Origin of the sequence: Streptomyces sp. NPDC001093 (assembly GCF_040298985.1) — a bacterium.
Classification (GTDB): Bacteria; Actinomycetota; Actinomycetes; order Streptomycetales; family Streptomycetaceae; genus Streptomyces.
The window spans coordinates 1-52,254 of record NZ_JBEPBF010000069.1; the positions used below are offsets into that span (position 1 = coordinate 1).

Here is a 52,254-nt window from a genome sequence, read left to right on the forward strand (position 1 = left end):
CCGTTCGAGGTCGGCGATGTCGGCGAGGGCGCTGCGCGGCGGCCGGCCGGCCTGGGTGCCCTGGCCGCCGGGGCCGTCGTAACCGCCCGTGCCGGACAGGGCGTCGAAGGGGTCGCCGGCCGACGGGACGAGGGGGCCGTCGCCGGTGACCGGGCCGCTGGTGGGGCCGGCCGGACCCTGGGGGCCGCCGGGACCGCCATGGCCGTGCGGGCCGTTGAAGCCGCTGGGACCACCGGGGCCGCCGAGGCCGCCGTGCCCGTTCGCACCGGGGGTGCCGGGGAAGCCGTTCTGGCCGTTCGCGCCGGGGGTGTCGCCGAAGCCGTCGTGGCCCCCCGGACCGGCCGGACCCGAACCCGTCGCGCCCGCGCCGCCGAAGCCGTCCTGGCCGCCGTTCTCCGAGAAGTACGGCAGGTCGTCGCGACGCGTGTCGCCGCCGGACGCGCCGGGGCGGGAGCCGCCGCCCAGCGGACCCGCGTTCAGTGCCTCGGTGACGTCGAAGGAGCCGGTGCCGCCACCGTGTCCGGGGGCGACGGGGCCGCCGGTGGCGCCGGGCAGGCCCTTGCCGGCGCCGGAGCGGGTGCCGCCCGGGACGGTCATGGAGCCGACCACACCGCCGGGACGGCCGCCGCCGGGACGTGCGCCGGTGGTACCGGCCGCGCCGGATGCCCCCGAACCACCCGGACGGGTGCCCGACGCACCGGGGGCGGAGCTGGAACCGCCGGGGATTCCAGCCCCGTTCGTGCCGCCGCCGCCCGGACCGCCCTTGCCGCCGGAGGACTTGCGGGGCGCGAACCAGTCGCTGGTCTTCTCCTCGGCCTGGGCCGCGGGCTCGGCAGGGGATTCGGCGATGCCGGCGGCGGTCCGGTCGGCCGCGGGCAGCGGGCCGGTGTCGGGCGCCTCGTCCCGGATGCTCTCGCCGTCCCCGACGGGCTTGCGCACGACGACCGGCGGGATGGGCCGGGATCCCGGGATGTTGATCCGGATCCGGGTCGTCAGCGTGGTCTCGGTCTTCTTCTCCGGTCGCGTGGCCGAACGGCCGGCGTCCGTACCGTCGTCGGAAGCCATGGGGGTCCCGTACGGCGGCGTGCCGGAGGGGTATGCGGCTCCGCCGCGCCCGTCGGGCCCGGAGGACGGAGTGTCAGTTTCACGACTCAAGGCAGGTTCTCCCAGTTGGCTCCGCCGCCCTTACGACCTGACTGCTTTGGGGGTCCCCCCAACTCGAGCGAAGTCGAGAGCTTGGGGGAGGCTCGGCGGCGCGCACCACCATACTGGCCACGTCTGGCGCTCATCCCGTGACCGTTGAGGAAACCCACACCGGACTCGCACGTGCGCCGCACGGCGAAGTGGTACGTCACTTGCCAAGTCGGGCGGGACCGCCACGAGGTTGCCGCCCGGCGCCAAGGGTGGCACAGATCACAGCGAGGGCCATGCCGCCGAGCAGGAAGAGATAGGAGCCGAGTCCCGCGCCGAACAGGAAGTCGCCCTCGGGGCGCGAGGTGGTGAGCAGGATGACGGTGACGATCCAGCCCACCACGGGCGCGACCGCCCCGCCCCGGCCGCCCGTGGCGTACGCCCCGCCGAGGAACAGCCCCGCCGCGCCCGCGAGGGCGAGCAGCAGCCCCCCGGGGAACCACGCGGCCTGCACGAGGGCCCCGGCGAGGCCGATGACGGCACCGAGCAGGAAAAGGCCGGCATAGGCGGCGATTCGCCCGGCCGAGGGCCGTTGCAGCGGCTGGGCGAGCAGCGGCCCCTGTCCCGCGTCGCTCATGGGGTCTCCTCCGGATCGAGGCCGAGGCCGGCGAACAGGTCGGTCTCCCCCGGCCGGCCCTCGCCGCGCACCAACTCGTAGTACTCGGTGGTGAACAGCGGCTGGGCCAGTTCGTTGGAGAGCGCGAAGTAGGGCTCGGCCACCTCGATCTGGGTGACGTGGGCGCGCATCGCGGCGGCCTTGGCGGCGGCGAAGGCGGTCCCGTCGACGCTGGTGGTGACCCGCTCGTCGGCGACCACGCCCGGTACGTCGGCCACGGTGGCGCCCTTCTCGAAGGGCAGTACGGCCAGCTCGTCCTGGAGCCGGGCGAAGGCGGCCTCGGCGACGGAGCGCGGCACCCGGTTCCAGTACACCTTGTCGATCCGGTGCCCGCGCTCGTCCGCGAGCTCGACGGCGCGCATGGCGACGCGGTGGGCCTGGACGTGGTCCGGGTGGCCGTAGCCGCCGTTGTCGTCGTACGTCACGAGGACCTGGGGCCGGACCTCGAGGATCACGTCGGCCAGACGCCCGGCGGCCTCGTCCACGTCGGCCTGCCAGAAGCACCCGGGGTCCGCGTTGTCCGGAATGCCCATCATCCCGGAGTCGCCGTACCGGCCCGCCCCGCCGAGCAGCCGGGCATCCGTCACCCCCAGCGCGCGCACGGCGGCGGCCAGCTCCCCGCGCCGGTGCGCACCCAGCGCGGGCCCGCTCAGATGCCGCAGCTCGGGCGGGATGACCTCGCCGCGCTCTCCGAGGGTGCAGGTGACCAGGGTCACATGCGCACCCTCGGCCGCGTACCTGGCCATGGTGGCGCCGTTGTTGATCGACTCGTCGTCCGGATGCGCGTGCACCAGGAGAAGACGCCGGGCGGGGAGTTCCGTCATGGGACCACCCTACGAGGCGACGGCGCCCGGACCGCGCCTTGGGCGGCACCCCGGAGGAACGGCTTCGTCGGCAATATCTCGTTCGTGCACATGCCGTGGTCCTGCGATCATCCGCACATGCTCACACTCGACGACGACCTCGGACACCTTTCCTACGACGTGGCGGGCGCCGGATCGCCCGTCGTGCTCGTGCACGCCGGTGTTGCCGATCACCGCATGTGGGACGCGATCGTGCCCGCTCTCGCCCAGCGGCACACCGTGGTCCGGTACGACCTGCGCGGCTTCGGCGAGTCCGCGCCCCCGGCCGGACCGTTCCGCGAGACCGACGACCTGCGCCGCCTCCTGGACCACCTCGGCCACGAACGCGTCCGGCTCGTGGGCGCGTCCTGGGGTGGCCGTGTGGCCCTGGACTTCACGCTCACCCACCCGGACCGGGTGCGCTCCCTGACGATGCTCGCCGCGCCCTGGCCGCGCTACCACTGGTCCGCGGACATGATCGCGTACGACGAGGCCGAGACGGCGGCCCTGGAGGCGGGCGACCTGGACGCCGCCGTGCGTATCAACCTGGACATGTGGCTGCGCGGACCTGCTCGCCACTGGGACGACGTGGCCGGTGGTCTGAGCGACCGGCTCCGCGGCCCCCTGCGGACCTCGCTGGTGAACCAGGCCGTCGTGGGGCAGCACTCCCAAGGTCCGGCAACCGGTGACCTCGCCGCTGTCTCCGTCCCCACAATGGTGGGTGTGGGCAAGCTCGACGTCCCCGACTTCCAGGACATCGCCCGCCGCTACGCCGCCGAGATCCCCGGCGCCACCCTGGTGGAGTTCGCCACCGCCGCCCATCTCATCGCCATGGACGCGCCCGCCGAACTCACCGCGGTACTCAGTCCGTTCCTCGCCCGGTAGGGCGTGTACCGAATCCTGCTCGATCCGCGGGACCCGCCTCAGAACTTGATGCTGCTGATCATGCTGGCGACGTTGGTCGTCAGCTGGCTGATCGTGGGGGCGACGGTCGAGGAGGCGAGGTAGAAGCCGAGCAGCATGCAGACGATGGCATGCCCGCCCTTGAGCCCCGACTTCTTGATCAGCAAGAAGACGATGATCGCCAGCAGCACCACCGCCGAAATCGAGAGTGCCACGGCGGCTCACCTCCAAAGATCGCCAGATCTAGATCAGTTGAGCAAATCCATGCAGACGCCAGCAGGTTCATACCCACACAGCGGTAGTGATCATAACTATCCGTGCTCGCGCATCGCTCGGCGCACGGCCGCACAAGGGGGCGCATGGCCAATATGGTCGGGGTATGACGACCGAGTCTGATTCCTTCCCCCGTCGGCACGCCCGGACGCAGCGGTTCACGCTCGGCGCGCCGCGTGCGTTCACGGTGGCGCCCGACGGTTCGCGTGTCGCGTTCCTGCGCTCCGGATCCGGCACCGACCGGGCCAACTCCCTCTGGGTGACGGACCTTCCGGAGGGCGCCGAGCGGCTGGCCGCCGATCCGGGTGCCCTCCTCGGAGACGCCGCCGAAGAGCTCTCCGCCGAGGAGCGGGCGCGCCGTGAACGCAGTCGGGAGGGAGGCGCCGGCATCGTCGGCTATGCCACCGACAGCGCCGTGGAGTTGGCGTCTTTCGCCTTGTCAGGGCGGCTTTTCACGGCCGAGCTGCGGGCCGGTACGGCGCGCGAACTCCGGGTCCCGGGGCCGGTGATCGACCCGCGTCCTTCCCCCGACGGCACCCACATCGCCTATGTCGCGCACGGTGCGCTGCGGGTCGTGGGCGCCGAGGGCGAGGGCGACCGGGCGCTCGCCGAGCCGGAGGCCACGGACGGACCGGGGCGGGTCACCTACGGGCTCGCGGAGTTCGTCGCGGCCGAGGAGATGGGGCGTTCGCGGGGGTTCTGGTGGGCTCCCGACGGGAGCCGGCTGCTCGTGGCGCGCGTGGACGACACGCCGGTGGAGCGGTGGTGGATCGCCGATCCGGCCCATCCGGAGCGTGAGCCACGTAACGTCGCCTACCCGGCCGCCGGCACGGCCAACGCGGACGTACGGCTGTTCGTTCTCGGGCTCGACGGGGGACGCACCGAGGTCGCGTGGGACCGGTCCCGGTATCCGTATCTGGCCCGTGTGCACTGGTCAGCGGCGGGTGCGCCGCTGGTGCTGGTGCAGGCGCGGGACCAGCGCAGCCAGCTGTTCCTGGCGGTGGACCCGGACACGGGAGCCACCCGGATGGTGCACGCCGATGAAGATCCAAGTTGGCTTGAACTGTTCGCTGGAGTGCCCTGCTGGAGCCCGTCCGGGCAGCTTGTCCGGATCGCGGACGAGGGCGGCGCCCGGGTCCTGGCGGTCGGCGAACGGCCTTTGACCAGCGGTCAGTTGCATGTGCGCGCGGTGCTGGACGTGGGTGCGGACGACGTGCTGATTTCCGCCTCGGCGGGCCCGGAGGCGCAGGAGCCGGAGATCGGCCAGGTCCATGTGTACCGGGTGAACGAGCTGGGCCTGGAGCGCGTGTCGCAGGAGCCCGGCGTCCACTCGGCGGTGCGCGCCGGCGCCGTGACCGTGCTCGTGTCCGCGACACCGGACACTCCCGGCCCCCGGGTCCAGGTGCTGCGTGACGGAAAACCGGCGGCGACTGTCCGGTCGTACGCCGAAAATCCCGGTTTCTCCCCCCGGGTGACGCTGACCCAGGGGGGCGCACGCCGAATCCCGTGCGCCGTGCTTATGCCACGGGACTACCACGGTGACACTCCCCTGCCCGTCCTCATGGACCCCTACGGCGGCCCGCACGGCCAGCGCGTGGTCGCCGCGCACAACGCCCACCTCACCTCCCAGTGGTTCGCCGACCAGGGTTTCGCGGTGGTCGTGGCGGACGGACGGGGCACTCCGGGGCACTCGCCGGCCTGGGAGAAGGCGGTCCGGGACGAGCTGGCGGCCGTCGTGCTCCAGGACCAGGTGGACGCGCTGCAGGCGCTCGCCGGGGAGTTTCCGCTGGACCTGGGGCGGGTGGCGATCCGCGGCTGGTCCTTCGGCGGCTATCTGGCGGCGCTGGCGGCGCTGCGCCGCCCGGACGTCTTCCACGCGGCGGTCGTCGGCGCCCCGGTCACCGATCTGCGGCTGTACGACACCCACTACCAGGAGCGCTACCTGGGCCTGCCGGACGAGCAGCCGGAGGTCTACCGCCGCAACTCGCTGATCGACGACGCGGGCCTGGTCGGCCCGGCCGAGCCGCACCGCCCGATGATGATCATTCACGGCCTCGCGGATGACAACGTCGTCGTCGCCCACTCCCTGCGGCTGTCCTCCGCCCTGCTCGCCGCGGGCCGCCCGCACGAGGTCCTGCCCTTGTCCGGGGTGACGCACATGACCCCGCAGGAGACCGTCGCGGAGAACCTGCTTCGGCTGCAGCTGGACTTCCTGCGGCGTTCGCTGCCCCACCGGGGAAAATGACCGTCAATCGCGTTAACACGCAGGCAACTCCGCGGAAGCCGTACCGATATACGGACGCGGGAGGCTGATCAGCGTACGGCCGTGCGGGTGCCGTGAGCGGGCCGGGGCGCGCCATGTCGTCCCGGCCCGCTGCCGTACGCGTACCCCTACGCGTCCTCCGCCGGGACCACCCGCTTCTCCTCCGCGAAGTGACAGGCCGAGGCGTGGGCCGCCGGGCCGGAGGTGTCGCGGAAGACCTCCGGTACCGCGAGGGCCGGCACCTCCCGGACACAGCGCTCCTGCGCCTTCCAGCAGCGGGTGCGGAAGCGGCAGCCGGAGGGGATGTTCGTCGGCGACGGCACGTCTCCGCTGAGGATGATCCGCTCGCGCTGTTCCCTCGCCTCGGGATCCGGGACCGGGACCGCCGAGAGCAGCGCCTGGGTGTAGGGGTGCGTGGGGTGGTCGTAGATCTCGGTGTCCCGGCCGATCTCCACGATCCGCCCGAGGTACATCACGCCGACCCGGTCGGAGATGTGCCGGACGATGGACAGGTCGTGCGCGATGAAGACGTAGGAGAGGTCGAACTCCGACTGCAGGCGGTCCAGGAGGTTGATCACCTGGGACTGGACCGAGACGTCGAGGGCGGACACCGGCTCGTCGGCGACGATCACCTCCGGGCGCAGCGCCAACCCCCGTGCGATGCCGATGCGTTGGCGCTGGCCGCCGGAGAACTGGTGCGGATAGCGGTTGACGTACTCCGGGTCGAGGCCGACCACGTCCAGCAGTTCCTGGACCCTGCGGCGGCGGTCGCCCTTGGGCGCGGCCTCGGGGTGGATGTCGTACGGCTCCCCGATGATGTCGCCGACCGTCATACGGGGGTTGAGGGAGGTGTACGGGTCCTGGAAGACCATCTGGATGTTGCGGCGTACGGCCTTCAGGGCCTTTCCCGACAGCTTGGTGATGTCCTCGCCCTTGAAGCGGATGGAGCCGGCCGTGGGCCGTTCCAGGTTGCAGAGCAGCTTGGCGACCGTGGACTTGCCGCAGCCCGACTCGCCGACGATGCCGAGGGTTTCGCCCTTGGCGAGGGTGAAGTCGACGCCGTCGACGGCCTTCACCGCGCCGATCTGCTTCTTGAAGAGGATGCCCCGGGTGAGGGGGTAGTGCTTGACCAGCCCGATCACTTCGAGGATGGGCTCAGTGGTCGAGGTCGTCGACGTCATCGAGGCACTCCCTCCAGAAGTGGCAGGCGCTGCCGCGGGTGCCGGAGACCTCGTACAGCGGGGGTTCGTCGGTGCGGCAGACGTCCCGGGCCATGGGGCAGCGCGGGTGGAAGGAGCAGCCCGGCGGGATGTGCATCAGGTTCGGCGGCAGGCCCTTGATGGCGTACAGCTGCTGTCCCTTCTGGTCCAGGCGCGGGATGGAGTCCAGCAGGCCGCGGGTGTAGGGGTGGGCCGGCGCCTTGTAGATGTCGCGGACGGGCGCGGACTCGACGATCTTCCCGGCGTACATCACGGCGATCCGGTCGGCCACGTCCGCGACGACGCCCAGATCGTGGGTGATGAGGATGAGCCCCATGTGGTACTCGCGCTGCAGCTCCGCGAGCAGGTCCATGACCTGCGCCTGCACGGTGACGTCGAGGGCGGTGGTGGGCTCGTCGGCGATGATCAGCGCCGGTTCCAGGGCCAGCGCCATGGCGATCATGATGCGCTGGCGCATACCGCCGGAGAACTGGTGGGGGTAGTCCCGCACCCGCTGGGCGGCGGCCGGGATGCGCACCCGTTCCATCAGCTCGACAGCCCTGCCCCGCGCGGCCTTCTTCGACATCCCGCGGTGCACGACGAACATCTCGCCGAGCTGGTCCCCCACGGAGATGACGGGGTTGAGGGCCGACAGCGCGTCCTGGAAGATCATCGCCATCCCGGCGCCGCGGATCCTCCTGCGCTCCTCTTCCTTCAGTGTGAGCAGATCCCGCCCCTGGAACAGGATCCGGCCGCCGGTGACCCTTCCGGGCGGGGTGTCGAGGATGCCCATCACGGCCTGCGCGGTCACCGACTTGCCCGACCCCGACTCGCCGAGCACGGCCAGGGTCTCCCCCGCGTCCACCTCGAAACTCACCCCGTTGACGGCATGCGCGACCCCGTCCCGGGTCCGGAACTCCACCTTCAGGTCCCGCACTTCGAGCAGCACTTCGCCCTCGCCTCGCACGGCCGTCACCTCAGCTTCGGATCGAGGGCGTCGCGGACCGCGTCGCCGAGCATGATGAAGGCCAGGACCGTGAGGGCCAGGGCCCCCGAGGGCCACAGCAGGGCGTGCGGGGCGTTGCGGATGTAGGGGGAGGCGGCGGAGATGTCGATGCCCCAGGAGACGCTGGGCGGTTTCAGGCCCACGCCGAGGTACGACAGGGTCGCCTCCAGCGCGATGTAGGTGCCCAGCGCGATGGTCGCCACCACGATCACGGGGGCCACGGCGTTCGGGGCGATGTGGCGCAGCAGGATGCGGGAGTCGGAGGCGCCGAGGGCGCGGGCGGCCTGGACGTAGTCGTTCTGCTTGGCGGTGATGACCGAGCCGCGGGCGATGCGGCCGATCTGCGGCCAGCCGAGCAGCACCATGAACCCGATGACCGGCCAGACCGTGTTGCTGGTGACCACCGACAGCAGGACCAGACCGCCGAGGACCACCGGGATGGCGAAGAAGATGTCGGTGATCCGGGACAGGATCGAGTCCCAGACACCGCCGAAGTAGCCCGCCAGGGCCCCCAGGACCGACCCCAGGACACCCACCCCGAGTGTCGCCAGCACGCCCACCGTGACGGACGTACGGGCGCCGTACACCGTGCGCGTGTAGACGTTGCAGCCCTGGCCGTCGTACCCGAAGGGCGCGCCCGGGCCCGGGCCGTCCTGGGCCTTGGCGAGGTCGCACTTCAGGGGGCTTCCGGAGGCGATCGCCGAGGGCCAGACGGAGATGAAGACCAGGAAGAGGATCACCACGGCGGAGATCAGGAAGACCGGGTTGCGGCGCAGGTCCCGCCAGGCGTCGGACCACAGCGAACGCGGCCTGCCCGCCGGGCCCGTGCCCTCCGGGCCGCCCGGGGTCCGCTCCAGGGTGGCGGCCTCGCTCGCGCCCAGGTCCATCGTGCCGCCCATGCCCGTCCCGGCGATCGCGCGCTCGGGCTCGTACGACTGCTCAGGCATAGCGGATCCTCGGGTCGAGTACGGCGTACAGGAGGTCGACGAGGAGGTTGGCGACGAGGAAGACCAGGACGAGGACCGTCACGAAACCGACGACCGTCTGGGTGTTCTGGCGCAGGATGCCCTGGTACAGCTGGAAGCCGACGCCGTGGATGTTGAAGATCCGCTCGGTGACGATCGCACCGCCCATCAGCGCGCCGATGTCGGCGCCGATGAAGGTGACCACGGGGATCAGCGAGTTGCGCAGCAGGTGACGGACCACGACCCGGCGCCTGGGCAGGCCCTTGGCGACCGCCGTACGGACGTAGTCGGCCCGTTTGTTCTCCGCGATGGAGGTGCGGGTCAGCCGGGTGACGTAGGCGAGGGAGACGGAGGCGAGGACCAGGCCGGGCACGATCAGCTCGTCGAAGCTGCCGTAGCGCACGGACGGGCTGATCCACTGCCACTTGATGCCGAGCAGCAGCTGCAGCAGCAGACCGGTGACGAAGGTCGGTACGGAGATCACCACCAGCGTGGACAGCAGCACCCCGGTGTCGACGGGCCGGCCGCGCCGCATGCCCGTCATGACGCCCAGTGTCACGCCGACGACGATCTCGAAGAGGATGGCGACGATCGTGAGCCGGATGGTGACGGGGAAGGCGGTGGCCATCAGCTCGGTGACCGGCTGGCCGTTGAAGGCGGTGCCGAAGTCGCCGGTGAAGAGGTGGCCCATGTAGGTCGCGTACTGCTGCCACAGCGGCTTGTCCAAGCCGAACTCCCGCTTCAGCTGGGCGGCCGTCGCCGGATCGCAGGCCCGCTCCCCGCACAGGCCGGCGATGGGGTCGCCCATCACGTTGACCATGAGGAAGATCAGCAGGGTGGACCCGATGAACACGGGGATCATCTGCAGCAGCCGCCGTGCGACATAGCGCCCCATGCCGCTCAGCCCACCCTGATCTCGTTGTAGACCGGCACGCTGAACGGGTTGAGCGCCACACGGGAGAGCCGGGAGGAGTAACCGGCGCTGCCGTTCTGGTACCAGAGCGGGATGGCGGCCATGTTGTCGCGGACGACCTCCTCGGCCTGCTGGAACAGCCGGACGGCCGCGGCCTGCCCGGTCTCGGCGTTGGCCCGGTCGACGAGCCGGTCGAACCGGCTGTCGGACCACTTGCCGTCGTTGGAGGAGGCGCCCGTGTAGTACAGCGGCTGCAGGAAGTTCTGGATCAACGGGTAGTCCATCTGCCAGCCGGCCCGGAAGGGGCCGGTCATCTTGTGCTGCCCGATCTGGTTGCGGAAGTCGGCGAAGGTGCCGACCGGGTTGCCCACGCAGGCCTTGTCGTTGCCGAGCGTGTTGTTGACGGAGTTGCACACGGCGTCCACCCACTGCTTGTGGGAGCCGGTGTCCGCGTTGTAGGTGATCTTCAGCTGGCCGCCGGGGAACCCGCCGCCCTCCTGGATGAGCCTCTTGGCCTGCGCGGGGTCGTAGTCGCAGGCGTGGCCGCACAGCCCGGGCTTGTAGCCGCCGGCCGCGCCGAGGACCGGGGAGGTCCAGTCGGTGGCGGGGGTGCGGGTGCCACGGAAGATGGTCTCGGTGATCTGCTTGCGGTTGATCGCCATGGACAGGCCTGTGCGGACCTTCCGTGCCCCGGGGGTGTTCCACTTCGGGTCGTAGTAAGGGAAGGCGAGGGTCTGCAGGATGCCGGCCGGGGTGTTGATGTAGCGGCCGTTCAGGTCGGTCTCGACGTTCTTGAGCTGGGTGGAGGGCACGTCGTCGACCAGGTCGAGGTTGCCGGCCAGCACGTCGGTGTAGGCGGTGTTGCTGTCGGTGTACACCAGCAGCGTCACCCCGGCGTTCCGCGCCTTGTCGGGGCCGGGATAGCCGTCCCACTTCCTCAGGTTCATCGCCGAGCCCCTGGTGTACGACTCGATCCGGTACGGCCCGTCGCCGACCGGTTTCCTCAGCCAGGCGGCGTGGTCGGTGAAGAAGGCGCGGGGCAGCGGGGCGAAGGCGGCGTAGCCGAGGGTGTCGGGGAAGCTGGAGAACTTCTGGTTGAGCCGGACGGTGAAGGTGTCCGGGCCGGTGACCTTGAGTCCGGACAGGGTGTCGGCGGTCTGGGTGCCGCTGTCGGGGTGGACCTTGTCGTAGCCGTCGATGTAGGCGAAGAAGTAGGCGTTCTTCTGGTTGTTGCGCAGGCTCGCGCCGTAGTTCCAGGCGTCCACGAAGGAGCGGGCGGTCACCTTCTCGCCGTTGGAGAAGGTCCAGCCGTCCTTGACCCTGACGGTGAAGTTCTGCGAGTCCGAGGTGTCGATGCGCTCGGCGAGCCAGTTCTGGGCCTTGCCGGTCTTCGGGTCGTACTTCTTCAGCCCCCGGAAGATCATGTCGAGGACCTTGCCGCCCTGCACCTCGTTGGTGTTGGCGGGCTCCAGCGGGTTCTGCGGGTCGCCCCAGGAGGAGGTCAGCACCCCGGCGCCGCCGAAGCCGCCGCTGTCCCCGCAGCCGGTGGCCAGCAGCCCGGCGGCGATCACACAGGCGGCCCAGCGGGCGTGCGCGGTACCCCGCATGGCTGCCTCCTCCGCGATCACCCAACCGATACTCGTCAATATCGGCTTATATGACACATACCGCATGCGCGCTGCCGGTTTGAGGGGCCTTTCGAGGGACATCACACGAATGCGGGCACACGCACGGGCTCACCAGGAGGCCGCCCGTCATGCCGTCAGGACTCCACCAGGATGTCTTCACGGGTCTGGACCAATGGCCGTCGCAATGCCCGTCGATCCGCTGTTTCCGCAGGCCACACGAGCTTCGCGCGCCGTTGACGCGCGCAGAGCGCCGCTGATAGACACACTCATCACCCAGCTGGCGTCACCAGGAGAAACCCCGGTCCGGAAGTCGAACAAGCCGTCCCTGTGCGAACGATGACGCGAGGTCACATTCATGAGCACACCAGAGCAGCACGGCACGAGAGGTTTACATCCGAAAAGCCCCCGACCCCGCGTCCGCCGACTCGCCGTCGCCGCCGGAGCCTTCGCCCTGACGCTCTCGGCGGCCCTCGCGACCCCGCTCGACCCCACGCCCCAGCGGGCGGAGGCGGCACAGGGCGACAAGGTGCTCACCGTCGCCGTCGCGCAGAGCGTCGACTCGCTGAGCCCCTTCCTGGCGGTGCGCCTGGTCAGCACCAGCATCCTGCGGCTCACCTACGAGTACCTGACGGACTACGACCCCGGGGACGGGCACCCGGTGCCGGGCCTGGCCACCCGCTGGTCGTTCTCGCCCGACAAACTGACCTGGACCTACACCATCCGCTCCGACGCCACGTGGTCGGACGGGCAGAAGGTGACCGCCGAGGACGCGGCCTGGACCTTCGACAAGCTGATGACCGATCCGGCCGCCGCCACCGCGAACGGCAACTTCGTCGCCAACTTCCGCAAGGTGACCGCCCCGAGCCCCACGCAACTGGTCATCCAGCTGAAGAAGCCGCAGGCCACCATGACCGCCCTGGACGTGCCGATCGTCCCGGAGCACGTCTGGAAGAGCGTCACCGACTTCGCCAGGTTCGGCAACGACAAGAGCTTCCCGATCGTCGGTGACGGCCCGTTCGTCCTCACCGACTACAAGGCCGACAGCTACGTCCGGCTGAAGGCCAACAAGCGCTTCTGGCGCGGGGCCCCCAAGTTCGACCAACTGGTCTTCAAGTACTACAAGGACCAGGACGCGGCGGTCGCCGCCCTGCGCAAGGGGGAGGTGTCCTTCGTGGCGGGCTCCCCCTCCCTGACCCCCGCCCAGGCGGCCTCCCTCAAGGGCGAGCCCGGCATCCACGTCAACGACGCTCCCGGCCGCCGCTTCTACGCCCTCGCCACCAACCCCGGCGCCCGGGCGAAGAACGGTGCGAAGTTCGGCGACGGCGACCCCTCCCTGCTGGACGAGCGGGTCCGGCACGCCCTCTTCATGGCCGTGGACCGCACGACCCTGGTGGACAAGGTGTTCCAGGGCCACGCCGTCGAGGGCCAGGGCTACATCCCGCCGCGCTTCTCGACGTACTTCTGGAAGCCGTCCGCGAGCCAGGAACTCGGCTACGACCCGGTGAAGGCGGCCCAGCTCCTCGATCAGGCCGGCTACCGGAAGAACGCCGACGGCAAACGCGTCGGCAAGGACGGCAGACCGCTGAACTACCGTGTCCTGTGCCACGCCACCGACCCCAACGACAAGGCGGTGGGCCAGTACCTGAAGGAGTGGTGGGGCAAACTCGGCGTCGGCATGACCCTGGACTGCCTCGACAACGTCACCGATCCCTGGCTCGCCGGCAAGTACGACCTCGCCTTCGACGGCTGGTCCGTCAACCCCGACCCGGACTTCGTCCTCTCCATCCACACCTGCGCGGCCCTGCCCGCGACCCCCAAGGACACCGGCGCCACCGACAACTTCATCTGTGACCGGACGTACGACGGCCTCTACGCCAGGCAGCTGACCGAGTACGACACCGGCAAACGGGCCGCGCTGGTCAAGCAGGCGGAATCGCGGCTGTACGACCTCGGGTACATGAACGTCATGGCGTACCCGAACGCCGTCGAGGCCTACCGCACCGACCAGATCAGGTCGATCGAGACCATGCCGAAGGCCGCCGGCAACATCTACGGCCAGGACGGCTACTGGAGCTGGTGGTCGGCGGTCCCGGCGGACTCCGGCGGCTCCTCCGGCGGCGGCTCGACCAGGGTGGTCATCGGGGTCACCGCGGGAGGCGTGGTCGTCCTCGCCGCTGCCGGAGTGTTCCTGGCGCGCCGCCGGCGCACCACGGCGGACGACCGCGAGTAGCCGATGGACCCCACGGCCCAGGCGGTGCTCCCGGCCGCCGACGACACACCCGGGAGAACACGTGGCGGCGGCGCGTACCTGCGGTACGCGGCGATGAAGGCGGGCGGCGCGGTCGTGTCGCTGCTCGCCGTGCTCGTCACCGGCTTCTTCCTGTTCCGGCTGATCCCGGGCGACCCGGTGAAGACGATGACCGGGGGACGGCCGGTCTCGGCCCCGCAACTCGCCGAGTACCGAAAGGAGTTCGGGCTCGATCTGCCGCTGTGGGAGCAGTTCACGGACTACTGCGGCAAGGCGCTCACCGGCGACCTGGGCACCTCCTACCAGTTCCACGCCCCCGTCATCGACAAGATCACCGAGGCGCTGCCCAACACCCTGCTGCTCACCGGCACCGCGTTCGTGCTCTACACCGCGCTCGGCCTCGTCCTCGGCACCCGCGCCGCCTGGCGCCGGGGCCGGTTCGCGGACCGGTTCCACACCGGGCTGGCCCTGACCCTGTACTCGGTGCCGTCGTTCTGGCTGGGGCTGCTGCTCATCATCGTGTTCGCGGTGGGAGCGGGCCCGATCCCGGGTCTCTTCCCCACCGGCGGCATGGAGACGGGCGGCAGGCACGGCCTCGCCTACGCCGTCGACGTCGCCCACCATCTCGTGCTGCCCGTCATCACGCTGGTCGCGGTCGAGTACGGGCAGACCCTGCTGGTCACCCGCTCCGCGCTGCTCGACGAGATGGACAGCGACTATCTGACGACCGCGCGTGCCAAGGGCCTGCGCGACGACCTGGTACGGCGCCGGCACGCCGTGCCCAACGCCCTGCTGCCCACCGTCACGCTGCTCTTCGTCAACCTGGGCCGGACGGTCGCGGGCGTCATCCTGGTCGAGACCGTGTTCTCCTGGCCCGGTCTGGGCGGCCTGTTCTATCAGGCGCTCAGCGTGCCCGACCTGCCGCTCGTGCAGGGCCTGTTCCTCTTCTTCGCCTCGGCGGTGATCGTCATGAACACCCTGGCCGACCTCGTCTATCCGCTGCTCGACCCGAGGGTGGGCCGGACATGACCACGGAGATCCTCGCGGGCCCGAGCGCCCGGGCACTGGCCTGGCAGCGCAGGCGCCGAGCCGCCGCACGGTTCTGGCGCCAGTACCGCTCCCACCGCGCGGGCCTCGTCGGTCTCGCCGCCCTCGCCCTCTTCGCCCTGGTGGCGCTGACCGCACCGCTCACGGTCGGCTCGGACGTGGCGAGCGTGACCGGCGCGCCCGGGCAGCCCCTGCAGGGGCCGAGCGGCGCGTTCCCGCTGGGCACGGACCGGTTCGGCCGGGACCTGCTGGGGCTGCTGGTGTGGGGCTCCCGGGTCTCGCTGCTGGTCGGGCTGCTGGCGGCGGTGCTGTCGGTGGCGATCGGCGCGCTGGTGGGCATCACCGCGGGCCACTTCAAGGGCGCGTACGCCACCGTGCTGATGCGGATCACCGACTGGTTCCTGGTGATGCCGACGCTGGTGCTGGCCATCGCGCTCGCCACCGTGATGTCCCGTTCCCTGGGCACGGTGATCCTCGCGATCGGTGTGACGACCTGGCCCACCACGGCACGCCTGGTCCGGGCACAGACGCTGGCGGTGGAGTCGCGGCCGTACATCGAACGCGCCAGGGCGCTCGGCGGCGGGCACTGGCACGTCATGACCCGGCACGTGCTGCCCAACGTGCTGCCCCTGGTCCTCGCCCAGACGACCCTGATGGTCTCCTCCTCCATCCTCGCCGAGGCGACCCTGGCCTTCCTGGGGCTCGGCGACCCGACGGTGGTGTCCTGGGGCGGGCTGCTCCAGGACGCGCGGGAGACGGGGGCGGTCAGCTCCGGCGACTGGTGGTACCTGGCGCCGCCCGGCATCGCGGTCGCGGGCGTGGCGCTGGCGTTCACCCTGTGCGGGCGGGCCGTGGAGTCCGTGCTCAATCCCAGGCTGGGGGTGGCCCGTTGACACTGCTGGAGGTCCGGGACCTGAAGGTCACCTATCCGGGCGGAGCGGCCGCCGTACGCGGGGTGGACCTGTCGCTCGCGGCCGGGCGGACACTGGGCATCGCCGGCGAGTCGGGGTGCGGCAAGTCCACGCTGGCGCTGGCACTGCTGCGTCTGCTGCCGGCCGGCACCGAGGTCGCCGGGGAGATCCTGCTGGACGGCGAGGACGTGCTGAGCATGCGCTGGGGGCGGCTGCGGGCGGTCCGCTGGGCCGGGGCCTCGATCGTCTTCCAGGGGGCGATGCACTCCCTCAACCCCGTGCACCGGGTCGGCGACCAGATCGCCGAGCCGATCCTGCTGCACGGCGGGGCGAGTGCGGCCGCCGCCCGCACCCGCGCCGGGGAACTGCTGGAGCAGGTCGGGCTGCCCGCGGCGCGGGCGTCGGCGTACCCGCACGAGCTGTCCGGCGGGCAGCGGCAGCGGGTGATGATCGCCATGGCGCTGGCGTGCGCACCCCGGCTGATCATCGCGGACGAGCCGACGACCGCGCTGGACGTGATGGTGCAGGCGCAGATCCTGCGGCTGATCGGCCGGCTCGTCGCCGAACAGGACCTGGCGCTGGTCATGATCAGCCATGACCTGGCGGTGCTGGCCGACACCTGCGACCGGCTCGTGGTGATGTACGCCGGGCGCGTGGTGGAGCAGGGCCCCGCACGGGCGGTGTACGAGGATGCCCGGCATCCCTACGCCGGGGCCCTGTCGGCCGCCTTCCCGCGCATCGGCGACCCCGCCTCCCGGTTCGCTCCGCGCGGGCTGCCCGGCGACCCGCCCGACCCCGCCGCGCTGCCGCCGGGCTGCACCTTCCATCCGCGCTGCCCGGTGGCGCTGCCGGTCTGTGCGACACAGGACCAGCCGCTGCGGGAGGCGGGGGACGGGCACCGGGCGGCATGCGTACGCGTCGGCACACCGACGGCGGAGCCCGCGGAGCCGGCGGAATCCGCGGGCACCGCCGAGAACGCGGGGAGCACTCCATGACGCACTCCGAGCAGCAGACACCGCCCCTGCTCAGCGCCCGCGGGCTGGGGGTGGCCTTCCCCGGCCGGCACGGGGGCGCGCCGGCCCGCGCGGTCGACGGGGTCGAACTCGACATCCGGGCCGGGGAAATCGTGGCGCTGGTGGGTGAGTCGGGGTGCGGGAAGTCCACTCTGGCCCGGGCGTTGCTGGGGCTGGTACGGCCGACGCAGGGACAGGTGACGTTCGCCGGGCGTCCGCTGCAGTACTCGACGCGGGCGCTGCGGGCGTACCGGCGGCGGGCCCAGCTGGTGCTGCAGGATCCCACCGGTTCCCTCAATCCCCGGCACACGGTGTACGACGCGGTGGCCGAGGCCCTGCGCATCCACGGGCACGCCGGGGACGAACGGGCGGCGGTCGCCGAGGCCCTGGCCCGGGCCGGGCTGCGCCCGCCGGAGCGGTTCTTCCTGCGCTATCCGCACGAGCTGTCCGGGGGCCAGCGGCAGCGCGTGGTGATCGCGGGCGCGCTGGTGCTGCAGCCCGAACTCCTGGTCGCCGACGAGCCGGTGGCCTCCCTGGACGCCTCGGTACGCGGCGAGATCCTGGCGCTGCTGCTCCGGCTGCGCGCGGATCTCGGTCTCGCGGCGCTGGTCGTGACCCACGATCTGGGGCTGGCGTGGAACATCGCCGACCGGGTGGCGGTGATGTACCTGGGGCGGATCGTGGAGACAGGCACGGTCGAGCAGGTCCTGACCGCTCCCCGGCACCCGTACACGCAGGCACTGCTGTCGGTGCTGCCGGAGGCCGACGGTGCACCGGTGGTGCTCACCGGCGAGCCCCCGGACCCCGCCCGCATCCCCGCAGGCTGCCGCTTCCACGCCCGCTGCCCGGTACTGGCGACCGGTGAGGCGGACCGCACGGGCGTGGCCCGGGCCTGCCGCACCGAGGACCCGGGCATCCTCGCCCCGGCCCCGGAGGCACAGGTGGCCTGCCACTGGGCACGAACCCGAACAGCGGACGAAGCACCCGCCTGACGACACCGCCACGCGGCAGCCTCCCCGCCCGGTGACGGCCCGATGCCCGCCCGACGACGCCGCCACGCGGCAGCCTCCCCGCCCGGTGACGGGCCGGTGCCCGCCCGACGACGCCGCCACGCGGCAGCCTCCCCACACGGGTGACAGGGCCGAAGGCCCGCCCGAAACCGCCCACGAACGGCCGCCTCCCCACCCAGACGGCGCGCCGGGGGCCCGCCCGACGACGCCGACGCACCGCCGCCTCCCCACCCAGACAGCAGGCCGAACGCCCGCCCGGAAACACCCGCACACGGCCGCCTTCCCGCCCAGACGGCAGGCCGGAGGGCCGCGCGAAAACGCCGGTTGCCGGCCCCCTCGTGGTGTGAGGGGGCCGGCAACCGGCGTCGGCGGGAGGGGGTCAGGCCGCGTGGACCACGTCCTTGTCCTCGGCGAAGTGGCAGGCCGACTCGTGGGCCGCCGGGGAGTCCGAGCCCTGGAAGGGCTCGGGCACGGCGAGGAGCGGGATCTCCTCGGCGCACTTGTCCTGGGCCTTCCAGCAGCGGGTGCGGAAGCGGCAGCCCGACGGCGGGTTGGCCGGGGACGGGACGTCGCCGGTGAGGATGATCCGCTCGCGGTGCTCGCGGGCCTCCGGGTCCGGGACCGGGACTGCGGAGAGCAGCGCCTGGGTGTAGGGGTGCGTCGGGTGGTCGTAGATCTGCTCGTCCGTGCCGATCTCGGCGATCTTGCCGAGGTACATCACACCCACGCGGTCCGAGATGTGCCGGACGATCGACAGGTCGTGCGCGATGAAGATGTAGGAGAGGTTGAACTCGTCCTGCAGTCGCTCCATCAGGTTGATGACCTGCGCCTGGACGGAGACGTCCAGCGCGGAGACCGGCTCGTCGCAGATGATGATCTCGGGGTTGAGCGCCAGGCCGCGGGCGATGCCGATGCGCTGGCGCTGACCGCCGGAGAACTGGTGCGGGTAGCGGTTGATGTGCTCGGGGTTGAGGCCGACGACCTCCAGCAGCTCCTGCACCTTGCGGCGCCGGTCGCCCTTGGGGGCCACGTCGGGGTGGATGTCGAAGGGCTCGCCGATGATGTCGCCGACCGTCATCCGCGGGTTGAGCGAGGTGTACGGGTCCTGGAACACCATCTGGATGTTCCGGCGCACCGCCTTCAGGGCGCGCCCGGACAGCTTGGTGATGTCCTGGCCCTTGTAGAAGACCTCGCCCGCGGTGGCCCGCTCGAGGTTCATCAGCAGCTTGGCCACGGTGGACTTGCCGCAGCCGGACTCGCCGACGATGCCCAGGGTCTCGCCCTGGTAGAGGTCGAAGGACACGCCGTCGACGGCCTTGACCGCACCGACCTGACGCTTGAACAGGATGCCCTGGGTGAGCGGGAAGTGCTTCACCAGGTTGCGCACCTGCAGGATCGGTTCCCCGCGCTCCACCGGTGCCTCGACGGCGGCGATGGCCGCCTCCTCGGTGGCTGCCTCGACCTTGTCCACCGGCACGGTGTTCGGGGTCTCGGCCGCGTCCCCAGCCGTGGGCTCAGCCATTGAGGGTCTCCTTCCAGAAGTGGCACGCGCTGCGGCGGCCGACCAGTTCCCGGCCCTCGTCACCGGTGATCTGGGCGAGCTTCGGGACGTCCGTACGGCAGACGTCCTGCGCCTTGGGGCAGCGCGGGTTGAACGCGCAGCCCTCCGGGATCCGCAGCAGGTTGGGCGGCAGGCCCTTGATCGCGTACAGCTCCTGGCCCTTCTGGTCCAGGCGCGGGATGGAGTCGAGCAGACCCCGGGTGTACGGGTGAGCGGGGTTCTTGTAGAGCTCGTGCACGGGGGCGGCCTCGACGATCCGGCCCGCGTACATCACCGCGATCTTGTCCGCGACGTCGGCGACCACGCCGAGGTCGTGGGTGATCAGGATCAGGCCCATGTTGAACTCGCTCTTGAGCTCCGCGAGCAGGTCCATGACCTGCGCCTGGACCGTCACGTCGAGCGCGGTGGTCGGCTCGTCGGCGATGATCAGGTCGGGCTCCAGGGCGAGCGCCATGGCGATCATGATGCGCTGGCGCATACCGCCGGAGAACTGGTGCGGGTAGTCGTTGACCCGCGCCGCGGCGGCCGGGATCTTCACCCGGTCCATCAGCTCGATCGCCTTGGCCTTGGCCTCCTTGCGGGACATGCCCCGGTGCACCCGGAACATCTCGCCGAGCTGGTAGCCGACGGTCAGCACCGGGTTGAGCGAGGAGAGCGCGTCCTGGAAGATCATGGCGATCTCGGCGCCGCGGATCTTCCGGCGCTCCTCGCCGGACATCTTCAGCATGTCCCGCCCGCGGAAGAGGATCTCCCCCTGCGGGATGCGGGCCGGGGGCATGTCCAGGATGCCCATGATGGCCTGCGCGGTGACCGACTTGCCGGAGCCGGACTCGCCGAGCACGGCGAGCGTCTCGCCCGGCGCCACGGTGTAGTTGACGCCGTTGACCGCCTTGGCCACGCCCTCACGGGTGTGGAACTCCACATGCAGGTCACGGACTTCGAGCAGCGGGGTCTGCTCGTCGCCGGTGCCGCGCGCGGCGGGGACGGCGTTCTCGATGATGGTCATGGATTACGCCCTCCTCAGCGCAGCTTGGGGTCGAAGGCGTCGCGGACCACGTCGCCGAGCATGATGAACGCGAGCACCGTCAGGCTCAGCGCGCCGGCCGGGAACAGCAGGGCGTGCGGCGAGGTGAGCCAGCGGTCCTGGGCGTCACTGATCATCAGACCCCAGGAGATGGCCGGGGACTGGACGCCGATGCCCAGGTAGGACAGCGAGGCCTCGGCGGCGATGTAGACGCCCAGGTTCATCGTGGAGACGACCACGATCGGGGCGAGCGTGTTGGGCAGGATGTGCCGGAACGCGATCCGCATCGGCCCCGCGCCGAGCGCCCGGGCGGCGGCGACGTAGTCGTTGTACTTGTTGCCGATGACCTCACCGCGCATGATCCGGTAGACCTGCGGCCAGCCGAGGACCGACAGCACGACGGACACGGTCCAGACGTTGCTGCTGCCCACCATCGACATGATCAGCAGACCGCCGATGAGGATCGGCAGCGCGTAGAAGATCTCGGAGAAGCGGGAGACCAGCGAGTCGATCCAGCCGCCCGTCAGACCGGCCAGCATGCCGATGACAGCGCCGAGCACCGTCGTCAGGACGGTGGAGACCACGCCGACGATGATCGAGTTGCGGGTGCCCCACACCGTACGGGTGTAGATGTCGCAGCCCTGGACGTCGTAGCCGAACCAGTGGCCGCTGCGCGGGCCGTCCATCGAGTGCGTCAGGTCGCAGAAGCCGTCGCTGAGCGGGGAGCGGGAGGTGAACATACCGGGCGCGATCGCCAGCACCAGCAGGCACAGGATGATGAAGGCCGAGATGAGGAACATCGGCCGCTTGCGCAGGTCGGTCCAGCCGTCGCGCCACAGGCTGGCGACGCGCTCCGGCTTGCCCTCCGGTGCCGGCGCCTTGGCCGTGGGGCCGTCGGCGGGCACGGGCCGTTCGATGATCTGTTCACTCATAGCGGATCCTCGGGTCGAGCACGGCGTAGAGGACGTCGACGACGAGGTTGGCCACCAGGTAGATCAGGATGAGCAGGGTGACCAGGCCCACGACGACAGGCCCCTCGCGCAGGGAGACGGACTGGGCCAACTGACCGCCGATACCGGGGAGGTTGAAGACCCGCTCCGTGATGATCGCGCCACCCATCAGCGAACCGAGGTCCATGCCGAGGAAGGTGACGACGGGGATGAGGGAGTTGCGCAGCGCGTGGACGCCGATGACACGGCGGCGCGGCAGGCCCTTGGCGATGGCGGTGCGGACGTAGTCCGAGCGGACCGACTCGATCATGCTGGTCCGGGTCAGCCGGGCGATGTACGCCATCGACGTGGCCGCCAGCACCAGGCCGGGCAGCACGTAGCTGGCGGGCCAGCCGTCCTCGATGCCCGCGACCGGCGTCAGCTTGAACTTGACGCCCAGCTCGAGCTGGAGGACGTTGCCGAGCACGAACACCGGGATCGAGATCAGGAACAGCGTGGCGATGAAGACCAGGTTGTCCAGGAACTTCCCGCGCTTGAGCGCCGAGAGGATACCGGCCAGGATGCCGATGACCGCCTCGAAGCCGAACGCCGTCAACGCCAGCTTCAGCGTGATCGGGAAGCGCTGGGCGACGATGTCACTGATCGACCGGCCGGTGTAGGTGGTGCCCAGGTCGCCTCGGAAGACGCCGCTGATGTAGTGCCAGTACTGCACCACCAGCGGGTCGTCGAGGTGGTACCGCGCGCGCAGCACCAACGCCAGGTGGGGGTCCTGCTTCTCGCCCATCAGGGCCCTGATCGGGTCGCCTGGCAGCAGGAAGACCAGGCAGTAGATGAGGAACGTGACGCCTATGAGTACAGGGATCGCCTGCAGCACACGGCGCACGACGAATCGGCCCATTGGTTCTCCAAGGAATGCTGGCCCGGTCCGGCGCCCCGGGGGAGGGCGCTCGCCGGTCGGACCCAACGGCGAAGAGGGTGGGCGGGGGAGCCGTCGTGCTCCGGCGGTTCCCCTGCCCACCCCGGCCCGCTACTTCACGTCGCGGGCGCTGTTTTCGGCCTCGCTCAGGCGAGCTTGATGCTCGTCCAGTCGATCTGGTGAGCGATGATGTTCATCGAGCTGATCTTGTTGCTGAAGCCCGTGTTCAGACGGTAGAAGTACACCGGGATGTACGGCAGGTCCTTCAGCAGGACGTCGTCCGCCGCCTGGTACTTCTTGATGGCGTCGGCCGGGCTGGTCGCCTGGTCGCCCTGGCTCAGCAGCTTCTCGAACTCCGGGTTGGTGTAACCGGCGTAGTTCGAGCCGTTCTGGATCGCGTCCTTGGAGAAGATCGGACGGAGGAAGTCCTCCATGTTCGGGTAGTCCATCTGCCAGCCCATACGGAAGGCGCCCTGGTACTTCTTGGCGTCCAGGTCGTTCAGGATGGTCTGGAACTGCTCGAACGGCTTGGCCGTCACCTTGACGCCGAGGCTCTTCTGGATCTGGTTGGCCACGGCCTCGACCCAGACCTTGTGGTCGCCGTCGGCGTTGTAGCCGATCTCCAGGGAGTTGCCGGGCAGACCGCCGGCCTCCTGGAAGAGCTGCTTGGCCTTGGTCGGGTTGTAGGTGCACGCGTCACCACAGGCACCCTTGCGGTAGCCGTCGATCAGCGGCGGGAAGTAGTCGTCGGCCGCGGTGCGGGCACCGAGGAACACCTTCGAGGCGATGATGTTCCGGTCGATGGACATCGAGATGGCCTGGCGGATCTTCGGGTTCGCGAAGGCCTTGTTGTACTTCAGCGGGAAGCCGATGTAACCGGTCGCGCCCTCGGGGACGTCGATGGTGTGGCCCGGCAGGTCCTTCTTGTACGTGGCCAGACCCGAGGTCGGGATGACCGGCAGGACGTCGAGGTTGCCCGCGACCAGGTCCTTGTAGGCGGTGTCCTGGTTCGAGTAGACCTTGAAGTCGATGCCCTTGACCGTGTACTTGGACGCCTCGGGGAACTTGGCGTACTTGGTCAGGCTGATGCCCTCGTTGTCGACGAAGGACGTCTTGGCCTCGTAGGGGCCGTTGCCGATCGGCTTCTTGCCGAAGCCCTTCGGGTCCTTGAAGAAGGCCTTCGGCAGCGGCACGAAGCCGGTGAACGACAGCTGGGTCGGGAACGCCGAGAACGGCGCCGTCAGCGTGACCTGGAGGGTGTTGGCGTCGACCGCCTTCAGGCCGGACATCGTGTGGACCTTGACGGTCTTCTTCGGGCCCGGGTTCAGGTCCGTGTAGCCCTGGATGTGGCTGAAGAGCGCGTTGGTCTGCTGGGCGTTGGTCTGGTCGGCGCCGTAGTTCCAGGCGTCGACGTACGACTGCGCGGTGACCTGCTCGCCGTTGTGGAACGTGTAGCCCGGCTTCAGCTTGATCGTCCAGACCTTGTTGTCCGTCGTGGTGATGGACTGGGCCTCGTCGTTGACGATCTTGTTGTTCGGGTCGATCTTCGTGAGACCGGTGAACAGGGCGTGGATGACCTGGCCGCCCTCGGTCTCGTACGTGTTGGACGGGACAAGCGTGTTCTGCGGCTGTCCGATCTCGACCGACACGACGCCGTTGCTCTTACCGCCGGCATTGCCGTTACCAGTGTCGCCACCGCCACCACAGGCAGTCGCGCCCATGGCCACGACTATCGCGACCGCGGCCCACCTGGCGCCCTTGGCACCACGCATGGGGCTCCTCCTCAATGAGTCCATTGGTTCACCACATGGAGGGGCACAAGACGCATCACCGTCACCGGTGCTTGCGATCGTCAGGTGCCCCCGCGCTCGTGAGTCGGCGCCGCCAGCGGCGTGACCCTTTTTGCTCCGAGCTCTACGCGCCTAACTATCTGCCATGTGAACCGGCGTGAACCACACCCTCAAGGTCTCGGTTCGATCACAGCTGTCGCGAACTTCTTCCAAAATCCGGACAAACGGTTAGGCGAAAGATCCCTGCGAAACGGACTTGTTACACAACTATCGGGCCCAGTTGTCCGTATAGCGGACAAGTGGTGGTAGAAAACCGGTTGCGCGAATCGGCTGCGTGGGCATGCCCGGCGCGATCGACATCACGCCGGGACGTATCGCAGTGCACCGGGTCAGGTCGGGACGCATCGGACCGAGCGCTCGGACAGACCGGCGCGAGGGGCCAACAACCGCAGATTCCGGTCACTCTAACAACGTCGCACGGCGGCCCGGCCCCCTCGCGGGGATCTGACGCCCCGTCGTAGGGAAAACCCTCTACGCCCCTGACCTCCACCGACGCCTTTGACGGCGCCCGGAACGGCACGAGGGCCCGCCCGGCGGTCGCCGGACAGGCCCTCGGTGCGTGCACGGCCCGCGAACGGCCGTGTCCCGGCACGTCAGCCGTGCTTGGCCCTGCTGGCCGCACGGGCGCGCTCACGCTGGTCCAGGTTCACCTTGCGGATGCGGACCGCCTCCGGGGTCACCTCGACGCACTCGTCGTCACGGCAGAACTCCAGCGACTGCTCCAGCGACAGCTTGCGCGGCGGCACGATCGATTCGGCCACATCGGCCGTCGAGGACCGCATGTTGGTGAGCTTCTTCTCCTTGGTGATGTTGACGTCCATGTCGTCGGAGCGGGAGTTCTCTCCGACGATCATGCCCTCGTACACCTCGGTGCCCGGCTCCACGAACAGCACGCCGCGCTCCTGGAGGTTCGTCATCGCGAACGCGGTGACCGCGCCGGCGCGGTCGGCGACCAGCGAGCCGTTGTTGCGGGTCTGCAGCGTGCCGAACCAGGGCTCGTGGCCCTCGTGGATGGAGTGGCCGATACCGGTGCCGCGGGTCTGGGTCAGGAACTCGGTCCGGAAACCGATCAGACCACGCGAGGGCACGACGAACTCCATGCGCACCCAGCCGGAACCGTGGTTGGACATGTTGTCCATGCGGCCCTTGCGGACACCCATCAGCTGCGTGACGGCGCCCATGTGCTCCTCGGGCACGTCGATCGTCATGCGCTCGACCGGCTCGTAGACCTTGCCGTCGACGTCCTTGGTGACGACCTGCGGCTTGCCGACGGTCAGCTCGTAGCCCTCCCGGCGCATGGTCTCGACCAGGATGGCGAGCGCCAGCTCACCACGGCCCTGCACCTCCCAGGCGTCCGGGCGCTCGGTGTCCAGCACGCGCAGCGAGACGTTACCGATCAGCTCGCGGTCCAGGCGGTCCTTGACCTGGCGGGCGGTGACCTTGCGGTCCTTCACGGCCGCCTTCGCGTCGGCACCCTTGCCGGTGCCGCCGCGGCCGACCAGCGGCGAGGTGTTCGTACCGATGACCATGGAGATCGCCGGCTCGTCCACCGTGATCAGCGGCAGCGGGACCGGGTTCTCGGTGTCGGCCAGCGTCTCGCCGATCATGATGTCCGGGATACCGGCGACCGCGCAGATGTCACCGGGGCCGGCCTTCTCGGCCGGCTTGCGGGTGAGCGCCTCGGTCATCATCAGCTCGGAGATGCGGACGTTGCTGATGGTGCCGTCGCGCTTGATCCACGCGACCGTCTGGCCCTTGCGCAGCTCGCCCTGCTCGACCCGGAGCAGCGCGATACGGCCGAGGAAGTTGTCGGCGTCGAGGTTGGTGACGTGGGCCTGGAGCGGCGCGTCCTCCTCGTACGTCGGCGCGGGGATGTGCTCCAGGATCGTGGAGAAGAACGGCTCCAGGCTGTCGGAGTCCGCCGGGACCGTGCCGTTCTCGGGCTTGGTCAGCGAGGCGATGCCGTCCCGGCCGCAGGCGTAGACGATCGGGAACTCGATCTGCTCCTCGTCCGCGTCCAGGTCCAGGAAGAGGTCGTAGGTCTCGTTGACGACCTCGTCGATCCGGGCGTCCGGGCGGTCCGTCTTGTTGATGCACAGGATGACGGGCAGCCGGGCCTGCAGCGCCTTGCGCAGCACGAACCGGGTCTGCGGCAGCGGGCCCTCGGAGGCGTCCACCAGCAGCACGACACCGTCCACCATGGACAGACCGCGCTCGACCTCGCCGCCGAAGTCGGCGTGGCCGGGGGTGTCGATGATGTTGATGGTGATCGGGTCCCCGCCGTCCTTCGGGTGGTACTTCACCGCGGTGTTCTTGGCGAGGATCGTGATGCCCTTCTCACGCTCCAGGTCGTTCGAGTCCATCATGCGGTCGTCGACGCCTTCGAGCTGATGGGCGGCGAAGGCGCCGGCCTGCTTCAGCATGCCGTCGACGATGGTGGTCTTGCCGTGGTCGACGTGAGCGACGATGGCGACGTTGCGGATGTCGTGGCGCGTGGCCATAGTGCGACGAACTCCCGGGGTGTGAGGATTGCCCTGCGCGTACGTCTGTGTCACGCGGGTCCTGCCGGGCTGGACACGCCACGGCCTCACCCCATGGTACGTGGCCTCACGGGAACCGGCCTCCTCAGGGCTGTGTGATCATCTCCTCGCAGGTCAGCCCTTGGGGCCGGCGGAGGCGCTCGTGGGACCGGCGGGGACCTTCGCGCCCTTCTTCAGGAAGCCCATGTCCTCGTAGACCGGCGTCTGGAATCCGAACGCCCCGGCGTTGACCAGGTTCTTCCGCACCGCCACGAGCTGAGGCCGCTGATAGAGCGGAATGGACGCGGCCGAGGCCCAGATCCTGGCGTCCGCCTTGCGGATCAGCGACACCTCGTCGTCCTCGTCCAGGGTGGCCGCGGCCTCGTCGAACAGCTGGTCCACCTGGTCCGTGCCGACCCGCGTGTAGTTCTGCTCGACGTTCACCGAGCCGTCCGCCGCCGGCACCGGCTTGGCGAACACCGGCCGGTCGTCCGTCGCCGGGAACGCGGAGGACGGCCAGGAGTACAGCGCGAGGTCGAAGTCGCCGGCGGCGATGTGGTCCTTGAAGTAGCTCGCGTCCGGGACCCTGCTGATCGTCGTCCGGATGCCGACCCGCTCCAGCATGGCCGAGATCCGCTCGGCGACCGAGTTCAGCGTCTCGGAGCCGGAGCCGGACGGGAGCACGAAGCGGAGCTGCAGCGGCTTGCCGTCCTTGGCGAGCTGCTGTGCCGCAGCGGCCGCCGGCGCGGCCGTGCCCTGGGGGGCGTAGGCGCCCTGTGCGCCACCGCGCCTGCCCTCCTGGGCCAGGTGCCGGTCGCCGCCGTCCCCCCGTCCGCCGTTCTTGCCGTTCTCGTCGTTGTCCTCGCCGACGATGTACTCGCCGTCCCTGCCGCCGTCGGACTTGTCCTCCCTGACCTTCTTCTCGCCGTCCTTCTTCTCGCCGTCCTTCTTCTCGCTCTTCCTGCCCTCGGGGCCGGCCGCTTTCTGGCCCTTCTTCTGCTCCTTGACCGGGCCGCCCGGCACCCAGCCGGCGTCGGCGAGCAGCTCCTGCGCCTGCTTGGTGTCCTGGCCGCCGATCGCGCCGCTGTTGTCGGTGTACGCGGCCTGCCCGGACAGGGCGAGATGACTGCCGACCGGCACGGCGGGCAGACCCAGCGGGGTGAGGACCAGCCTGGCCAGTTCCCGGCGGTCCAGGGCGCGGGCGACGGCCCGGCGGACGCGTTCGTCGGCGAGGGGCCCCCTGGAGCCGTTCAGGGCGAGCTGGGTGTAGGCGGCCTCCAGCGACCTGCGGACCTCGACGTCGCGCAGCGCCTGCTGTTCGTCCAGGTACTCGGAGATGGCCTTGCGCAGCTTCTTCCGGCCGGCCCTGACGTCGTCGGAGTCGAAGTCGTGCGCCCGCGCCCATGCGCGCAGCTGCTTGACCGAGGTCTTGCCGGAGCCCTGCAAGGGGTTCGCCGCGCTGTGCGCGGCGAGCCCGATCCGCTGGGCGTCACCGGGGTCGACGTCGGCGACGTCCACGCTGCCGTCGGCGAGCGCGGCGGCCCGCTTGTCGCGGGGTACGGCGTGCAGCACGATCTCGTTCAGCTTGGCGGGCCGGCCCCACCAGCGCGGGTTGCGGGTGAGGACGACGTCCTTCTTGGCGGTGTCGACCTTGTCCACCTTGAAGGGCCCGGCGGTGACCTGCAGCTTGCGGCGGGCGCCGTCGTTGAAGGCGTCCGGAGTACCCATGACGTCCTTCGGGTACAGCGGGGAGAACAGCGACTTCCAGTCGGCGTACGGGCGGGAGAAGGTGACCCGGACCTGGAGGTCGTTGGCGCCGCGCTCGATCTTCTCGATGCGGTCGTAGCCGGCGTTGCGGGCCGTCCAGTACGAGCTGTTCTTCCCGGACAGGGCGCGCCACTGGGCGACGAAGTCGGCGGCGCCGATCTCCCGGCCGTCGCTCCACACGGCCTGCTGGTTCAGCTTGTACAGCACGACCTGGCGCGGCTCGGTCTCGATGACCTTGGCCGACTCCAGGTAGGCGGGGTTGGGCACCGGCCGGCCGGTGGCGTCCAGCCGGAACATCGACGGCAGGACCGCCTGGGCGATGCGACTGGTGCCGGCGTCGGCGTCGGCCTGGAAGGTGTTCAGGGTCTCCGGTACGGCGTCGACGGCCCACTTCAGGGTCCCGCCGTCGGCGACCAGGTCGCGGGCGACCGGGGCGATGTCCTGCCCGGCGAGGGGCCCCGCCACCTTCTCGTCGGAACCGCATCCGGCGAGGAACGGCACCGCGAGCGCGCCGGCGGTGAGGAAGGAGACCGAGCGCATCACCGCACGCAGTCCCACGCCGTGGTGGTACATCTCTGCTACCTCCGGGAAGCCGCGGGTTTATGCTCGCTTGTGTCGGTATGTGGAGCTGATCACCTTTGGCGGTATATGGAGCTGATCAGATCTATGCGGCCCACTGAAGAGGAAAGGATCCGGCCACAGCGGGCGACACGGCGACGGCGGGTGGTAACCCCACCCGTGTGGCGCAACACCACCGGAGATGCACCAGTGCGCCTCCGCCAATCGCTGCACACGCCTTCACATCGACAGGTGTGACGCGCAACACTCCAAGGCGCATGAACGTTGCCGCGCAGGGCCCGCCGGATCCGCGGAAGTGAGGGCAAGTCATGTCCGTGCACGACGACATCACCTCGGTCCAGCGCTCTCTCGACGATCTGAACCGGTCGCTGGGACGCCTGGAACACCAGCTCGGCAGCGGCGGCCTGGAGATGCGCCGGGTCCGGTTGGACGCCGACCATCTGCGCGAGAGCGTGGCGCTGCTGCGTGAGGCCGCCACCACCGGGGAGGCCCCGCGCCGCCCCGACCTCGTCACCATCTCCGACACGCCGTATGACACCAGCCTGTGGGTGGGCTCGGACGACGAGGGCCTGGGCGCCCGCGACCGGCACGCCCCCTGAACCGACCCGAACCGACCGGAGTCATCCCTTGGCCACTGGTACGGAACCCCAACAGAACAGCGGCGGCGTACGAGCCGGTGCGCGCGCCGCGATCACGGCCCCGCATCTGCGGACCGACCGCTGGTGGCTGGCGCCCGCCGTCACCGCGGCCGGTCTGCTGGCCTTCGTCGTCTACTCGACCTGGCGGGCCTTCGCGAATGCGGACTACTACGCGGCGCCGTACGTCTCGCCGTTCTACTCGCCGTGCCTGGCGAGCAACTGCCGGACCATGCACGCGGGCCCGAACGCCGATCTCTTCGGCAGCTGGTGGGGCATCTCCCCCGCGATCATCATCCTGATCTTCCCGCTCGGCTTTCGGCTGACCTGCTACTACTACCGCAAGGCGTACTACCGCAGCTTCTGGGCGTCCCCGCCCGCCTGCGCCGTCGCCGAGCCGCACAAGACGTACACCGGTGAGACCCGCTTCCCGCTGATCCTGCAGAACGTCCACCGCTACTTCTTCTACGCGGCCCTGCTGGTCGCCGGCGTGCTCACCTACGACACCGTGCTGTCCTTCCGGGACACGCACTACCGGTGGGGCCACATGGGGCTCGGCACCCTGGTGTTCCTGGTCAACATCGTGCTGATCTGGGCGTACACGATCTCCTGCCACTCCTGCCGGCACATCGTCGGCGGCAAGCTCAAGCACTTCTCCAAGCACCCCGTGCGCTACGGGGCGTGGCAGTTCGTCGGCAGGCTCAACGCCCGGCACATGCAGCTGGCCTGGGCGTCGCTGCTGAGCGTGGCGTTCGCCGACTTCTACGTCTATCTCGTCGCGTCCGGGGTCTTCGCCGACCCGCGCTTCTTCTAGGAACAGGTGAGCCGTCTGATGTCCGTGGTGGACCGCCAGGAGTGGGACGTCGTCGTGGTCGGTGCCGGCGGCGCCGGGCTGCGGGCCGCGATCGAGGCGCGCGAACGGGGCGCCCGTACGGCGGTGATCTGCAAGTCGCTGTTCGGCAAGGCGCACACGGTGATGGCCGAGGGCGGCATCGCGGCGGCCATGGCCAACGCCAACGAGCACGACAACTGGCAGGTGCACTTCCGCGACACCATGCGCGGCGGCAAGTTCCTCAACCAGTGGCGGATGGCCGAGCTGCACGCGCAGGAGGCCCCGGACCGGGTGTGGGAGCTGGAGACCTGGGGCGCGCTGTTCGACCGTACGAAGGACGGCCGGATCTCCCAGCGCAACTTCGGCGGCCACGAGTACCCGCGGCTCGCGCACGTCGGCGACCGTACGGGCCTGGAACTGATCCGCACGCTCCAGCAGAAGATCGTCGCCCTGCAGCAGGAGGACTTCAAGGAGACCGGGGACTACGAGTCCCGGCTGAAGGTCTTCCAGGAGTGCACGGTCACGCGGGTCCTCAAGGACGGGGACCGTGTCTCCGGTCTCTTCGCCTACGAGCGCGAGACCGGCCGCTTCTTCGTCCTGGAGGCCCCCGCGGTCGTGATCGCGACCGGCGGCATCGGCAAGTCCTTCAAGGTCACGTCCAACTCGTGGGAGTACACGGGTGACGGGCACGCCCTCGCCCTGCTCGCGGGCGCGCCGCTGCTGAACATGGAGTTCGTGCAGTTCCATCCCACCGGCATGGTCTGGCCGCCGTCGGTGAAGGGCATCCTCGTCACCGAGTCGGTGCGCGGCGACGGCGGGGTCCTGCGGAACTCCGAGGGCAAGCGGTTCATGTTCGACTACATCCCGGACGTCTTCAAGGAGAAGTACGCCGAGTCGGAGGAGGAGGCCGACCGGTGGTACGAGGACCCGGAGAACAACCGGCGCCCACCGGAACTGCTCCCCCGCGACGAGGTGGCCCGCGCCATCAACGCCGAGGTCAAGGCGGGCCGGGGCTCGCCGCACGGCGGGGTCTTCCTGGACGTGTCCACGCGGATGCCCGCCGAGGTGATCCGGCGCCGGCTGCCGTCGATGTACCACCAGTTCAAGGAGCTGGCGGACGTCGACATCACGGCGGAGGCGATGGAGGTCGGGCCGACCTGCCACTACGTGATGGGCGGCATCGCCGTCGACTCCGACACGGCGGCGGCGCGCGGGGTGCCGGGCCTGTTCGCGGCCGGTGAGGTGGCCGGCGGTATGCACGGCTCCAACCGGCTCGGCGGCAACTCGCTCTCCGACCTGCTGGTCTTCGGGCGCCGGGCGGGCTGGCACGCGGCGGAGTACGCCCAGGGGCTGGCGGATCGGCGTCCGCCGGTGGACGACGCCCAGGTCAACACGGCCGCGGCGGAGGCCCTGCGCCCGTTCTCCGCCGAGGCGGACCGGGAGGGCGAGGCGGGCCCGCCGGAGAACCCGTACACCCTGCACCAGGAGCTCCAGCAGACCATGAACGACCTGGTCGGCATCATCCGCCGCGAGGGCGAGATGGAGCAGGCCCTGCGCAAGCTCGCGGAGCTGCGGGGACGCGCCCGCCGGGCCGGGGTCGAGGGCCACCGCCAGTTCAACCCCGGCTGGCATCTGGCGCTGGACCTGCGGAACATGCTGCTGGTCAGCGAGTGCGTGGCCCGTGCGGCCCTGGAGCGCACCGAGTCGCGCGGCGGCCACACCCGCGAGGACCACCCCACGATGGACCGCAAGTGGCGCAACGTGAACCTGCTGTGCACCCTCGCCGACCCCACCGGCGGCCTCGCGGCGACCGACTCCGGCCGCGGCCAGGTCCGCCTCACCCGCGAGACCACCGCCCCCATCCGCCCGGACCTGCTCGCCCTCTTCGAGAAGGAGGAGCTGGTCAAGTACCTCGCCGAAGAGGAGCTGTACGAGTGAGCAGCTACGAGGCCCGCTTCAAGGTGTGGCGGGGTGATGAGCAGGGCGGCGGCCTGGAGGACTTCACCGTCGAGGTGAACGACGGCGAGGTGGTCCTCGACATCGTCCACCGCCTCCAGGCCACCCAGGCCCCCGATCTGGCCGTGCGCTGGAACTGCAAGGCCGGCAAGTGCGGTTCGTGCTCGGCGGAGATCAACGGCCGCCCCCGGCTGATGTGCATGACCCGCATGTCGGTCTTCGACCGCGCGGAGACCATCACCGTCACGCCCCTGCGCACCTTCCCGGTGATCCGCGACCTGGTGACGGACGTCGGCTTCAACTACCAGAAGGCGCGGGAGGTTCCGGCGTTCGTGCCGCCCGCCGGGCTGGGCGCCGGCGAGTACCGGATGATGCAGGAGGACGTGGACCGTTCGCAGGAGTTCCGCAAGTGCATCGAGTGCTTCCTGTGCCAGGACACCTGCCATGTCGTCCGCGACCACGAGGAGAACAAGACGGCATTCGCGGGCCCGCGTTTCCTGATGCGGATCGCCGAACTCGACATGCACCCGCTGGACGCGGCCGCGGAGACCGGCCTGGACCGGGGGCGCACGGCCCAGGGCGAACACGGCCTCGGCTACTGCAACATCACCAAGTGCTGCACGGAGGTCTGCCCCGAGGGCATCAAGATCACCGACAACGCGCTGATCCCCATGAAGGAGCGCGCGGTCGACCGCAAGTACGACCCGCTGGTGTGGCTCGGCTCGAAGATCAGGAGGCGGTCCTCCTAGGAGCGGGGCGACCGGGGCGCTGGGAGAGAACCTGGACCACCGTGCCCGCCATCCACAGGCACCACCCGGCGGCCGGAAGGGCGCCCAGCCCCGCGTCGGCGAGCGGCCCGAGGAACATGAACAGGCCCAGCCCGACCGCGTTGGCCAGCGCCCCGTACCCCCACAGCCGGGGCCGCAGCACCCGGCGCCGGGCCAGTGGCGGTATCCACTCCGCCACCACGGCCAGGGCGCCGAGCACGCCCATGAACGCCACCGCCGGCACGCCCGCCACCACCAAGAACATGTGCATGCCGATCATGCTCCCACCCGTGCCGCCCCAGCGGCACGACTGCCCGCAGCCACGGGGAATTGCTGTCGTGTTCCGGTCACCGTCACCGGACCCAGTCTTCCCGATAGGCCGTCCAGTCCGCCTCGGTGGCCGCGAAGTCGACGTAGAGGGCGACGCCGAAGCGGGCCCGGTCCCTGTCGGTGCGGGACAGGCCGAGGCGGACCCCGCGTACGGCGGCCGGGACGGTCTCGGCTCGGGCCCGGTGGCCGAAGCGGTTCTCGTGGTAGAAGGGCAGGCCCATGAGCAGGTCGGTGGACTCGGGGGTGACCTCCAGGGCCAGCGAGGTCTGCTGGGCGACATAGCCGCCGTACAGGCTCTGCAACGGCTGCATGGTGTCGTACGACATCACCGCGATCTGGTCGACGCGCCGCGCGACCTGCCCGAAGTACGCCTGCGACCACCACTTGGGGTGGCCGGTCACGGTGCCCCAGAAGGAGTGGAGGGCCGGCAGCGGATCGATCTGGTGGGCGGCGACGGAGAGCACGGCGTGGTGGGCGCGGGTGACGCGGTGCAGGGCGTCCAGGAGGGCGAGGTAGTTCCGGTCGCCGGAGTGCAGGGGCTCCAGGTCGAAGTGGGCGCCCTGGAAGCCGGCGGCGAGGATCTGCCGGGTGGACTCGACGACGGCAGCGCGGGTGGCGGGGCGCTCCAGGTGCATGGCGTACGGCTTCTCCGGGGCGACCTCGTCGCCGAGCCAGGCCTGCACACGGATGTGCGGCGCCCGGCGGCGCAGGGCTTCCGTGAGCCAACGGGCCCTGGGATACGCCGACTCGGGGAGCGTGCCGTCGTGTTCCAGGGGACCCGCGTGGACGTACAGGTCACGGATGCCGGTGTCGCGCAGACGGCCGGCGAGCGCGGTGACGTCGGCGTCGGTCCTGCGGCCGTCGATCCAGGCGTGGCCGAGCCAGACGGCGTCGCGGCCGCGGGTGTACGTGCCGCTGTCGGGGGTCCCGGTGTAGTCGAGGCGGAGGGCGGTCTCCGCGGCGAGGGTGGGAAGGAGCAGCAGGAGGACGAGGGCGAGCGCGGTGCGCCTGAGTGTGCGCGCCCATGTGCGTTTCCGGCTCCTGTCGGCGGGGCGGCTTTCGTCCCCGGGTGCGGGCGGCCCCTGTGGGCTTTCCTCGGCGTCGGCGGCCTCGGGCGGTCGTGGCGTGGGCGCGCCGGTACGCCCGTCCGCGCCTCCCCCGTCCGTCGTCGCCGCTTCCGTTTTCGCCCCGTCGCCGTCTCTGGTGTCCATTCCTGCCCCCTGCCCATCCCGTCCCCCACCCGTATCCATCCCGCTCGCGAAGGCGCCTACCTGCCCATACGCTCCAAAATGTGACGTCCTCCCCGATCCGCGGCCGGCCCCGGCGCGCCAAGGCGCACATATGGGTGCGGGTGGCGCATGCCGTGGTGGGTGTCGTGGTCGGGGCCGGGTGGCTGGTGTTGCCGGTGATGACGGGCGGTGCGCAAGATCCGGTTCCCGTGACGCCCGCCGGGACCGTCGCGAGCGCCACCGCGCCGCAGCAGGACGAGACGTCCGCCACCGACCTCCTGCTGCCCCTCATCGCGGTGGTCGCCGCCGTGGGGCTGGCCGGATACGGCTACCTGCGCCGCACCCGCCGCGCCCGTACCCGTACGACCCCCGGGATCGTCTCCGTCGCCCCGCCCGCGCCCACTCCGGCCGACTCCGAGCGCCAGGCGCGCGCCGCGCTGGTCCTCGCCGACGACTGTGTCCGCACGAGCCGGGAGGAACTCTCCTTCGTCCAGGAGCGGTTCGCGCGAACGGACACCGAGCCCTTCGTCGACGCGCTGCGGGCCGCCGAGACCGAGCTGGCGGCCGCGTGCGCGATCTGGCGTCGGTACGAGCAGGGGGTCCCGGAGGACGACGTGGCCCGGCGGCAGGCGCTGGTCGGCGTGGTCGGCCGGTGCGCGGAGGCGGGGCGCCGGCTGGATGCCCAGGCTCCCGCGCTGGACCGGCTGCGGCGGCTGGAGGAGCCGGAGCCGGCCGGAGCGCTGGAGGTCGCCGAGCGGCGGTTCCGGGAGCTGACGGGGCGGACGCCGGCCGCCGAGGAGACCCTGGCCACCCTGCGCGACCGCTGCACTCCCGCGGCCGTCGCGCCCGTCACCGGGTACCTCGAACAGGCCAAGGACCGGCTGGTGTTCGCCACCTCGCGGCTCAACGAGGCCCGCCAGTCGGCCGACGCGGGCGACGGCGCGCGGGCCGCCGGGCAGCTGCGCGCCGCCGAGGGCGCGGTGGCCCAGGCCGACGTCCTGGTCACCGGGGTGGAGCGGCTCGCCGCGGAGCTGCGGGAGGCGGCGGAGCTGGTGCCGGCCGCGCTGACCGGCGCGGAGGCGGAGATCGCGGCGGCCCGGAAAGGGGGCGTTGTGGTTCCGCTGACCAGCGGTGAGCTGCACGCCCGGCTGGCCCACGCGGACGGCGTGCTGGCCGCCGTACGGGAGGAGCTGACGGCGGGCGCGTACGACCCGCTGGACGCCCTGCGCCGGATCGCGCGGGCGGTGGAGCGGCTGGAGACGGGCCGCGCAGGTGCGCCGGCCGCCGCTGCGCTGCTCGTGGCGAGGAGTTCCGTCGCCGGGGCGGAGGACTTCGTCACGGTGCACCGGGGTGCGGTGGGCCCACAGGCGCGGGTCCGCCTGGCGGAGGCGGCACGCGAACTGGGCGCGGGTCACGCCGGCCAGGCCGATGCCATCGCCCGCGAGGCCCGGGACCTGGCCGAGCAGAACGTACGGGCCCACGGCAACCCGCACACGGGCGCCGACGGAGACGCACCGGGCCTGGCCGCTGCGGTCCTGGGCGGAGTCCTCCTGGCCGAGGACCCGGACGGCGGGCCACCGGCGAGCTACGGCGGCCCGGAAACACGGTCCCGCCGCAGCCTCTGAGCAGCTGCCCGGCCGATCGGGCCGTCCAGGTCCGAGCCCCGGGTGGCCGGTGTCAGAAGAGGCTCAGCAGAGCCTCCGCCGGGTCGGTGAGGCCTGCCTCTCCGCCGGGGAGCGGCAGCTCGAACCACACGGTCTTGCCGCGAGGCGTCCGGCGCGAGCCCCAGGCCGCGCTGAGCAACCCCACCAGCTGCAGCCCCCGGCCGCCCTCGTCGGTGTCCCGGGCCCGTCGGCGCCGGGGCTGGACCAGCCCGGAGTCCCACACCTCGCAGACCAGGGTGCGGTCCAGCAGCAGCCGGAGCCGTATCTCCCCCTCGCCGTACCGCAGCGCGTTGGTGACCAGCTCGCTGACGAGCAGTTCGGTGGTGTCGACGAGCGGCTCCAGGTCCCAGCTCAGCAGCTGTCCCCGGGCATACTCCCGCGCCCGCCCCACACTCCGCGGCTCACGCGGCAGCGTCCAGTCGCCGACGGACTCGGCCGGCAGCCCCTGCACCCGCGCCATCAGCAGCGCGATGTCGTCCTCGCCGTGGTGGGTGTCGAGGGTGTTGAGGACGTGGTCGCAGACGTCCTCCAGCGGGCGGGAGGGATCGGTGAGCGCGCCGACGAACGCCTGCAGCCCCTCGTCCAGGGGGTGGTCGCGGGACTCGACCAGGCCGTCCGTGTACAGCGCCAGCAGCGCGCCCTCCGGCAGCTCGACCTCGACCTCCTCGAACGGCTCGCCGCCCACTCCCAGCGGCATGCCGGGCGGCACGTCCAGCATCAGGGCCGGCTCACCGGGCTCGACCAGGACCGGTGGCAGATGGCCCGCGTTGGCGAACGTACAGCGTCTGGTGACGGAGTCGTACACGGCGTACACGCAGGTCGCGAGGTAGACCTCGGAGAGGTCGGCGTCGCGGGGCTGGCGTGCCGTGCGCGTCGCCTGCTGCACCCCGCCCGGAGTGCCCAGCCCCCGCGCGATCTCGTCCAGCGCCGAGAGCACCTCGGCCGGTTCGAGATCCAGCAGCGCCAACGTCCGTACGGCGGTGCGGAGTTCACCCATCGCGACCGCCGCCCGCAGACCCCGCCCCATCACGTCGCCCACCACCAACGCCGTACGGTGGCCCGGCAGTTCGATCACGTCGAACCAGTCGCCGCCCACCTCGGTCGCGGCGTTGCCGGGCAGATAGCGGCAGGCGATGTCCAGCCCGGAGGCCTCGGGGTCGCCCGGCGGCAGCAGCGAGCGCTGCAGTATCAGCGCCCGCTCGTGCTCCCGGCGGTACAGGCGCGCGTTGTCGATGCAGACCGCGGCGCGCGCGGCCAGCTCCACCGCCAGGTCCCGGTCGCGGTCGCCGAACGGCTCGCTGCCCTTGGTGCGGGCGAACTGGGCGAGGCCGACGACCGTGTCGTGGGCGACCATCGGCACGGCCAGCGTGGACTGCACGAGCCCGCCCTCCTCGGGCGGTACGGCTTGCGGCCGGGCGGTGCGCAGGGCGTCCGCGCAGGGCGAGTTGAAGGGGAAGTGGTGGACCGCGCCGACCTCGACGGGCTCGCCGGCGACGGCGAAGGGCGCACCGGAGACGGCGCTCGCGAAGGCGACGCGGCGCAGTTCGGCGCTGCCGTCCGTGAGTCCGGGCGGGGTCTCGTCGCCGGTGAGCAGGCCCTGGTAGAGGTCGACGGTGGCGAGGTCGCAGAATCCGGGGACGACGACGTCGAGGAGTTCCCGGGCCGTGGTCTCCAGGTCGAGGGAGTTCCCTATGCGCGCGCCGGCCTCGTTGAGCAGGGCGAGGTTGCGCCGGGCGGCGGCGGCCTCACGGGCGGCGGCCCGGCGGGCGGTGATGTCGGTGCCGAGCCAGGCGATACCGATGGGCCGGCCGCTGCCGCTGTGCACACGGTAGAGGTTGACGGACCAGTGCCGGCGTTCCTCGGAGCCGGGGACGTGACCGGTGACATGCATGTCGGTGATGGACTGGCCGGTGTCCAGCACCCGCCGCAGGGTGGCCGAAACCCGCTCGGCCTCACCGCGCGGCAGATAGTCGTGGACGCCCTTGCCCCGGTGGTCGTCCGGGGTGCCGCCGAAGGTGGAGGCGAAGCGCTCGTTGGCCCGACGGACCCTCAGATCGGTGTCGATCAGCAGGAATCCGAACGGGGACTGACCGAAGATGGCCTGGGAGGCGGCCAGATCGGTCTCCATGCTGCGCAGGGTGCGGACGTCCACGACGATACACACGGCGGCCTTGTCGCCCTCGGCGGTCCGGGTGGGCATGACGTAGACCTCGGCCAGGCCCTCCTCGCCGCGCCCGCCGTCCGCCCTGTCCGGCATCCGGAAGGGCACGACCCCGGTCCACTCCCGCCCGTCGAGGATTTCGGCCATCTTGCGCTGGCCGCGCTCGCGCAGGTCGGGGTCGATGAAGGCCTCTATCGGGTCCATGCCGACGGCGCGTGCGGCGGGGATGCCGAAGAGCTGCTCGGCGCGCAGGCTCCACTGGTCGACCAGCCCGCCTGGACTGATGGAGAAGGACGCGACCTTGATGTAGTCGTAGATGGAACCGGGCGGACTGCTCTGCCACATGGCGTCGCCGGGTGCGGCGGCCTCCGCGGCCTGGTTCCTCGCGCCGTCCGACGGGTCCTCGGACTCCGTGGCCTTCGCTGGTATCTCGCTCACGCGAACCGTCCCCTCCAGCTCACCGCGCCCGGCACCGGTCACCGACAGCGGCTGCCCGCAGTATCCAGCACTACGGCGCCGCACGACACGGTGTTCACGATCACAGCTCGGTCCAGATGTTTTTCGGACCGGTCCGTGACAACACTTCCACTCTTCTAACCAGGGAACACGCCCTCGAATCACGCACCGCGGCGACGGCGGCGCGCCCGCGGCGCACGATGGACGCACCGCCACCCGCTGTACACCCCCGTGCCCCCCGGATGCTTCCGGCTCACCCCGGCACCGTCAGTTCGAACCAGACGGTCTTTCCGCTCGCGCCGGGCCGGGTGCCCCAACGACGCGAGGAGCCCGCGACGAGTTGCAGACCGCGCCCGCCCTCGTCCTCGTCGCGGGCGACGCGTTCGCGCGGCGGGTCGGGCAGCGGGTCGGAGACCTCCACCCGCAGCGCGTCGTCCAGCCCGGCGGGACGTACGAGCCGTACGCCGATGGGGCCGGTGGCGTGCCGCAGCGAGTTGGTGACCAGCTCGCTGACCAGCAACGCGGCGAGATCGGCCAGGCAGTCGAGGTGCCAGCCGTGCAACTGGCCGCGGACCGCGGCGCGGGCGGTGCGCACGGCACCCGGTTCCGCGGGAAAGGTCCACTCGGCGCAGTCGCCATCGGTGTCGATCACGCCGATCACTTCCCAGGCCAGTGAGCCTACCCATGTCCGGTTTCGTGGGGTTAATGGGCACATACCCGATATCCAGGGGGCAGTACCGCGCGGGAGGGCGCACAGTGGCACGAACGGCGTAGGAGGCGCTCAGTGCGGGCCGCTGATGAGCCGGGGTGAGACTTCACGGACCGCCGGGACGTCCTGGTCGAGCCAGTCCACTTCCCAGATCCGGTCCGGGGTCAGCCAGCGCAGTTCGTCATGGTCCTGGAGGGGCCTCGGCGCGGGGGAGCCGGGGCGCAGGCGGGCGGTCCACACCTGCAGGACGTACGGCGCCCGCAGCGGCCACTGGCCGGGCACGCGCTCGACCGCCTCGGCCTCGATGCCGAGTTCCTCGCGCAGTTCACGCACCAGGGCGTCCTCGGGCCGTTCGCCCGGCTCGACCTTGCCGCCGGGCAGCTCCCAGCGGCCGGCCAGGTCGGCGGGTGCGCTGCGGCGGGCGGCGAGCAGTCGGCCGCCGTCGAGGAGGGCGGCTCCCACCACCACGATCCGGTCCTTCAGCGGTGTGCCGGGTGTCATGGGCGTCATGGGGCGGAGCCTACGGGAGGGCGCGCCAGGTCAGTTGGGGCACGTCTCCCCGTGTCAGTTGCAGGCGCCAGGGCCGGGGTGGCCGGCACCGTCCCCGTGTCAGTTCCGGGCGCCGTCCCCGTTCTGGCCGATGCGCTCGACCCAGTAGAGCTGTTTGTGTCCCCGGTCGTCGAGGCTGTCGGCGATCTTCTGGGCCTCGGCGCGGGTCGCGTAGCGGCCGACGCGGTAGCGATTGCCGTTGTCGTCCTGCCGTATCACGATCCAGGGCAGGGAGACCGTCCCCTCACTCATGGTCCCCACCGCCCGCGCCGCTCCTTCTCGCACCACCCCACCAGCCTCCGCTTCCTGTCCCGGGCCCCCGCCGTGCCCCGCCTAAGGAAACCGCAATACGCATATGCCCGAGCGTACGCCCAACCTTTACGCAGCGAACACGCCTTTTCACAAAGAGGTATGCAACCAGCCAGAACGCAGGGGGCGCACGGATGCGAATGCGCCGTCGTGAGCGCCGCTGTCCCGAGTCGGAGGCATATCCGTGTGACCCCTGGTCACCAGGGAAAACGGCCGGATTACGGCGACGGCCGGGGCCCGGACACAGAACGCGCGACCGCCCGCCCTTCACCGGACCGCAGCGAGGGTGTGCGCTACCTCACTCAGGGGGCGCACAGCAGGTCAAACCTCGCGCAAGGGGCGCCGACGGCCAGGGCGGGTGCGGCGGTGGGCACGGCCAGGCGGAGCGACTGTCAGATCCGCGCCAGACGCGAGCCCATTACGGCTGGAGTTGGCCGCCCCGCCCATCACCGCGTCCAGCGAACGCCCCGACGGCCACGGCCCCGCCGTCGCGCACATACGGCCCCACCGTCACGACCCCACGGCCCCGCCACCCCGCGCTCAAGAACCTGCGGCCCCACGGCACCGCACCTCACCACCCGGCACTTCCCAGGCCGCCCACCCAACAGCACCACCCGCCCCAACCCGGCCGCCCGGCACTCCCGGGCCGGCCGCCCGCCACCCGTGCTCCGGCCGGACCACCCATCCCCGCCCCGCACTTCACCCCCACCGCCCCGGCACTCACGGGCCGACCACCCACCACCCGCGCCCCGCAACACCGCCCGCTCCAACCCCGCCGCCCTGCATTCCCCGGCCGACCGCCCACCACCCGCGCTCCAGCCGGACCACCCATTCCCGACCCGCACTTCGCCGCCGCCCGGCACTCACGGGCCGACCGCCGCCCGCCACCCGGGCCCCGCCGGACCACCCGTGCCGCCCCGCACTTCGACCCCGCGACCCACGCTCCTGGGCCGACCGGCACTCGCGGGCCGGCCACCCGCACCCGCACTCCCGCCGAACCACCCGTTCCCGCCCCGCGCCCCCACCGGCACCGCCGTCGGCGCTCCTCACCTCACCGGCAAGTGATAAGCCACCCGGTACCGGTCCGCCGGGATGACCACGTCGGCCGTTTCCACCGGGCGGCCGGAGGCGTAGTACGTGCGGTGGACGACCAGGACCACGTGGCCGGGGACGCCGCCGAGCACGTGCAGTTCCTCGGCGAGGCCGGGACGGGCGCCGACCTCCTCGGTGACGTTGTCCACGATGACGTCGATGGCGCGCATGCGCTCGACCACGCCCATGCCGCCGAGCGGCCCCTCCTCGGGCAGCATCACCGGGGTGCGGCCGGTGACGGCGAGGGGCTCCCACGAGGTGGAGAGCATCATCGGCTCGCCGGCCTCCCGGAACAGGTACTTGGTGCGCATGACCCGGTCGCCGACCTGGAGGCCCAGCCGCTCGGCGATGGCCGCCCCGGCCTCGGCCTGTTCGCTGCTGGACTCCCAGGTGCCGCGCACCGAGGCGTCGGCCTGCTCCTGCCGGAAGGGCGTGGCACCGCTGGAGGGGCGGTATCCGGAGCGGGCCACGCGGCGGGGCACCGGGCGCTCGCGCACATACGTCCCCGAACCGGAGCGGCCCTCGACCAGCCCCTCGGCCATCAGCACCTTGCGGGCCTCGAGCGCGACGGTGTCCGAGACGCCGTACTCCTCGCGGATGCGGGCCTGCGAGGGCAGGCGGGTATGAGGCGGCAGTGAACCGTCGACGATCTTCTTGCGGAGATCACCCGCGACACGCAGGTACGCCGGCTGCTCACCGAAAGTCACTGGCCGCTCCCATCAGGTTGTACAGACAGCAACAGCCTGGCAACCGTGGGTTGTGCCACGCAAGCAAGGGCCAGAGAATCACCCGATGTGATTACGTGGGGCACGGGAAGGCTTTACCCAGGCACTTTCTCCTTATAGATGCATAGATGCGCTCACACGGCCGTGCTCACACCTGGACTGTGCTCACACCTGGGCGCCGTGGCCACACCGGCGGCACCCCGGGGCCGGGGGCGTTGCCAGGCCCAAGGCCTTCCGTACGGTGACCGACCGGTGCGGCTCGATCAGGCCGAGGGCGGTCTCCTGGCGGCCTGGCTGATATGGCCCTTGTGGCTGGTGGGGCTGCAAGACAGCGGTGTGGACACCGGTACCGTGCTCCTGGGGCGGGCGGCGGCAGCGCGCGGGACCGGTGGAGGCCGTGACCGGGCCGACGTGCGACAGACAGGGCATGGTGAGCGGGGCACGAACGGGGGGCGGAATGAGGGGGGACACCCTGCCCGGGAACCGGGTGGGCGACGAGGTCGTCCGGGCGGTGAACGGGCTCACCAAGCGGTGGGCCGCGTCGGCGCAGGACGGCACGGTCTTCTCGGCGGCCGGGGTCTGGCCGCTGCTGGCCTTCCTGGCGGACGGCGCGGCGGGCCCGGCCCGGGCCGAGCTGAGCGAGGCCCTCGGACTGCCGGCGGATCAGGCAGCCGGTGCGGCACGGGAGTTGCTCGGCGCGCTGGGCGCCCTGCCCGGTGTGGGCTCCGCCGTCGGCCTGTGGACGAAACGGACGGTGGAGCTCGTCCCGCCGTGGGAGGCGGGGCTGCCCGCCGAGGCGCACGGCGTGCTCACCGGGGACACCGGCGCCGACCAGCGGGCGCTGGACGCCTGGGCGGCGGACCGTACCGGCGGGCTGATCGACCGGATGCCGGCCACGCTGGACAAGGACACCGAGCTGGTGCTGGCCGGGGCGCTGACGGTGCGGACCCGGTGGCTCAGCCCCTTCGACGAGGTTCCGCTGGAGACGGCGTACGAACCCTGGGCCGCCACCGAGCGGTTGGGCCTGCGGCACAGGAGCACCCTGCCGGACCGGGTCGGCGTCGCCGACACCCCGCACGGCCGGGTCACCGAACTGAAGGTGCTCGGCACGGACGCGCTGGACGTGCATCTGCTGCTGGGCGAGGAGGGGACGGCGCCGGGCCGGGTGCTCGGCGCGGGCGTGGACCTGCTGCACCGGCCGCGCACGGTCGTACCGGGCTCCCGGCTGCCGTACGGGGAGGTGGGCCCCGGGCTGCGGGTGGTCGAGGAGCGCTGCGCGGCCCCCTCCCCGCCGGTCCTGGACGTGCTGACGGCCGCGTACGACGTGACGGCGGACCACGATCTGCTCCAGCGGCACGAGCTGTTCGGGCTGACCACGGCACGGGACGCCCGGCAGGGGCACTTCCCGGGGATCAGCGGCTTCCCCCTCGCCGTCGGCTCGGCCGCACAGAGCGCCCTGGCGCGGTTCGGGGCGCTGGGCTTCCAGGCGGCGGCGGTCACGATGGTGGGGGCGTACGGGGCCGGGATGCCACCACAACTGCGCCATGTGAGGCGGCGGGTGAACGCCGTCTTCGACCGCCCCTTCGGCTTCCTCGCGCTGCACCGGCACTCGCGGCTGGTGCTGGCGGCGGGGTGGGTGACGGATCCGCTGCCGTTCCCGGAGCACCCGGGGTAGCCGGAGGATCCGTGGGACGACGAGTGAGCAAGGCCCTGTGGAAGGACGATCAGTGAGCAAGGTGACCGCCGAGACGGTCCGTGGGGTGAACGGGCTGACGGCCCGCTGGGCGCAGGCCCTGCCGGAGGGGACGGCCTTCTCCGCGCCCGGGGTCTGGCCCCTGCTGGCCTTCCTGGCCGACGGCGCCGCCGGCCCGGCGCGGGCCGAGCTGAGCGGGGCTCTCGGCCTGCCGGCGGATCAGGCGGCCGGTGCCGCACGGGAGTTGTCGGCGGCGCTCGCGTCGGTGTCCGGGCTGGACGCGGCGCTCGGCCTGTGGACGCACCAGGCGCTCACCCTGCGGGAGGAGTGGCGGGCCGGGCTGCCGGCCGGGACGTACGGGGTGTTCGGGGACGACCTCGTCACCGCGCAGGAGCGGCTGGACGCCTGGGCGGCCGAGCGGACCGGCGGGCTGGTGGAGCGCATGCCGGTGACGCTGACCCGGGACACGCGGATGGTGCTGGCCAGTGCCCTGGCGCTGCGCACGACCTGGCGGCAGCCGTTCAGCGAGCTGCCGCTGCGGCCCGGCTCCGGACCCTGGCAGGGGCGTACGCTGCGCGGCCTGCACCGGCGGAGCGTGCGGCCGGACCGGGTGGGTGTGACGGGCACCGCGGACGGCTTCGTCACCGCGCTGACGGTGCCCGGCGACAACGGCATCGACGTCCATCTGGTCCTCGGGGAGGAGCACATGAACCCGGGCCAGGTACTCACGGCCGGGGTGGGGATCGTCGAGCGGGCGCTGCCGCTGACCGGGGGCGGCGCGCTGCCGCACGGGCATGTGGGGCCGGGCCTGTACGTGGAGCAGCAGCCGGCCGTCGAGCCGACGCCGCTGACGCTGGATGTGCGGACGGTGGCGTACGAGGTGCGCGCCGACCACGATCTGCTCGCCCTGGCGGGGCTGTTCGGCCTGACGGCGGCGACGGATGCGCGACACGCCCATTTCCCCGGCATCAGCGACTACCCGCTCGCCATCGGCGCGGCCCGCCAGTCGGCGCTGGCCCAGTTCGGCGCGCTCGGCTTCCGCGCGGCGGCGGTGACCGCGGTGATGGCGGCGCCGGGCGGTGCCCCGCCGCAGTACCGCTACGAGTCGACGGTCGTCCGGGCCGTCTTCGACCGCCCCTTCGGCTTCCTCGCCGTCGACCGCGAGTCGCGTCTCGTGCTGGTGGCGGGCTGGGTGACGGATCCGGCGCCGGAGCCCGTCATGAGCTTCCCGGGCGCTGTTCCTCCAGGACTCTGACGCAGCGGGCGAGCAGCCCGGTCAGCGCCTCGCGCTCGGCGTCGGTGAACTCCGCCGCGAGGGCCCGTTCGACGCGTACGGCGGCCGTGTCGGCCTCGGCCATGACGGCGCGGCCCTCGTCCGTGAGGCGGGTCTCCAGGACGTTCTTGTGCCACTCGTGCGGGCTGCGGGTGATCAGGTCGCGGTCCTGGAGGTTCTTCAGGACCGTGTTCATGGTCGGCGGGGTGACCCCGCACAGCCGGGACAGGGCCGCGGCGGAGATGCCGGGGTTGCCGGAGAGGTGGAGCAGCGCGGCGTACTGGGCGACGGTCAGGCCCGCGGGCTTGAGGACCGCAGTCTTCGTGGCGTTGAGGGCCTGCTCGGCCCGCTTGAGGTGGGAGCCGAGGCGCTCGGACGCGGGCATGGAGGTCACCCGGCCCAGATTAGTGCTTGGGCAAGGATGAAGGCCCTGATGGTGATTAATGCACTGGCAAGCATTAGAGCTCTAATGTAGCTTTGCATTCGTCCTGCAGTGAGCAGCCGAACCGAGAGGCACCGTCGTGTCCCGTTCGATCCACCGCCGCACCTTCCTGACCGGCGCCGCCGCCGCGACCGTGGCCCTCGCCGCACCCCGGGCCACCGCGGCCGCCGGTCCCCGCATCTCCACCGCCTTCACCCTCCCGGACGCCCGGGCCTACCCCGAGGGCATCGCCCTGGACCCGCGCACGGGCGACGCGTACGTCGGCTCCTTCACGACCGGCGCGATCTACCGGGCCGCCGCCGGCAGCCGCGCCGCCGACGTCTTCCTGCCGGCCGGCGCGGACGGCCGTACGACGGCCAACGGGCTGAAGGCCGACCGCGCGGGCCGCCTGTGGGTCATCGACCACACCACCGGGATCGACGTCTACGACCTGCGCGACCGCTCCCTGCTGGCCCGCTTCCAGGTACCGGAGGGCGACCCGCGCTTCATCAACGACCTCGTGATCGGCGCCGACGGCACCGCCTACGCCACCGACAGCGTGCGCCCGGTGGTCTACCGGGTCACTCCCGCCGAGGTGGCCCGGGGCGGCAGCGCGCCGCTGGCCGCACACTTCGACCTGAGCGGCGCCGTCCCCCCGCACGCGCCGAACGCCTACGCCCTCAACGGCATCGTCGCCGACCCCACCGGGCGCCTGCTGTTCGTGGTCGACATGACCGGCGGCGGCCTGTACCGGGTCGACGTGACCGACGGGTCGGTCCGCCAAGTCACCCTGCACGGCGGAGACCTGGTGAACGGCGACGGCCTGGAGCTGTCCCACCGCACCCTGTGGGCGGCCCACAACCGGACCAACACCCTGACCCGCTGGCACCTCTCCCCCGACGGCACCGAGGCCCGCCTGACCCGCACACTGACCACGACCGACCTCCAGATCCCCACCACCCTGGCCCACACCCACCGCGGCCTGCTCGTCGTCCGCTCCCAGTTCGACAAGGGCGGCCCCATGGGGCAGGGGACACCGACCACGCCGTTCACGGTGGCCCGGGTGACGGGGATGTGAGCCTCGGGCCTCCCAACTGACCTACCGTCCGGTCGAGTTGAAGCACTACCGCCCCTGTGACCACGCCGCTACGCTGAGCCACTCGGCCGTCCACCGGAGGTGAGCAGTTGGGCACGACAGCGCATGGCGGCGGCACCGAGCCACGAAAGGCCGCGCTATTCGTTGACTTCGACAACATCTATCTCGGCCTGCGCAAGTTCGCCGGCGAGGCCGCCGAAGCCTTCGCCACACACCCGACGCAATGGATGAACTGGCTGGAGGCAGGGAGCGACACCGCGGCGGCTCCGCCCGGGAATCACGCCCGCCGGTTTCTCGTGCGGAACGTCTATCTCAATCCCGGACCCTTCAGCCCGTACCGGGCCGTCTTCACGAGCAGTGGGTTCCGAGCGATCGACTGCCCGACCCTGACCGCCCAGGGCAAGAACAGCGCCGACATCCATATCGTGCTCGACATCATGGACGCGCTCGCGAACCAGACCCGCTACGACGAGTTCGTCATCATGTCGGCCGACGCCGACTTCACCCCCGTGCTCCGGCGGCTGCGCGCCCAGGACCGGTGGACCACGGTGGTGACGGCAGGACTGAGCGCCCCGGCCCTGCGCGCGAACTGCGACACCCTGGTGACACCCGAACAACTCGTCGCGGCCATCCTCGGAGAGACGTCCGAATCGGCCGAGACGGCGCTGGACTACGTTCCCGCGCCGCTCAGGGCTTCCTCCGCGCCGGCCCGCGAGTTCGCCGGCGAGCGGGCACAGGCCGAGCCGAGCGGGGATGTCGAAGCCGTCGCCGTGGCGATCCGCGATGCCGTCCGGCGCAACCCCCGCCCGCTCGCGGCCTCGAGCGCGGCGCAGGCGGCACTCGCCGTCGACCCGGAGATCAAGACATCGGGCTGGTACGGCGCGGGGTCGTTCCGCGCCTTCGTCGAACGCCACCTGCACGATCTGCGGTACGAACCCGGCGGAGCCGGCTACGTGGTCGATCCGGCACTCCGCCCGGCGGACGGCACACCGAGCGACGAACGGCTCGAGCGCGACCCCTTCCTCCAACGGGTGCGCACCGTGACGGGCGTACCCGCACTGCCGTCACAGGCATACGGCACCCTCTTCCGCGTCCTCGCCGAGGATCTGCAGGAGCATCCGTTCCACCTCACCGAGACGTCCAAGCGGGTGCGCGATCAGACGGACCTGCAGGGCACGCCGGTCCCGCGCAGCGCGATCAGCTTTGTCATCAAGGGACTCACCTACGCCAAGCAGAAGCTGACGGATGAGGCCACCGCCGAAGCCCTGGCCGATGCCTGGGTCGACAACATCTACACGCTGTGCGCGAACGAGCAGATGCCGCTGACGGAGGAGGACCGGCAGGCGATCCGGGCGTGGGTCACCGACAACGTCGTACCCGAGAGCACCGGATCAGCCGAGGGGCCGGACTCCTGAGGTACGCCGGCCGGGACGGCCACGCCACCAGGTCCCGTGCGGCGGCTGTAACGCTCACGTTCCCGCTCGGGGACCTCGGCCGGCGGCGCGGCACCGGCATCCTCCACGTACCCGGCCGTGGTCAGGTCCGTCATCGCCTGGACGATGTCCGGGTCGGGCGGTCGCAGCTGCGGGTGGCGACGTCCGCGGTGCTCCGCGTACCGTCCATGGCCTCACGCCCGGTGTTCCGGCTTGATCCGAGGCCGCCGTATCGGGTGCACCGTCCTCTTCCCCAGTCTCTTCAGCCCCAACTCCCCGAAGGAGACCACCAGCGACAGCGGTGGCATCGGCGGCGCCTGAGCGGACGCGGATGATGGACCGCTTCCCCACGGTCGCAGAGGTCACCGAGTCGGCGCGGCAGCTGGTCTCCCGGTTTCCCGGAGCCGGCCGCCTGCGCCGGATCGGGACGTCCCGCGCGGGCCGTCCGATCCTGATGCTGTCCGTGGGGCACGGGCCGCGCCACATCCTGGTGGTCGCCCGACCGCACCCCGACGAGCCGGTCGGCGGCGCGACCGCGCTGGCGCTGGCGGAGCAGGTGGCACGCGGCGACCGGGTTTCCGCGGCGACCGACCCCTCCGTCGTGACCTGGGACATCGTCCTGTGCCTGGACCCGGACGGCGCCGCGCTGAGCCCGGGAATCGAAGAGGCGACGGCCGGCCCCGACCACACCCTGGACGCCTACTACCGCACCGCCTACCGCCCTGTCGCGGCGGAACAGCCGGAGTGGGCACCGATCGAGTCACGGCACCTCCCGGAGAGCCGGGCGCTGTTCCGTGTGATCGACGAACTGCGGCCGTTTCTCCAGTGCTCCCTGCACGGCGTCGAGGCGGGCGGCAGCTGGGTGCAGTTGACCCACGACCTGCCCCAACTCGCCGTACCCTTCCGCATGTCCGCCGCGGACCTCGGCATCCCGGTCCAGCACGGCACGTTCGACGCCCTGTACTGGGAGAACCCCGGCCCCGGGGTCTACGTCCTGCCTCCGCCGGACAGCACCGACCGCCTGGCGGCCGGGTCCGCGAACATCGGGCTGTCCACCTGGTGCGCACCCGCACGGTACGGCGGCGTCACGGCGATCGTCGAAGTGCCCATGTGGGCGACCGACATGGCCGACGACCTCTCCCCGCACCCGGAGCCCGCTCCGGCACTGCGCGAGCTGGCCGGGCTGGTACGGGAGGGCGGACGGCAGGTGACCGCCGTCCTCGACAAGGCACGCGCCTTCCTCCCACCGGCCCCGCACAACCCGCCCCGACGCGTGCTGGAGTGGATGGCCGACGGCCTGTACGACCTGGTCGCCGACTCCTGGGAACCGCTGGCCCGGCAGGCGGCCGAGGCAGCCCACGCCGACGGTCCGCCGCCGTTGACGACAGCCCAGATCTGCGCCCTCGACATCGTGGCCCGCCGGCAGCCGCTGCGCGCCGCGGGTCTGCTGCTACGCCTGCTGAGGGCGGCGGACGACCCCGCCGCCCCCGGTCTGCACCGCGAGCTGGACGAACTCTTCACCGCATGGTGCAGGGACTTCGAGAAGGCCCTGCGGCTGCGCCGGGTGCCCGTGCACCATCAGGTGGAACACCAGGCACGCACGGTCATGGCAGCCGCGGAGACCGCACCGACCGCCCTCGGGTGAACACGGCGGAATGCGCTCCCGACGCCCCAGGTGACCGTTCCGGGACGTCCCGCCAGGTCGCACCGACCCGAGGAGACCTCACCCACAGCCCGATCAGAGCGGGTTGAGACGAGCCTTGAGCAGGCAGAACTCATTGCCCTCGGGGTCGGCCAGGACATGCCACTGCTCCTCCCCCGTCTGGCCGATGTCGGCGCGGCGCGCACCGAGCTTCAGAAGGCGCTCGAGCTCGGCGTCCTGATCGCGGTCGGTGGCGTTGACGTCGATGTGCAGCCGGGACTTCCCCTTCTCCGGCTCATCCCTGCGACTGAGGATGATCGTCGGCTGCGGACCACCGAACCCCTCGCGCGGCCCGATCTCCAACGTGCCGTCGTCCTCGCGATCGAGCACGACGAAGTCCAGGACCTCGCACCAGAACCGCGCCAGCACCTCAGGGTCGCGGCAACCGAGCACGAGCTCACTGATACGACATGCCATGACGAAACCTGCTCTCGGTGAAAACAACCCCGCGACGGTACCGGACGAGGCGAGCACGGGCGAAGCGATTTCAGGCCGCCCTGTCGGGGCAGCCGGGCAAGGCCGTCGGCCATGCCGCAGGCAGAAGAGCGCTGCCCCACCACCGCACGCGAAAGAGGCCGGCTCCCGGAAGAGCCGACCCCGTCTGACCTGCCTGTTCACCAGGGCGCCACCGTGGTGTTGTTCCGTGCGCTCACACGTTGAAGCGGAACTCCACCACGTCCCCGTCCTGCATGACGTAGTCCTTGCCCTCCATGCGGGCCTTGCCCTTGGCTCGGGCATCGGCCACCGAGCCGGTCGCCACCAGGTCGTCGAAGGAGATGACCTCGGCCTTGATGAAGCCCTTCTGGAAGTCGGTGTGGATCACGCCGGCCGCCTCGGGGGCCGTGGCGCCCTTCTTGATCGTCCAGGCGCGGGACTCCTTGGGGCCGGCCGTGAGGTAGGTCTGCAGGCCGAGGGTGTTGAAGCCGACGCGGGCCAGGGTGGCGAGGCCGGGCTCGTGCTGGCCGACGGACTCCAGCAGCTCCAGCGCCTCCTCCTCGTCCAGCTCGGCGAGGTCCGCCTCCAGCTTGGCGTTGAGGAAGATCGCCTCGGCGGGGGCGACCAGGGCGCGCTGCTCGTTCTTGAAGTCCTCGTCGATCAGTTCGTCCTCGTCGACGTTGAAGACGTAGAGGAAGGGCTTGGTGGTGAGCAGGTGCAGGTCGTGGAGGAGCTCGGCGCGTTCCGAACCCTGGACGATGCCGTGCGCGAAGAGCGTGTCGCCCTTCTCCAGGATCTCCTTGGCCTCCTCGACCGCCTTGACCTTGGGAGCCACGTCCTTCTTGATCCGCGACTCCTTCTGGAGACGGGGCAGGACCTTCTCGATCGTCTGGAGGTCGGCGAGGATCAGCTCGGTGTTGATCGTCTCGATGTCGTCCTTGGGCGAGACCTTGCCGTCGACATGTACGACGTTCTCGTCCTTGAAGGCACGGATGACCTGGCAGATCGCGTCGGACTCCCGGATGTTCGCGAGGAACTTGTTGCCGAGGCCCTCGCCCTCGGAGGCGCCGCGCACGATACCGGCGATGTCGACGAAGTCGACCGTGGCCGGAAGGATGCGCTCCGAGCCGAAGATCGAGGCCAGTTTGGCCAGGCGGCCGTCGGGCACGCCGACCACGCCGACGTTGGGCTCGATCGTGGCGAACGGGTAGTTGGCCGCCAGCACGTCGTTCTTGGTCAGGGCGTTGAACAGGGTCGACTTGCCGACATTGGGCAGGCCGACGATTCCGATCGTGAGCGACACGTTGCGACTTCCCGTAGATGAGTGGGCCAGGGGCTGCCAGGGGCCAGAGACCGACACTGGCCGATCCACCAGTTTACGGCGTCCGCGCCGGGCGGCTCGCGGGAGCTTCGAACGCCCGACCAAGCTCTTCCCACCGGCGTGTCTGATGGGCTATTCGGCACATAAACAGACCTAAGTTGGTCCAGTGGAGCAACACGGAAGGCGACCCTCGAACGACGGACCGCGACGCGGCACGCCGCAGCAGCCCGCGCACCTTCCACCGCAGTCCCGGCGCGGGCCCGGCGGCGAGC

General features: G+C 71.2%; 42 protein-coding genes and 1 pseudogene. 17 read left to right on the forward strand and 26 right to left on the reverse strand.

Features of this window, described 5'->3' with window-relative positions:
* From ABT288_RS29040 to mshB, 3 genes and pseudogenes are all read right to left on the reverse strand, one after another.
* Positions 1-1,155, reverse strand: a pseudogene (locus ABT288_RS29040) (hypothetical protein); the annotation flags it as partial.
* Positions 1,156-1,351: 196 nt separating this feature from the next.
* Positions 1,352-1,768, reverse strand: a complete 417-nt coding sequence (locus ABT288_RS29045) for a DUF6113 family protein (protein WP_351613697.1) — start codon at positions 1,766-1,768, stop codon at positions 1,352-1,354.
* Positions 1,765-2,631 carry an N-acetyl-1-D-myo-inositol-2-amino-2-deoxy-alpha-D-glucopyranoside deacetylase gene (gene mshB, locus ABT288_RS29050; protein ID WP_351613700.1) on the reverse strand — a complete coding sequence of 289 codons (867 nt, stop codon included), beginning with the start codon at positions 2,629-2,631 and terminating at the stop codon, positions 1,765-1,767. Before mshB ends, ABT288_RS29045 begins: the two co-directional genes overlap by 4 nt.
* Before the next feature lie 117 nt (positions 2,632-2,748).
* On the opposite strand from mshB, the gene ABT288_RS29055 reads away from it, so the two are divergent.
* A complete protein-coding gene (locus ABT288_RS29055; protein WP_351613703.1) occupies positions 2,749-3,534 on the forward strand; it encodes an alpha/beta fold hydrolase in 786 nt (261 codons plus the stop codon).
* 38 nt (positions 3,535-3,572) lie between these two features.
* Here the strand turns inward: ABT288_RS29055 and ABT288_RS29060 are convergent, their stop codons facing one another.
* Positions 3,573-3,767, reverse strand: a complete 195-nt coding sequence (locus tag ABT288_RS29060; protein ID WP_228623323.1) for a hypothetical protein — start codon at positions 3,765-3,767, stop codon at positions 3,573-3,575.
* A gap of 164 nt (positions 3,768-3,931) precedes the next feature.
* Between ABT288_RS29060 and ABT288_RS29065 the strand changes: the two genes are divergently transcribed.
* Positions 3,932-6,070, forward strand: a complete 2,139-nt coding sequence (locus ABT288_RS29065) for a S9 family peptidase (RefSeq protein WP_351613705.1) — start codon at positions 3,932-3,934, stop codon at positions 6,068-6,070.
* A 146-nt stretch (positions 6,071-6,216) separates the two neighbouring features.
* Here the strand turns inward: ABT288_RS29065 and ABT288_RS29070 are convergent, their stop codons facing one another.
* From ABT288_RS29070 to ABT288_RS29090, 5 genes are read right to left on the reverse strand one after another with little or no spacing between them, the layout of a single operon-like run.
* Complete coding sequence (locus ABT288_RS29070; protein WP_351613708.1) at positions 6,217-7,269, reverse strand: ABC transporter ATP-binding protein; 1,053 nt, start codon at positions 7,267-7,269, stop codon at positions 6,217-6,219.
* Entirely contained in the window at positions 7,244-8,236 is a 993-nt protein-coding gene (locus ABT288_RS29075; RefSeq protein WP_351613784.1) for an ABC transporter ATP-binding protein, read from the reverse strand. Before ABT288_RS29075 ends, ABT288_RS29070 begins: the two co-directional genes overlap by 26 nt.
* Before the next feature lie 23 nt (positions 8,237-8,259).
* Positions 8,260-9,240 (reverse strand): ABC transporter permease, encoded by a 981-nt coding sequence (locus ABT288_RS29080; protein ID WP_351613710.1) that lies wholly within the window; start codon positions 9,238-9,240, stop codon positions 8,260-8,262.
* Complete coding sequence (locus tag ABT288_RS29085) at positions 9,233-10,153, reverse strand: ABC transporter permease (RefSeq protein WP_351613713.1); 921 nt, start codon at positions 10,151-10,153, stop codon at positions 9,233-9,235. The genes ABT288_RS29080 and ABT288_RS29085 overlap by 8 nt, the downstream gene beginning before the upstream one ends.
* Positions 10,154-10,158: 5 nt before the next feature.
* Positions 10,159-11,778: a peptide ABC transporter substrate-binding protein gene (locus ABT288_RS29090; RefSeq protein WP_351613716.1), complete on the reverse strand. Its 1,620-nt coding sequence runs from the start codon at positions 11,776-11,778 to the stop codon at positions 10,159-10,161.
* Between the two features lie 376 nt (positions 11,779-12,154).
* Here ABT288_RS29090 and ABT288_RS29095 point away from each other — a divergent pair, with 376 nt between their 5' ends.
* From ABT288_RS29095 to ABT288_RS29115, 5 genes are read left to right on the forward strand one after another with little or no spacing between them, the layout of a single operon-like run.
* Entirely contained in the window at positions 12,155-14,029 is a 1,875-nt protein-coding gene (locus ABT288_RS29095) for an ABC transporter substrate-binding protein (protein ID WP_351613719.1), read from the forward strand.
* Between the two features lie 3 nt (positions 14,030-14,032).
* On the forward strand, positions 14,033-15,076 hold the full coding sequence (locus ABT288_RS29100) for an ABC transporter permease (protein ID WP_450858149.1): 1,044 nt from the start codon (positions 14,033-14,035) through the stop codon (positions 15,074-15,076).
* The gene (locus tag ABT288_RS29105; RefSeq protein WP_351613722.1) at positions 15,073-15,987 is read left to right on the forward strand and encodes an ABC transporter permease; all 915 of its coding nucleotides are present in this window, start codon (positions 15,073-15,075) and stop codon (positions 15,985-15,987) included. Before ABT288_RS29100 ends, ABT288_RS29105 begins: the two co-directional genes overlap by 4 nt.
* Positions 15,984-17,000 (forward strand): ABC transporter ATP-binding protein, encoded by a 1,017-nt coding sequence (locus ABT288_RS29110; protein ID WP_351613724.1) that lies wholly within the window; start codon positions 15,984-15,986, stop codon positions 16,998-17,000. Before ABT288_RS29105 ends, ABT288_RS29110 begins: the two co-directional genes overlap by 4 nt.
* On the forward strand, positions 16,997-18,010 hold the full coding sequence (locus ABT288_RS29115) for an ABC transporter ATP-binding protein (RefSeq protein ID WP_351613726.1): 1,014 nt from the start codon (positions 16,997-16,999) through the stop codon (positions 18,008-18,010). Before ABT288_RS29110 ends, ABT288_RS29115 begins: the two co-directional genes overlap by 4 nt.
* 397 nt (positions 18,011-18,407) lie before the next feature.
* On the opposite strand, the gene ABT288_RS29120 is transcribed toward ABT288_RS29115, so the two are convergent.
* From ABT288_RS29120 to ABT288_RS29150, 7 genes are all read right to left on the reverse strand, one after another.
* The gene (locus ABT288_RS29120; protein ID WP_351613729.1) at positions 18,408-19,550 is read right to left on the reverse strand and encodes an ABC transporter ATP-binding protein; all 1,143 of its coding nucleotides are present in this window, start codon (positions 19,548-19,550) and stop codon (positions 18,408-18,410) included.
* Positions 19,543-20,595 (reverse strand): ABC transporter ATP-binding protein, encoded by a 1,053-nt coding sequence (locus ABT288_RS29125; protein WP_351613730.1) that lies wholly within the window; start codon positions 20,593-20,595, stop codon positions 19,543-19,545. The genes ABT288_RS29120 and ABT288_RS29125 overlap by 8 nt, the downstream gene beginning before the upstream one ends.
* Before the next feature lie 14 nt (positions 20,596-20,609).
* On the reverse strand, positions 20,610-21,545 hold the full coding sequence (locus ABT288_RS29130) for an ABC transporter permease (RefSeq protein ID WP_351613733.1): 936 nt from the start codon (positions 21,543-21,545) through the stop codon (positions 20,610-20,612).
* Positions 21,538-22,461 (reverse strand): ABC transporter permease, encoded by a 924-nt coding sequence (locus tag ABT288_RS29135; RefSeq protein ID WP_351613736.1) that lies wholly within the window; start codon positions 22,459-22,461, stop codon positions 21,538-21,540. The genes ABT288_RS29130 and ABT288_RS29135 overlap by 8 nt, the downstream gene beginning before the upstream one ends.
* Before the next feature lie 164 nt (positions 22,462-22,625).
* On the reverse strand, positions 22,626-24,251 hold the full coding sequence (locus ABT288_RS29140) for a peptide ABC transporter substrate-binding protein (protein ID WP_351613738.1): 1,626 nt from the start codon (positions 24,249-24,251) through the stop codon (positions 22,626-22,628).
* 671 nt (positions 24,252-24,922) lie between these two features.
* Positions 24,923-26,830 (reverse strand): translational GTPase TypA, encoded by a 1,908-nt coding sequence (gene typA / locus ABT288_RS29145; RefSeq protein WP_351613741.1) that lies wholly within the window; start codon positions 26,828-26,830, stop codon positions 24,923-24,925.
* Between the two features lie 153 nt (positions 26,831-26,983).
* Entirely contained in the window at positions 26,984-29,188 is a 2,205-nt protein-coding gene (locus tag ABT288_RS29150; RefSeq protein ID WP_351613744.1) for an ABC transporter family substrate-binding protein, read from the reverse strand.
* A gap of 314 nt (positions 29,189-29,502) precedes the next feature.
* Here ABT288_RS29150 and ABT288_RS29155 point away from each other — a divergent pair, with 314 nt between their 5' ends.
* Genes ABT288_RS29155 through ABT288_RS29170 form a run of 4 tightly spaced genes read left to right on the forward strand, consistent with a single transcriptional unit; the run spans position 29,503 to position 33,366 of the window.
* The gene (locus tag ABT288_RS29155; protein ID WP_351613747.1) at positions 29,503-29,793 is read left to right on the forward strand and encodes an Rv0250c family protein; all 291 of its coding nucleotides are present in this window, start codon (positions 29,503-29,505) and stop codon (positions 29,791-29,793) included.
* Between the two features lie 28 nt (positions 29,794-29,821).
* Positions 29,822-30,643, forward strand: coding sequence for a succinate dehydrogenase subunit SdhC (gene sdhC, locus ABT288_RS29160; protein WP_351613750.1), 822 nt, complete (start codon positions 29,822-29,824; stop codon positions 30,641-30,643).
* Positions 30,644-30,661: 18 nt separating this feature from the next.
* Positions 30,662-32,599 carry a fumarate reductase/succinate dehydrogenase flavoprotein subunit gene (locus tag ABT288_RS29165; protein ID WP_351613752.1) on the forward strand — a complete coding sequence of 646 codons (1,938 nt, stop codon included), beginning with the start codon at positions 30,662-30,664 and terminating at the stop codon, positions 32,597-32,599.
* Entirely contained in the window at positions 32,596-33,366 is a 771-nt protein-coding gene (locus tag ABT288_RS29170; protein ID WP_351613755.1) for a succinate dehydrogenase/fumarate reductase iron-sulfur subunit, read from the forward strand. Before ABT288_RS29165 ends, ABT288_RS29170 begins: the two co-directional genes overlap by 4 nt.
* Here the strand turns inward: ABT288_RS29170 and ABT288_RS29175 are convergent.
* Both ABT288_RS29175 and ABT288_RS29180 read right to left on the reverse strand, forming a co-directional pair.
* On the reverse strand, positions 33,347-33,655 hold the full coding sequence (locus ABT288_RS29175) for a hypothetical protein (protein WP_351613757.1): 309 nt from the start codon (positions 33,653-33,655) through the stop codon (positions 33,347-33,349). The genes ABT288_RS29170 and ABT288_RS29175 overlap by 20 nt on opposite strands.
* Before the next feature lie 82 nt (positions 33,656-33,737).
* Positions 33,738-34,925, reverse strand: coding sequence for a glycoside hydrolase family 18 protein (locus tag ABT288_RS29180; RefSeq protein WP_351613760.1), 1,188 nt, complete (start codon positions 34,923-34,925; stop codon positions 33,738-33,740).
* An 80-nt stretch (positions 34,926-35,005) separates the two neighbouring features.
* Between ABT288_RS29180 and ABT288_RS29185 the strand changes: the two genes are divergently transcribed.
* Positions 35,006-36,568, forward strand: coding sequence for a hypothetical protein (locus ABT288_RS29185; protein WP_351613763.1), 1,563 nt, complete (start codon positions 35,006-35,008; stop codon positions 36,566-36,568).
* A 52-nt stretch (positions 36,569-36,620) separates the two neighbouring features.
* Here ABT288_RS29185 and ABT288_RS29190 read toward each other — a convergent pair whose 3' ends face one another.
* The 5 genes from ABT288_RS29190 to ABT288_RS29210 form a co-directional block, all read right to left on the reverse strand.
* Positions 36,621-39,206 carry a SpoIIE family protein phosphatase gene (locus ABT288_RS29190; RefSeq protein ID WP_351613766.1) on the reverse strand — a complete coding sequence of 862 codons (2,586 nt, stop codon included), beginning with the start codon at positions 39,204-39,206 and terminating at the stop codon, positions 36,621-36,623.
* A gap of 271 nt (positions 39,207-39,477) precedes the next feature.
* Positions 39,478-39,939 carry an ATP-binding protein gene (locus ABT288_RS29195; protein WP_351613769.1) on the reverse strand — a complete coding sequence of 154 codons (462 nt, stop codon included), beginning with the start codon at positions 39,937-39,939 and terminating at the stop codon, positions 39,478-39,480.
* 66 nt (positions 39,940-40,005) lie between these two features.
* A complete protein-coding gene (locus tag ABT288_RS29200) occupies positions 40,006-40,416 on the reverse strand; it encodes a (deoxy)nucleoside triphosphate pyrophosphohydrolase (protein ID WP_351613788.1) in 411 nt (136 codons plus the stop codon).
* A 126-nt stretch (positions 40,417-40,542) separates the two neighbouring features.
* Positions 40,543-40,734 (reverse strand): SPOR domain-containing protein, encoded by a 192-nt coding sequence (locus ABT288_RS29205; protein WP_055709733.1) that lies wholly within the window; start codon positions 40,732-40,734, stop codon positions 40,543-40,545.
* Between the two features lie 1,103 nt (positions 40,735-41,837).
* Positions 41,838-42,590 (reverse strand): GntR family transcriptional regulator, encoded by a 753-nt coding sequence (locus tag ABT288_RS29210; RefSeq protein ID WP_351613772.1) that lies wholly within the window; start codon positions 42,588-42,590, stop codon positions 41,838-41,840.
* 475 nt (positions 42,591-43,065) lie between these two features.
* Here ABT288_RS29210 and ABT288_RS29215 point away from each other — a divergent pair, with 475 nt between their 5' ends.
* Positions 43,066-44,283, forward strand: coding sequence for a serpin family protein (locus ABT288_RS29215; protein WP_351613774.1), 1,218 nt, complete (start codon positions 43,066-43,068; stop codon positions 44,281-44,283).
* Positions 44,284-44,335: 52 nt separating this feature from the next.
* On the forward strand, positions 44,336-45,556 hold the full coding sequence (locus ABT288_RS29220; protein WP_451335045.1) for a serpin family protein: 1,221 nt from the start codon (positions 44,336-44,338) through the stop codon (positions 45,554-45,556).
* Here the strand turns inward: ABT288_RS29220 and ABT288_RS29225 are convergent.
* Positions 45,519-45,959 carry a MarR family winged helix-turn-helix transcriptional regulator gene (locus tag ABT288_RS29225; protein WP_351613776.1) on the reverse strand — a complete coding sequence of 147 codons (441 nt, stop codon included), beginning with the start codon at positions 45,957-45,959 and terminating at the stop codon, positions 45,519-45,521. The two genes, ABT288_RS29220 and ABT288_RS29225, sit on opposite strands and share 38 nt — an antisense overlap.
* A gap of 136 nt (positions 45,960-46,095) precedes the next feature.
* Here ABT288_RS29225 and ABT288_RS29230 point away from each other — a divergent pair, with 136 nt between their 5' ends.
* From ABT288_RS29230 to ABT288_RS29240, 3 genes are all read left to right on the forward strand, one after another.
* Positions 46,096-47,073 (forward strand): SMP-30/gluconolactonase/LRE family protein, encoded by a 978-nt coding sequence (locus ABT288_RS29230; RefSeq protein WP_351613777.1) that lies wholly within the window; start codon positions 46,096-46,098, stop codon positions 47,071-47,073.
* A 107-nt stretch (positions 47,074-47,180) separates the two neighbouring features.
* Positions 47,181-48,506 (forward strand): NYN domain-containing protein, encoded by a 1,326-nt coding sequence (locus ABT288_RS29235; RefSeq protein ID WP_351613780.1) that lies wholly within the window; start codon positions 47,181-47,183, stop codon positions 48,504-48,506.
* Positions 48,507-48,858: 352 nt separating this feature from the next.
* Positions 48,859-50,169, forward strand: coding sequence for a M14 family zinc carboxypeptidase (locus ABT288_RS29240; RefSeq protein WP_351613793.1), 1,311 nt, complete (start codon positions 48,859-48,861; stop codon positions 50,167-50,169).
* 93 nt (positions 50,170-50,262) lie between these two features.
* Here the strand turns inward: ABT288_RS29240 and ABT288_RS29245 are convergent, their stop codons facing one another.
* Complete coding sequence (locus ABT288_RS29245) at positions 50,263-50,643, reverse strand: VOC family protein (RefSeq protein ID WP_351613796.1); 381 nt, start codon at positions 50,641-50,643, stop codon at positions 50,263-50,265.
* Between the two features lie 232 nt (positions 50,644-50,875).
* A complete protein-coding gene (gene ychF, locus ABT288_RS29250) occupies positions 50,876-51,964 on the reverse strand; it encodes a redox-regulated ATPase YchF (protein ID WP_351613782.1) in 1,089 nt (362 codons plus the stop codon).
* Between the last annotated feature and the right edge of the window lie 290 nt (positions 51,965-52,254).

Coding starts and splice junctions, on each gene's coding strand:
- ABT288_RS29090 (WP_351613716.1), bottom strand. CDS start 11,778: ATGCGGGGTACCGCGCACGCCCGCTGGGCCGCCTGTGTGATCGCCGCC.
- ABT288_RS29080 (WP_351613710.1), bottom strand. CDS start 9,240: ATGCCTGAGCAGTCGTACGAGCCCGAGCGCGCGATCGCCGGGACGGGC.
- ABT288_RS29105 (WP_351613722.1), top strand. CDS start 15,073: ATGACCACGGAGATCCTCGCGGGCCCGAGCGCCCGGGCACTGGCCTGG.
- ABT288_RS29215 (WP_351613774.1), top strand. CDS start 43,066: ATGAGGGGGGACACCCTGCCCGGGAACCGGGTGGGCGACGAGGTCGTC.
- ABT288_RS29130 (WP_351613733.1), bottom strand. CDS start 21,545: ATGAGTGAACAGATCATCGAACGGCCCGTGCCCGCCGACGGCCCCACG.
- ABT288_RS29165 (WP_351613752.1), top strand. CDS start 30,662: ATGTCCGTGGTGGACCGCCAGGAGTGGGACGTCGTCGTGGTCGGTGCC.
- ABT288_RS29195 (WP_351613769.1), bottom strand. CDS start 39,939: ATGTGCCCATTAACCCCACGAAACCGGACATGGGTAGGCTCACTGGCC.
- ABT288_RS29150 (WP_351613744.1), bottom strand. CDS start 29,188: ATGTACCACCACGGCGTGGGACTGCGTGCGGTGATGCGCTCGGTCTCC.
- ABT288_RS29095 (WP_351613719.1), top strand. CDS start 12,155: ATGAGCACACCAGAGCAGCACGGCACGAGAGGTTTACATCCGAAAAGC.
- ABT288_RS29125 (WP_351613730.1), bottom strand. CDS start 20,595: ATGACCATCATCGAGAACGCCGTCCCCGCCGCGCGCGGCACCGGCGAC.
- ABT288_RS29240 (WP_351613793.1), top strand. CDS start 48,859: ATGGACCGCTTCCCCACGGTCGCAGAGGTCACCGAGTCGGCGCGGCAG.
- ABT288_RS29085 (WP_351613713.1), bottom strand. CDS start 10,153: ATGGGGCGCTATGTCGCACGGCGGCTGCTGCAGATGATCCCCGTGTTC.
- ABT288_RS29225 (WP_351613776.1), bottom strand. CDS start 45,959: ATGCCCGCGTCCGAGCGCCTCGGCTCCCACCTCAAGCGGGCCGAGCAG.
- mshB (WP_351613700.1), bottom strand. CDS start 2,631: ATGACGGAACTCCCCGCCCGGCGTCTTCTCCTGGTGCACGCGCATCCG.
- ABT288_RS29100 (WP_450858149.1), top strand. CDS start 14,033: ATGGACCCCACGGCCCAGGCGGTGCTCCCGGCCGCCGACGACACACCC.
- ABT288_RS29120 (WP_351613729.1), bottom strand. CDS start 19,550: ATGGCTGAGCCCACGGCTGGGGACGCGGCCGAGACCCCGAACACCGTG.
- ABT288_RS29245 (WP_351613796.1), bottom strand. CDS start 50,643: ATGGCATGTCGTATCAGTGAGCTCGTGCTCGGTTGCCGCGACCCTGAG.
- ABT288_RS29175 (WP_351613757.1), bottom strand. CDS start 33,655: ATGCACATGTTCTTGGTGGTGGCGGGCGTGCCGGCGGTGGCGTTCATG.
- ABT288_RS29115 (WP_351613726.1), top strand. CDS start 16,997: ATGACGCACTCCGAGCAGCAGACACCGCCCCTGCTCAGCGCCCGCGGG.
- ABT288_RS29205 (WP_055709733.1), bottom strand. CDS start 40,734: ATGAGTGAGGGGACGGTCTCCCTGCCCTGGATCGTGATACGGCAGGAC.
- ABT288_RS29140 (WP_351613738.1), bottom strand. CDS start 24,251: ATGCGTGGTGCCAAGGGCGCCAGGTGGGCCGCGGTCGCGATAGTCGTG.
- typA (WP_351613741.1), bottom strand. CDS start 26,830: ATGGCCACGCGCCACGACATCCGCAACGTCGCCATCGTCGCTCACGTC.
- ABT288_RS29045 (WP_351613697.1), bottom strand. CDS start 1,768: ATGAGCGACGCGGGACAGGGGCCGCTGCTCGCCCAGCCGCTGCAACGG.
- ABT288_RS29070 (WP_351613708.1), bottom strand. CDS start 7,269: ATGACGTCGACGACCTCGACCACTGAGCCCATCCTCGAAGTGATCGGG.
- ABT288_RS29065 (WP_351613705.1), top strand. CDS start 3,932: ATGACGACCGAGTCTGATTCCTTCCCCCGTCGGCACGCCCGGACGCAG.
- ABT288_RS29055 (WP_351613703.1), top strand. CDS start 2,749: ATGCTCACACTCGACGACGACCTCGGACACCTTTCCTACGACGTGGCG.
- ABT288_RS29180 (WP_351613760.1), bottom strand. CDS start 34,925: ATGGACACCAGAGACGGCGACGGGGCGAAAACGGAAGCGGCGACGACG.
- ABT288_RS29135 (WP_351613736.1), bottom strand. CDS start 22,461: ATGGGCCGATTCGTCGTGCGCCGTGTGCTGCAGGCGATCCCTGTACTC.
- ABT288_RS29155 (WP_351613747.1), top strand. CDS start 29,503: ATGTCCGTGCACGACGACATCACCTCGGTCCAGCGCTCTCTCGACGAT.